32 protein-coding genes and 2 pseudogenes (1 of these 34 only partly in view) are annotated in these 41,996 nt (G+C 42.3%); 8 read left to right on the top strand and 26 right to left on the bottom strand.

The window, feature by feature from the left end:
• Positions 1-106: 106 nt before the first annotated feature.
• Positions 107-2,689: an alanine--tRNA ligase gene (gene alaS / locus AB6D58_RS10535; RefSeq protein ID WP_017063223.1), complete on the bottom strand. Its 2,583-nt coding sequence runs from the start codon at positions 2,687-2,689 to the stop codon at positions 107-109.
• A gap of 332 nt (positions 2,690-3,021) precedes the next feature.
• Positions 3,022-3,570, bottom strand: a pseudogene (recA, locus tag AB6D58_RS10530) (recombinase RecA); the annotation flags it as partial.
• Between the two features lie 168 nt (positions 3,571-3,738).
• On the opposite strand from recA (AB6D58_RS10530), the gene AB6D58_RS10525 reads away from it, so the two are divergent.
• From AB6D58_RS10525 to AB6D58_RS10510, 4 genes are read left to right on the top strand one after another with little or no spacing between them, the layout of a single operon-like run.
• Positions 3,739-5,682 (top strand): hypothetical protein, encoded by a 1,944-nt coding sequence (locus AB6D58_RS10525; protein WP_372157235.1) that lies wholly within the window; start codon positions 3,739-3,741, stop codon positions 5,680-5,682.
• Positions 5,669-7,678, top strand: a complete 2,010-nt coding sequence (locus tag AB6D58_RS10520; protein WP_372157233.1) for a hypothetical protein — start codon at positions 5,669-5,671, stop codon at positions 7,676-7,678. Before AB6D58_RS10525 ends, AB6D58_RS10520 begins: the two co-directional genes overlap by 14 nt.
• Positions 7,671-8,381: a hypothetical protein gene (locus tag AB6D58_RS10515; RefSeq protein ID WP_372157231.1), complete on the top strand. Its 711-nt coding sequence runs from the start codon at positions 7,671-7,673 to the stop codon at positions 8,379-8,381. The genes AB6D58_RS10520 and AB6D58_RS10515 overlap by 8 nt, the downstream gene beginning before the upstream one ends.
• A complete protein-coding gene (locus AB6D58_RS10510) occupies positions 8,381-9,847 on the top strand; it encodes a hypothetical protein (RefSeq protein ID WP_372157229.1) in 1,467 nt (488 codons plus the stop codon). Before AB6D58_RS10515 ends, AB6D58_RS10510 begins: the two co-directional genes overlap by 1 nt.
• A 121-nt stretch (positions 9,848-9,968) precedes the next feature.
• Here the strand turns inward: AB6D58_RS10510 and AB6D58_RS10505 are convergent, their stop codons facing one another.
• The 9 genes from AB6D58_RS10505 to AB6D58_RS10465 form a co-directional block, all read right to left on the bottom strand.
• On the bottom strand, positions 9,969-10,136 hold the full coding sequence (locus tag AB6D58_RS10505; RefSeq protein ID WP_372157227.1) for a hypothetical protein: 168 nt from the start codon (positions 10,134-10,136) through the stop codon (positions 9,969-9,971).
• 33 nt (positions 10,137-10,169) lie between these two features.
• A complete protein-coding gene (locus AB6D58_RS10500; RefSeq protein WP_372157225.1) occupies positions 10,170-10,556 on the bottom strand; it encodes a hypothetical protein in 387 nt (128 codons plus the stop codon).
• A 35-nt stretch (positions 10,557-10,591) separates the two neighbouring features.
• A complete protein-coding gene (locus AB6D58_RS10495) occupies positions 10,592-11,368 on the bottom strand; it encodes a M48 family metallopeptidase (RefSeq protein ID WP_372157223.1) in 777 nt (258 codons plus the stop codon).
• On the bottom strand, positions 11,368-14,670 hold the full coding sequence (locus AB6D58_RS10490; protein ID WP_372157221.1) for a type I restriction endonuclease subunit R: 3,303 nt from the start codon (positions 14,668-14,670) through the stop codon (positions 11,368-11,370). The genes AB6D58_RS10495 and AB6D58_RS10490 overlap by 1 nt, the downstream gene beginning before the upstream one ends.
• Complete coding sequence (locus AB6D58_RS10485; protein WP_372157219.1) at positions 14,670-15,806, bottom strand: PD-(D/E)XK nuclease family protein; 1,137 nt, start codon at positions 15,804-15,806, stop codon at positions 14,670-14,672. Before AB6D58_RS10485 ends, AB6D58_RS10490 begins: the two co-directional genes overlap by 1 nt.
• A gap of 16 nt (positions 15,807-15,822) precedes the next feature.
• Positions 15,823-16,698, bottom strand: a complete 876-nt coding sequence (locus tag AB6D58_RS10480; RefSeq protein ID WP_372157217.1) for a GIY-YIG nuclease family protein — start codon at positions 16,696-16,698, stop codon at positions 15,823-15,825.
• Positions 16,698-17,927: a restriction endonuclease subunit S gene (locus AB6D58_RS10475; RefSeq protein ID WP_372157215.1), complete on the bottom strand. Its 1,230-nt coding sequence runs from the start codon at positions 17,925-17,927 to the stop codon at positions 16,698-16,700. Before AB6D58_RS10475 ends, AB6D58_RS10480 begins: the two co-directional genes overlap by 1 nt.
• Entirely contained in the window at positions 17,917-19,434 is a 1,518-nt protein-coding gene (locus tag AB6D58_RS10470; protein WP_372157213.1) for a type I restriction-modification system subunit M, read from the bottom strand. Before AB6D58_RS10470 ends, AB6D58_RS10475 begins: the two co-directional genes overlap by 11 nt.
• A gap of 169 nt (positions 19,435-19,603) precedes the next feature.
• Complete coding sequence (locus AB6D58_RS10465; protein ID WP_372157211.1) at positions 19,604-20,830, bottom strand: chromosome partitioning protein ParB; 1,227 nt, start codon at positions 20,828-20,830, stop codon at positions 19,604-19,606.
• A gap of 149 nt (positions 20,831-20,979) precedes the next feature.
• On the opposite strand from AB6D58_RS10465, the gene AB6D58_RS10460 reads away from it, so the two are divergent.
• From AB6D58_RS10460 to AB6D58_RS10450, 3 genes are all read left to right on the top strand, one after another.
• Complete coding sequence (locus AB6D58_RS10460; protein WP_372157209.1) at positions 20,980-22,197, top strand: hypothetical protein; 1,218 nt, start codon at positions 20,980-20,982, stop codon at positions 22,195-22,197.
• Positions 22,198-22,483: 286 nt separating this feature from the next.
• Positions 22,484-24,130, top strand: a complete 1,647-nt coding sequence (locus AB6D58_RS10455; protein ID WP_372157207.1) for a hypothetical protein — start codon at positions 22,484-22,486, stop codon at positions 24,128-24,130.
• An 89-nt stretch (positions 24,131-24,219) separates the two neighbouring features.
• Entirely contained in the window at positions 24,220-25,830 is a 1,611-nt protein-coding gene (locus AB6D58_RS10450; protein WP_372157205.1) for an RNA-directed DNA polymerase, read from the top strand.
• A gap of 321 nt (positions 25,831-26,151) precedes the next feature.
• Here the strand turns inward: AB6D58_RS10450 and recA (AB6D58_RS10445) are convergent, their stop codons facing one another.
• The 3 genes and pseudogenes from recA (AB6D58_RS10445) to pncC all read right to left on the bottom strand — a co-directional run bounded on the left by recA (AB6D58_RS10445) (position 26,152) and on the right by pncC (position 28,533).
• Positions 26,152-27,192, bottom strand: coding sequence for a recombinase RecA (gene recA, locus AB6D58_RS10445; protein WP_372157203.1), 1,041 nt, complete (start codon positions 27,190-27,192; stop codon positions 26,152-26,154).
• A gap of 212 nt (positions 27,193-27,404) precedes the next feature.
• A pseudogene (locus AB6D58_RS10440) lies at positions 27,405-27,899 on the bottom strand (ATPase domain-containing protein); the annotation flags it as partial.
• Between the two features lie 139 nt (positions 27,900-28,038).
• Entirely contained in the window at positions 28,039-28,533 is a 495-nt protein-coding gene (gene pncC, locus AB6D58_RS10435) for a nicotinamide-nucleotide amidase (protein WP_029235458.1), read from the bottom strand.
• Positions 28,534-28,657: 124 nt separating this feature from the next.
• On the opposite strand from pncC, the gene mutS reads away from it, so the two are divergent.
• Positions 28,658-31,219, top strand: a complete 2,562-nt coding sequence (mutS, locus tag AB6D58_RS10430) for a DNA mismatch repair protein MutS (protein WP_017059026.1) — start codon at positions 28,658-28,660, stop codon at positions 31,217-31,219.
• Between the two features lie 140 nt (positions 31,220-31,359).
• Here the strand turns inward: mutS and rpoS are convergent, their stop codons facing one another.
• From rpoS to relA, 12 genes are all read right to left on the bottom strand, one after another.
• On the bottom strand, positions 31,360-32,340 hold the full coding sequence (gene rpoS, locus AB6D58_RS10425; RefSeq protein ID WP_017059027.1) for an RNA polymerase sigma factor RpoS: 981 nt from the start codon (positions 32,338-32,340) through the stop codon (positions 31,360-31,362).
• A 98-nt stretch (positions 32,341-32,438) separates the two neighbouring features.
• Positions 32,439-33,353 (bottom strand): murein hydrolase activator NlpD, encoded by a 915-nt coding sequence (nlpD, locus tag AB6D58_RS10420; protein ID WP_229648155.1) that lies wholly within the window; start codon positions 33,351-33,353, stop codon positions 32,439-32,441.
• Positions 33,354-33,388: 35 nt separating this feature from the next.
• A complete protein-coding gene (locus tag AB6D58_RS10415) occupies positions 33,389-34,015 on the bottom strand; it encodes a protein-L-isoaspartate(D-aspartate) O-methyltransferase (RefSeq protein WP_017633213.1) in 627 nt (208 codons plus the stop codon).
• The gene (surE, locus tag AB6D58_RS10410; RefSeq protein ID WP_017633214.1) at positions 34,016-34,759 is read right to left on the bottom strand and encodes a 5'/3'-nucleotidase SurE; all 744 of its coding nucleotides are present in this window, start codon (positions 34,757-34,759) and stop codon (positions 34,016-34,018) included. It abuts the gene before it with no gap.
• An 81-nt stretch (positions 34,760-34,840) separates the two neighbouring features.
• Positions 34,841-35,887, bottom strand: coding sequence for a tRNA pseudouridine(13) synthase TruD (gene truD / locus AB6D58_RS10405; RefSeq protein ID WP_017059031.1), 1,047 nt, complete (start codon positions 35,885-35,887; stop codon positions 34,841-34,843).
• A gap of 22 nt (positions 35,888-35,909) precedes the next feature.
• Entirely contained in the window at positions 35,910-36,389 is a 480-nt protein-coding gene (gene ispF / locus AB6D58_RS10400) for a 2-C-methyl-D-erythritol 2,4-cyclodiphosphate synthase (protein ID WP_004739053.1), read from the bottom strand.
• Positions 36,390-36,391: 2 nt separating this feature from the next.
• The gene (gene ispD / locus AB6D58_RS10395) at positions 36,392-37,093 is read right to left on the bottom strand and encodes a 2-C-methyl-D-erythritol 4-phosphate cytidylyltransferase (protein WP_017059032.1); all 702 of its coding nucleotides are present in this window, start codon (positions 37,091-37,093) and stop codon (positions 36,392-36,394) included.
• Positions 37,093-37,374 (bottom strand): cell division protein FtsB, encoded by a 282-nt coding sequence (ftsB, locus tag AB6D58_RS10390; RefSeq protein ID WP_010435786.1) that lies wholly within the window; start codon positions 37,372-37,374, stop codon positions 37,093-37,095. Before ftsB ends, ispD begins: the two co-directional genes overlap by 1 nt.
• Positions 37,375-37,775: 401 nt before the next feature.
• The gene (gene eno, locus AB6D58_RS10385) at positions 37,776-39,074 is read right to left on the bottom strand and encodes a phosphopyruvate hydratase (protein WP_017059033.1); all 1,299 of its coding nucleotides are present in this window, start codon (positions 39,072-39,074) and stop codon (positions 37,776-37,778) included.
• A gap of 81 nt (positions 39,075-39,155) precedes the next feature.
• Positions 39,156-40,796 carry a CTP synthase gene (locus tag AB6D58_RS10380; protein ID WP_017063214.1) on the bottom strand — a complete coding sequence of 547 codons (1,641 nt, stop codon included), beginning with the start codon at positions 40,794-40,796 and terminating at the stop codon, positions 39,156-39,158.
• A gap of 150 nt (positions 40,797-40,946) precedes the next feature.
• Positions 40,947-41,744 (bottom strand): nucleoside triphosphate pyrophosphohydrolase, encoded by a 798-nt coding sequence (mazG, locus tag AB6D58_RS10375; protein ID WP_372157201.1) that lies wholly within the window; start codon positions 41,742-41,744, stop codon positions 40,947-40,949.
• 208 nt (positions 41,745-41,952) lie between these two features.
• Positions 41,953-41,996: the 3' portion of a GTP diphosphokinase gene (gene relA, locus AB6D58_RS10370; protein WP_017059036.1), read on the bottom strand. The gene runs 2,179 nt beyond the window's last position; 44 of the gene's 2,223 nt are visible here — the last part of the coding sequence; the start codon falls outside the window, past its right edge; it ends in the stop codon at positions 41,953-41,955.

Genomic DNA, 41,996 nt, shown 5'->3' with positions numbered 1-41,996 from the left:
ACTGAGCCCGTAGAGGACTTTCACCTCCTAGATCAACGCCATGCTCGGCGCACAATAAAAGATGCCCAATCAACTGATTGGGCATCTTTGTATCAATTACTTAAGCTTAAAGACGCTCTTCTAGCCAAGTACGCACAGATTTAAGCGCTTCTGGCAGTGCTGCAACGTCTGTACCGCCCGCTTGAGCCATATCTGGACGACCGCCGCCTTTACCGCCAACTTGCTCAGCAACCATCTTGACGAGATCACCCGCTTTTACTTTGCCGATTAGGTCTTTGGTTACACCAGCAATCAAGCCAACTTTACCGTCTGCTACGTTCGCGATCAGGATGATGCCGCTACCTACTTGGTTTTTAGCGTTATCAACCATAGTACGTAGGTTCTTGTTGTCTGCGCCTTCAATTGCAGCAACCAAAACTTTAGTACCAGAGATGTCTTCTACTTTGCCCATGATGTTTGCGCTTTCTGCAGCAGCCATCTTTTCTTTAAGCAGTTGGATTTCTTTCTCTAGCGATTTCGCTTTCTTAGCTGATTCAGCAAGTTTCTCTTCGTAAGCGTTAGCCTGAGCTTCTACTGCATCTAGTGCAGCTTCACCTGTTACCGCTTCAATACGACGAATACCCGCAGCAATACCACCTTCAGAAGTGATCTTGAATAGGCCGATATCACCTGTGTTTGAAGCGTGGATACCACCACAAAGTTCAGTAGAGAAGTCGCCCATAGATAGAACGCGAACTTCATCATCGTACTTCTCGCCAAACAGTGCCATTGCACCTTTTTCTTTCGCTGACTCGATGTCCATGATGTTCGTTTCAATCACATGGTTCTTACGAACTTGTGCGTTAACTAGACGCTCTACTTCTTTAATCTGTGCTGGTGTTACCGCTTCAAGGTTAGAGAAGTCAAAACGTAGGTTGTCTGGCTTAACTAAAGAACCTTTCTGAGCAACGTGCTCACCTAGCACTTCGCGCAATGCAGAGTGAAGTAAGTGAGTGGCAGAGTGGTTTAGTGAGATAGCAGCTCGACGCTCAGCGTCAACCGTTGCTTCTACTTTATCGCCCTTAGCAAATACACCTTCAACTAGCTCACCGTGGTGCGCAAATGCGTTACCTAGCTTCTGAGTGTCTTGTACTTTGAAAAGACCCGACGCTGTTTTTAGTGTACCAGCATCACCACATTGACCGCCTGACTCAGCGTAGAATGGTGTCTCTTCAAGGATGATGATTGCTTTGTCGCCAGCCGATAGTGAAGCAACCTCTTCGCCGTCAACGAATAGCGCAGAGATTTCACCAGCACCTTCAGTTGCTGTGTAACCACAGAACTCAGTGTTGGTGTCTACTTTGATTGTCGCGTTGTAATCCGTGCCGAATTGGCCTGCTTCACGTGCACGCTTACGCTGTGCTTCCATCGCCTTCTCAAAGCCTTCTTCATCGATAGTAAAATCGCGTTCGCGAGCTACATCGTTAGTAAGGTCAGCTGGGAAGCCGTATGTATCGTAAAGTTTGAAAACTGTTTCGCCGTCAAGCTCTTTGCCTTCAAGTGCATCTAGTGCGTCATTAAGAATAACCATGCCGCGCTCTAGCGTACGACCAAAGTTCTCTTCCTCAATGCGAAGTACTTTTTCAACCAGCTCTTGCTGTTTCTTAAGTTCATCTGCCGCAGAGCCCATCACTTCAGCCAGCACACCCACAAGTTTGTGGAAGAACACGCCTTGTGCGCCAAGCTTGTTACCGTGACGAACTGCACGACGAATAATACGACGTAGAACGTAGCCACGACCTTCGTTTGAAGGCATAACACCGTCAGCAATTAGGAATGAACAAGAACGGATGTGGTCAGCAATAACGCGTAGCGATTGGTTAGATAGATCGTCATGACCAACAACTTCCGCAGTCGCTTTGATTAGCTTTTGGAATACATCAATTTCGTAGTTAGAGTGAACGCCCTGCATGATTGCAGAAATACGCTCAATACCCATACCTGTATCTACAGCAGGCTTAGGTAGCGGTTCCATTGTGCCGTCAGCGTGACGGTTGAACTGCATGAATACGTTGTTCCAGATCTCGATGAAACGGTCACCATCTTCTTCAGGTGTACCAGGACGGCCGCCCCAGATGTGCTCACCGTGATCGTAGAAGATTTCAGTACATGGACCACAAGGACCTGTGTCACCCATCGTCCAGAAGTTATCAGACTCGAACTGTTTACCGCCTTCTTTGTCGCCAATGCGAACGATACGGTCAGCAGGAACACCTACTTTCTTGTTCCAGATATCGAATGCTTCATCATCTGTCTCGTATACCGTTACCAGCAGGCGGTCTTTTGGCAGTTGAAGAGTTTCAGTCAGGAATTCCCAAGCAAATCCAATCGCTTCTTCTTTGAAGTAGTCGCCAAAGCTGAAGTTGCCTAGCATTTCGAAGAACGTGTGGTGACGAGCCGTGAAACCTACGTTTTCAAGGTCATTGTGTTTACCACCCGCACGTACACAACGCTGAGCCGTAGTTGCTCGAGTGTAGGCACGCTTTTCGGCGCCTAAGAAGCAATCTTTGAATTGGTTCATACCTGCGTTAGTAAATAGCAGGGTTGGATCGTTATGTGGAACTAACGATGAACTGTCTACGATTTGGTGTTCTTTGCTCTCAAAGAACTTAAGGAACGCGTTGCGAACCTCATCAGTGCTCATGTACATGCAGCTCTTCCTGAAAATAGTCGAGTTAGAATTTTGCCGTATTGTAGATCATGGTTAAGGCTTCGACTAGTTTTCTTGTAGAAAAGACACCCTTGGGCAGGATTTTAGTGGGAATTCGATAAAATGAAGAATATTCCACTATATCTTGCCGTGGAAAAGCAGAACTAAATTGACGACCTAGTACCGAAGAAACTCAGTCAACGAGAGAGATTTGACCAAAGACATGCTCGACGGAGCAGATCCAATAAAAAAGCCCCGCATAAAATATGCGAGGCTTTAAATTCTTTCAAAGCGGATGCTTCTTTCAAACATCCACTCTATAAAACGTGAGCTTATAGCTCTTCGTTTTCTTCTTCTTTCTCTACGTCTTTCTCTTCAAGAACAGCAGGAGTCAGTAGTAACTCACGAAGTTTAGTATCGATCTCTAGAGCAACTTCTGGGTTTTCACGTAGGTATTTACCAGCGTTAGCTTTACCTTGGCCGATCTTATCGCCTTTGTAGCTGTACCAAGCGCCTGCTTTTTCTACTAGCTTATTCTTAACACCTAAGTCGATAAGCTCACCTTCGCGGTTGAAGCCTTTACCGTAAAGGATTTGAGTCTCAGCTTGTTTGAATGGTGCAGCAATCTTGTTCTTAACGACCTTGATACGAGTTTCGTTACCAACAACTTCATCACCATCTTTAATCGCACCAGTACGGCGAATATCAAGACGAACAGATGCGTAGAACTTAAGTGCGTTACCACCTGTTGTTGTTTCTGGGTTACCGAACATCACACCAATTTTCATACGAATTTGGTTAATGAAGATAGCCATACAGTTAGACTGCTTAAGGTTACCCGTCAGCTTACGCATTGCTTGAGAAAGCATACGAGCCTGCAAGTTTTATCGAAATATAAAAGTATAATAAAGCATAAACAGAAAAATTAAAACAAACAAACTACTGATTATATTAAACAAAAAAAATAATTTTAACAAAGGACATCAAACATAAAAAAATATAGTATAATATAAGAACGCTTCATCAGTATAAGAAAGGAATTCTAAGCAATGATGTATGAGAGTTATGTGAATGATATCCACTGCCACAAAATAATGCCCCATAAGTATGCAAATAAGATGAATAACTCCATACGTAAGTTACTAGCAGGGAAAACATATGCATACAACAAACGTAGAGTTAGAATCCTTAATAGATTTTTTGAGTTTTGCTTTAATGAGAGGCTTATAATCCACCGGGGTTCTGATCTATCATTCTGCTTCTCCCTATTCCAAGAAGCCTACTTCAATGGCGCAAGCGGTAGCCAACCTATCACTCTAAATAGTGACATTCGCGCATTATGGGGAAGTTTAACTAAGCTTTGTCAAAGAACAATTGACGGGTTGCCTTACACACCTTCAATCATTAAGCCACGGGTAGCCAGTCAAGAGCTTTACTCTAGTACCGCGAACGCAAGCTCAAGGCTTTTGGGTGGATTTGCATTATCGCAAACTCAAAGTAATCAGAGTTTGACACTGGCATTGGAAACCGATGTCGATACATTTATAAGTAATCTCATAGATACAATGCGTAAACATAGAGATATCATTTATAAAGTGTCTAAGCGATATCTCTATGATGCTCAAAAACGCTTTGATTTTGCCAAACAAATATCGAATGAAATCCCCAAAGAAAAGTTTTGTGATAACCCAGAGTTACTTCATCCAGAACAACGAGCAAAAGGATCAGGGCAGTACCTCAGTTTATTTTCAGAATACTTAAGTAACGGCGAATGTGGATATTCGAACCTAATAGCATACATTGCTCACTATCAATCAGGCTTGGTTAATCGGAACTTCATTGGTGGTAACAATCATTTATACCGATTTACTAACACTCAATATGAGCTACGCGAGCACTTTGGCCTTTCCACCCTTTCAGCCGTAGCTGCTTCCAATATTATAATTATAGAGTCAGGTATTAATGTTGACTCTCTAAGACAGCTTGCTTTGTCAGCTCAAGGGTCAATGAATACGTTTTTCGAACCGTCTAATCATGGGTTTAGAATTAGTTATCATAAGCCAAGAGCTGGAGCACATATTAAACGTTGTATACAACATATTACTGACGATCCTTATATCGAGGTTGCATTTAATTACATTGTAGATACAACTGAAGAGCAAAGAAAAATGATGAATTGCTACGACTCTTCAAGGCTATTTATTTTCCATACAGCCACTTCAACAGGCAAAGTAAGACCGATGTCAAGCCTGCCTTTCAAGCAAGGATTTAAACGTCTATTGAAAGAAGCGAGAGAGTTACTGATCAACGATCCAAATTGGTGTTTGGATATTACGCCTGAATGTATTGATGAAGTTTTGCTCGCACAACCAAACGCAAAAAAATTGCGTGCTACAGAAGGCGTAATTCGATGGTTTGATAGCGGAGGCAACCCTGCTGTTGCTGCAAAATATCTTGGCAACTCTGAATCGGTATCAATACGGAATTATCTTCCAAAAGAATTACAGTTAGCTGTTTACAGCCAGAGAGTAAGACAGTTTCAGAATGTCTTAATTGCAAGTGCTACGAATGGTGAAGATTATCAGATGCAAGCACTTGACCTGAAAGATGAAGCTGAATTAATAGACTATTTAACCCGTTTAGAAAAGCGCTTGCCTCACTGGAAAACAGTAATTAAAACTTTGTCTGGAAACACTTCGACATCATCAAGCGACATTAAAATCACTTTAGATATTTGTCCTGAAAACATTGCGTTAATGAAGGCATCATTCGAAATTGAAACGGCTAGAGTTAAAAATGACGAATCTGTCGAGGATTGCGTTGCAGAGCTGTCACTCGTGTATTTATCTCTAAAGAACTATTTAAAAGCTAATCCTGACCGCAAAATACAGCGAATCATCCGTAAAGGTGATTCACTTTATGAAAAGCAAGCAAACAAATTCTTACCTCAAAAAATCACTAAAATAGAGGTCAATCAAAGTGGAATTCAATAACATCAGCACTACTGTGCTACGTAAAAGAGTCGGTTACTCTTACCACTCAGAAAACTTGCATGACTGGTCTGCTCCGTGGTTACTCAATGATTTCACAGAACCAGTCTGGAAAATCGACACAGGTCAGGAAAAACCTCAAAGCCTCTATTTCGATACATTTATCCCCGCAACAAACGAACAGTTAATCAACCCCAAATATCGTAAAATTTTAAATACAATCAAGAAAATTATTTTTCTCAGTCGTATCGGTATTTTAGAAACTGAAAGTACATCTACAGATAAGATCTCAAGAATAGATAGTATTAGGGGGTGCTTATCATCATTTAAAGCCTTGACATTGTTTTTATTCAAAATTTACCCTGAAGAAATGGTAATAGAAAGTGGTTTTTCTCTACTCACAACTGCGGATATTAAACAGTTTAATATTGATATTGCGATAGGACGTGCAGATCAAGCGTCAGGGTTAATTAACTGCATAGAAAAAAAGCTAAGCTGCATTAATATTGAACAGATAAAAAAACTCCTTGACTTAGGTGATATCACTAATGGAAGAAAATTCTCTATCCAAAACCTCTTAAAAAAGCTATCAATAGATAAATATGTTGTTTCTGAAGCGACATCAAAACGAATTATAGAGCTATTGATTGAACTGTTCCCTGAAATATCTACCCTCATTTCAACAAGAAAAAAAAGTGAACGAACAGAGTATCCAAACTCTTGCCCTCCAAAAATATCAAACGATTCAAAAACTGGTCAAACCACATTTAATACTTTAACTATAGCACTCACTCTACTTGAAAATTACTCAATGTATTTACCAGAACTAAACAACTACTCAAATCAACCGATGGAAGTAACAGAAGATTTCATTGAACGGTATTTAAAACCAAAAAAACGCACACCAAACATTCCAACTGACATAGCATTGCATTACCTAAATGCTGCGATCAAGCTTATTAGTGTCTACGGTGAAGGGATCATCGAAGCAAAGAAAGTGTGTGAGATGCAACTCATGAAAATTCATAAAAATAACCCTAAGTTTAAACGCGACTACATTTTATCAGACAGGTGTTCAAGTAAAATAAATCTTCCATTAAACAATTTCACCCGTGATTACAATGTCACTAGATACAATGAGTTAAATACATCTGTAGAGCTACATGAACTTCGAACAGATGTAACTGTATTGTATGGGTACAAAATGCTAATGGCTGCTACCTACATTCTCATACACACATTTTGTATTAAGCGTGTGAGTGAAAATGTCGAACTGAAAGATTCCAGTCTTGAGCATGGGCTTTGGGGAGGATATGAGTTATTTTTTGGTATACGAAAAACTCTTCCAACAGAAAATTCTTTTCTAGTTACTGGCCGACCAATTCCTAACATAGTCTTTGAAGGGTTTAACCTGTTAATCGAGGCCAATGAACATTTCTATAACGAACAGGAAGATATATACATATTCCCGAAGAAGTACACAACCAATAAAAAAGGGAACCTCCCCAATAACCAGCCCATGACCGCCAAATCAATGATAAATATGCTTAAAGCTTTTGGTGACTTTATTGATGTTCCAACGACACTAAATAACGGAATCAGATCTAGGTTCTACTTATCTCGCACCCATGTCATGCGTCGGTTTGGAGCTAGGGCCTTTTATGCCCTCACAGATATCAGTGATTTCCCTGCTCTGACATGGCTAATGGGCCACAACAGCACAGAAGAAACATGGCACTATCTACTTGAAGAAGTTGGTAGCGAAGAGCTAACAGAGGAAGAGGCTATCTCTGTTCTTGATGCTATCTACAAACCTAATATTGATACATCAAGAATAGAGACTGCGATTAGTGAAGATGTAGGCATGATGTTTAACAACGTCTCTAAAGATGTAGCTTTGGACTATATACAATCCCAGATTTCGAATGGTGCCAAGGTATACAACTACAAGGATGAGACAGGTAAAACAATTATCTATATGGAGATTGTAGATGACTGAAGAAAAAAATATAAAACCAATCCCTGAACATATTTCTCAAGTGAGGAAGCGCAAGACACAAAAGCAAATCAAACTCCGCATTGATTTGTTAAATAAATTCATACTCGAAGGTGTTCCAGATGGCTTTACTGCCCATACAAGTATAATGAAGTTGATATCATACACAGAACATAAACACTTTGAGAAGATCTCTTACCCAACTATTCGAGCTACTGAAATGTTTGTTAATGAGCTTGACCCTAGTGCCAAAAACAACCCAAAAATGTTAGTTAACTGCAAAGATTACTTGCTCTTAAAATTAGCAAAAGTACGAGAACTCAACTCAAAACAAACAAACAAAAATAATACTGAAAACACTAGTAAAACTGATTCATATGATTCTAAAAACAAACCTAAAACAAAGGGAGAGCTTCGTTGCATCATTAAGGATCAAACAATACTTATCGAATCACTAGCAAGAGAACTATTAATACAACGCTCAACAAATAATAAACTAATAACCTCAATTAAAGAATTGGATGCATCAGGACGAGCTTTAAGAAATTACTATCAGGAAAGTCAGGAAAACCTTATGAGAAGCAAGAAAAAAAACTTCCCAAAACTTGAAGATTTGATTATATCTTTACAAAATATTGCACTCGAGTTTAATAGCGAACTTGACTCTCAACAAAATAATGTATTTTTCATTCGAGAGGAAGAATAGTGTATAAAAACAATTTGAAAATTGATGTACAAAAAGAATTCACGAATGATGGCTCAGATAAACTCAAAAAGTCGACTTTATTTTTACACAGAAATGGTGGTGTCAATTGGTTCGCGACTGATTATTTAATGTCAAACTACGTTACTAATGGTTCAAAAAATTCAACGAAAGGGATGATTCGTTACTTCCTAGAGTTTCTAGAAGATTACGATGTATGGAAAAACGGCAATGCCGTAGGGAAACCCGTCCCTTTAGGGTTAGTTTCAGATGAGCACCTGTTTGATTATATTTCCTATATTGAAGATGATATTGGACTCAACAGAAACGGCATAGCTAACAGAGTCAGGGCTGCATTATATTTCTTAAATTACATTCAAGATAATTACAACCTAGATTACAAATTAATCTCCACATCTAATATGGATGGAACACACATTGATAAAGGCTTAGTTAACGCCAAGTGGCTTAAGAATACATACAGAAATAAAAAATACATACATCATGACAGCATTCCGAAAACCGAGGACTATGGAAGTCGCTTTCCAATAACAAATGAAGCCATTGAAAGTTTATGGGACGATCTTGAACGGTTGGAAGATTCCGGAGAGGTATACACCTATGAGCTATTGTCTACTCTAATCACACTCTTAGAAAACACTGGAGTTAGAGTTTCGGAAGCAGCAGAGATTGGAGAAGACACTGTCGAACTACTAAGATTGCAAGTTAACGCGCTATTGAAAAACAAAAAAATAGAGTTACAAGATATTGTCAACATAAATAAACTATCAATTAACACTAAAAGCTTACAAGCTACAGAAGCAATCTATAGAAAAAGTTCATTATCTAATGCCGGAAAGAATATAGCTTGGATTAAAATAAAAACAACAAAAGGAAGCAATAAAGGGAATTATCGAATTGTACCAATTTCATTTACGGCAGCTCAAAATATCATTAAATTTTATGATGATTATATTATTAATGAACTTGACCGTATAAGTAACAAACTAACGCCTATAAATCGAGCTAGAGATAACAAGCTATTTATACACCCTAAATCACATTTACCAATGTCAGGTCAAATGATATCAAAATTATTTTATGATGTATTTTCTCGTAAATATAAAAGTAATCATAGGCGTACACCCCATTTATTCAGACATCGTTTCATCACAAAATTAGTAATTCAACAATTAGAAAATTTAACCATAACGATAGGTGGCACCCAGTTAGCAAACCTGATCCTAAAACGAATCCAAGGATTAACAGGTCATGCTAGCATCACCACTATGCTGCACTATGTTGAGTTGGCTGAAGCAGAACTTTACGGTAACGACAACGATCTACCAACATTTGATGAGGAAGAACGAGCGGTTTTAATTAATGAACTTGGTGAAGATAAAGTTTCAGAATTAGAGGAGAAAATTGCCCTTGCCAAAGTAAAACAATCTATTACCCAAAATAAATAACCTTATCGCACGAAAACCAGATAACTCCCCTGTAGAGCTTCAGTTGGAATAGGCATAATCAAGTAACTTTGCATACATCAATGAAAAGATCATTCAGGGAAGCAACTTATGCGTTAGTCGTCTAATCTCTAGCGTCAGCGTTAGATTCACTCGTATCTAATCGCTGTTCTAACGTTGCTTTAATCTGGGACAGTTCCGCATACCCTACATCGCCACAAAATCCGCTCATTTCGTTTTTCACTAGATGTAAAAGCGTCTTCAATTGCTCATCTGTTAGTGTTAGTTCCATACTGATTCACTCCAACTCTAATAACCTAAAAGCTCAGTTCAACAAGAACTTAGGTGGTTCAACCATCAAGGTATCAAGGATATCGTTCGCTTCTTGTCTTGCTTTCTTGCTAGCGTTTGGCCTTGATGCTTCAAGAATTTTATCTCTTTCTTCTGCGGTGACGAATACCGTCCAAAAAACTGCCTCTAATACTCGAAACGGATATTGATTTGGTTTACCTTGAATAACATTAAACTTGAAAATTTTGGATAAGGCCATCAACTCTTGGGACGCACTACGCACTCGATTTTCAGGCTTAGCTCTAACAACAAGTGCATAATCTTTGACAGTAACAAATGCAGTATCATGGGCGCTCTGCTCAACAATCTCTCCGAGATCTTGCCAGTTGATAAATTTTAAAGGCTCAGCTACTTGGTTCATTTTGATTTATTTCCTATTACCGTTAGTTAAAGAGACTACTCATTTAAATACAACTCTGCCATCCCATCTAAACGGGTTTTGACTTCTTTCCAATGCGGCATAACACTCGTCAGCAAGCGCCAAAACTTCTCGCTGTGGTTATGCTCGGCGATGTGACAAAGCTCGTGCAGAATGACGTAATCGATACATTCCTTGGGTGCTTTGATTAGGTGTGGATTAAGCATAAGGTTGCCCTTAGCGGAGCAGCTTCCCCATTGTTTACTCATGGGAAGAACACGAAAGCTTGGGATACCATCAACCCAAGTGGCTTGCGGCAGTAATTCAGATAAACACTCATGGAAAATACGCTCCGCACGTACCTTGTACCAGTTACGCACTAATGCTCGAACCATGGCTGTTTTGTCATCGTTAAACCGAGTTAAGGTGACCTGTAATTTACCGCGAGTCATTTTAACTGTTGGTAGTGCTTCGGCATCTTCCACGATCTTCAATACGTAACGACGACCAAGGTAGAACTGCATCTCACCGCTTACATAGTGCTTAGGCTGGACGTATTCCAAGTGACTGCGGAAGTCTTTCAATGCATCGTAAATCCATGAAGCACGCTTCATCACAGCTTGGTGAATGTCGTCACGCTCAGCATTTTCTGGGGACGTAACGACCACTTCACAGTTAGGGTGAACCTTAATCGTGATTTTTCGTTTTTTGCCTTCTGCTACTGTTTTACGAACTACCTCATAGCTCACAGCTTCACCCCCATAGATGAAGCTGTATTCTTCTTTGTTACCTTCACTAGAGCTTACCGACGTCATTAATTATGCCCTGACACGCCAAGGCGGGTAATTTTGATGACATCTGTAATGATGGCTTGGGTTTTATCCATGCCTACCGCTTTGAACAACACAGGAATTAACTTACGTCGGATCTGATTCTCTATTTCTTGAGGATTAATGGAAAACTCAGCTACAGCGGCGGTAACGATTTCATCGATTTGCAACGCATAGTTAAAGCACTCATCTTCTGACAAAACACGATCCCCTAAGTGATGAGGGAATAGACCATAGAATGCCTGTACGTGTCGTTTTATTTTAGGATCGAGTTCTGAGAAGCGATCCGTCGGCATGCCTTCTACATCGCGTTCTTTCACTTGCTCTTCAAAATCAGCAAACAACAGGTATTGCTTTACAGGGGCATCGAACATCTCTTTTGCCTGCTGAATCGCTTGCTTAAGCAGTTTCGAGAAGTATTCTTGCGCATAAGGGTCATCGGCAAGGTCTTGTTCGATCATTTTAGTGACACGACCCGTGATTTTATCTTTTTGGTTGCGAGCTTCATCGTCGGTGAGTTGCTCTGGCTTAATATCCTTACCCATGTTTCCGACTAGATAAGCGCCTTTTGATTCTTCAATTTCAACACCTGCAATATGCTTGTCCAGCATGGTGCGGATGTTTTCAGCGTACTCATCGTAATCGATGGTCTCTTCAGCATCTTCACGAACTTGCTTACGTAATTCAGCCATGGACTTTAACGTCTTTTTATACAAATCACGCCTATCTAGACCTGAGTTTGAATCGACGGTATCGAAGCTTTTATCTTCAAAGTAAGTTGCGGATTGCAGTGCCACTTTTAAGCAATTTGAAAAAGCCGTTAGTGTGGAGTAAAAGTCATCACGTTTCTTCTGGTTGGTATCGGTAAGTTGCCCATCAATGGTATCAATTTTCGGAGCGAGCACTTGACGCAGTGCTGGGCCATCTTGTTTGTTGGGAACTTCGGCAAAAATCGCCCACAGTTCGCTGTATAAACCGGGTAGTTTTTTGTATTCCGTATCCATACGATTATAAAGACCTTTTAAGTCCTCAATATCAAAGCCACCTTGGGTACGCTCGGCAAGATCTTGATAGTCTGCAATGGTCGCATCCAACTCTTTTAAAATGCCACGGTAGTCGATGAGATAACCGAACTCTTTCTTCTGATGCAGACGGTTTACCCGAGCAATGGCTTGGATCAGGTTGTGTTGCTTAAGTGGCTTGTCGATGTAAAGCACGGTGTTCTTTGGCTCATCAAAGCCTGTCAGTAGCTTATCAACCACGATCATAATGTCTGGGCCATCATCCTTACCGAACTCTTCTATAATATGTTTGGTATAAGCTTTCTCATCTTGACCAAAATCAGATCTGAGGACATTCTCTTTCCACCAATTCTGAACGATATCCGTGCTTTCCCCATCAACTGTATCGTGCCCCTCACGCGTATCAGGCGAAGACATAGCAACAACCGAGGTTACCTTGCCTATTTTATCGAGAAGCTTCTTATATTGGATTGCAGAGGCTTTAGAGTCACAAGCAAGCTGACCTTTTAAGCCCTGACGCTTAAAGTTTTGGAAATGATCCGAAATATCATGAGCAATAAGCTCGATTCTCCCCTCGGTTTGATAGATCTGACCTTTCTGAGCGAACTTCCTCTTCAAGTCGGTGCGCTGTTTTTCGGTCAGCTTATCGGTGATTCGATCAAACCATGCATCTAATGCTTTATCGTTGGTGCTCAGATCTGGCACACGCTCTTCATACAAGAGTGGCGTGACGGTTTTGTCTTCCACAGCTTGCTGCATAGTGTAAGAGTGGATGATTTTGCCAAACTTGTTTTCAGTCTTGTCGTCTTGTAACAGAGGGGTGCCTGTAAATCCGATATAAGCGGCTTTCGGTAGAGCTTGCTGCATACGAATATTGTTCTCACCGTTTTGGCTGCGGTGGCCTTCATCAACTAGCACAATCATGTCAGGGCTATCGTTGTAACATTCTTCCAACTCAATCGCAGTACCAAATTTATTGATGATGGAGAAGATAATACGCTCATTACCTTTACCGATTTGCTCAGCAAGACGTCTCCCTGTTGTTGCCATCGAGGCTTTACGATCTTTTTCTGATAGCGCACCACCAGAGGCAAAGGTACTCGCTAGTTGGTCTTCTAAATCAACACGGTCGGTCACGACCACTACTCGGCATTTAGCCAGCTCTTTAATCCATATGAGTGCCTTCGATAAGAACACCATGGTAAATGACTTACCTGAACCTGTGGTATGCCATATCACACCGCCATTACGTGCGCCTTTCTCATCAAAAGAGGTGACACGTTCAATCAAGGCTTTGATGCCGAATACTTGCTGATAACGGGCAACGATTTTACCTGCCTTCTTATCAAACAAAGTGAAGAGTTGGGTCATTTCTAATAGTCGGTCATGACGCAGTAGTGAAACCAATAAGCGATCTTGGTCTGTCACCACTAAGTTACCGCCAGCGACTAAAGACAGGTATTCATCACGTACTTTAGCTGGGCGATGACCAAAGATTCTATCTAGGCTGGTTTGCTCAAGAGGTTTGTTCTTTAAGCGCTCAAAAGTAGCTTCGGTGATCTCTTCTTCTTTCCACTTTGCCCAGAACTTACTTGGCGTTCCACACGTTCCGTATAAGCCCTCGTGACCATTTATCGACAATAATAGTTGGCTATAAGCAAACAAATGAGGGATCTCATCCACCTTTTGATTGCGAATATTTTGCGAGATACCCTCAGCGACGGTCGGCTTACCTCCGTGGGACGAATCAGGTCGTTTAGCTTCAATCACGACCCAAGGCAGGCCATTTACAAAACAAACAATATCTGGAATTCGGTTAGCAGTACCATGAGTATTTTCAACGACAAGCTCTTCAGTGAAGTGAAACTGGTTATTCTTAGGCGTTTGCCAGTCAATGACATTGATGGTTGGGTTGGCTTTCTTACCATCAACAAATTCGGTCACACCAATACCGTAGGTCAGAGCGTTATAGAGTTTTTCATTCGCTGCTTTCAACCCTTCATTCATCGCTGGGTTCTCTAACTCGTGGACAACTTTATCGATAGCCGCTTCTGATAACGGGTGATCTTTCCCCATGAATGAGTAGGTTTTGTGTTTCAATACATCACGTAAAACGTCAGGCAAAATCACCGTGGAGAGGTTGCCACGCTTAACGACACATTCACTCGGTGGAATGAATTGATAACCAAGATTGGTGAGCAAGGTTAACGCTGGAATTTTTGCGCTTTGCTCTTCACGGAAGTTGGGGATGTTTTGTTGTTCCATTAAGATTCAACTCCTCTACTTTGTGTAGATTTGTCTGCTTTTAATGTAGGGCGGATCTCTTTTTCAAATTGATCCATTATTTGTAATTTATGTGCCACTTTCTTACGCATAGTGTCTAAACTGTGTTCTTCAAAACGTGCTTTGTAACAACGGCATGTATCACTTACTTCATTCCATACCTGACCACAATCTTGTTCGCGATAGTGTTCATCAGCAATTTTTCGATCGTCATTATTATCAATGTCATCACAATAATAATTAATACAAAACGATTTCCCTTTTCGCCCATCTAGAAATAGAACAACATCAGATTCAGTCGGCCAGTCTTGGTAAGCAAAACGTATAGCTGGATAGCCATACCAATGAACCACTTTTGAATACAGGCCAACCCCCAAATCGATTTGTAGTTGCTGCTGTAAGCTTTGCTGATACAACTGAATCATGCTGACTTTCGTCTCTTGTAGTTGTTTTATTTGATGTAAGTTATCCAATACGAAGTCAAGCGTATCTAATGAGAGTTGTGGTTGAGACATAACGTTTTCCAAATGCAGTGAGAACTCACGCAGTAAAATAAGCCACTTATTCATTGGCTGTTCAATAAAATGGTTGGCTAACTTACCTTTCAATGAATGGACAAAAGAGTCGTAGCTGATGCCATTCCAAAGCATCAATTCTTTAGGTATGTTTCCATCTAGAGAGAGGATGACAAGAAACTTTTTCTTCCCTTGAAATCGTTGGGAATTTTGCTTGTACACAAAGTTTTCGTATTCAGAAAAAGGGTTATTCTTTTCATGGTAGATTTTGTTTTCTATCACCATAACCCACTCATCACTTTCTAGTAACAAATCAAGGCGCTTACCTTTTTGAGTTTGAACCTCTCTTTCTGGCGGAAGCGATAACGAGCAATCAATATCATTGATGCTTTTAGGTAAAGAATTAATTAATGCTTCTAGTACGAGTGTTCCTAACCCATGAGCCGCTTTATCATCTAAAAAAAATGCCAATATGTCAGTAGTCGGGTTTTCGTAATAGCCTTTGCTGCCAATGCTAAAAATAGTTGGCTCCGCTACTTCAAACGGTGCAAGTTGCTTTAATTTTTTAAGCAGTTGATCAAACTGTGAGAGTTTTGTGTCCATACCTAGCCTTCTGCTTTTAGTTATTTGCTTGCTCAGTAGCTGACTCTAACGTTCTTCCTTGGTGATCATGCAAGGTCACACCTTTATCTGTTTTCCAATCAACCCAGCCATTTGATGAGCCAAGGAGTAAGAAGCACGAAGCACCGCTTGGGGTTTTAAATAGATAGTCTCGTTCAAATACAAAACGGTCGCCATTTTGAGATATAACACTTTTGGTTAGCAATTCATCTCGTTTCTCATAGAATCGTGGTTCGGTTTTACGTTTGGTTTTCATTGGGGCAGAAGAGCCTTTGAATACCACCATGCCCTCGTTGGTATAAACCCCTTCAGCCTTAACACTAGAACGATTACAGACAAAAGTTTGCCCATCCTTGATATTGTTAACTTCAGTTAGTGGCTCGAAAATCGGATAACCTAAGGTTGCTAGAAGTAGGCTACCAATATCATGGATTTCGTCGCAATCGGCTTTAAGAGGGATAGGCGTGTGAGGCTTTTGCCCGCCATTTCCATTGAGTAGTTCGTAGCGTTGGCTCGCTTTCGCTTTTTCAATAGACAAGGACTCCAAGTACAACACATGGGTTTGGGTTAGGTTGTTGGTGAGGGAGACTAAGACTAATGCTCGCTCCCAGTCTTTAGTCTCACTTTTATGGTGCTGCATTAACCGAGACCCCACATCACCAGATTGACCGATGTAGCACTCGTCTTTGTTGTCACCAGAGACAAGAAAGTACAGACCTACTTGTTTGGATTCCGGCATATTAACAAACTCGACCATTTCACTGCGTGGCACTTCAATTAAGCGAATGATTGAAGTGGTTTGCTCAGCAATACGAATACCCGATGGATCTCCGCTAGGTAGAAAAATCTGGATGGTACGAGGTCTCTTATTCATTATGCGACTTCCATATCAGCAACTTTCACACGACGCTTACCTGTCAACAACTGCTGCATCAATGCCTTTTTCTCTTGCTTAAAGTGAGCAAGCTTAGCTTCAAGCACTTCGATTTCTTTATCGGCTGTAGTTAGGACTGAGGCGATTTTTTGTTGTTCAGCGAAAATAGGTACTGTTATATGTAACGTTTTAATATCGTTGCTATTTACAGCCTCAAAGGTACTGCCTTGAGAAAAGCGTTCCCATTTAGGCTCAAATGCCAATAGCCATTGATAAATAAACTCTTGCGAAACATTGTTCTTAGATTTAATACTTGAGATACCGCGTCCAATACATGCTTTATGCAAGGACTTAGCAACACTACCTACAGGAGCGCGAACACTCAAAAGAATGTCACCCACCGAGCATTCTTTCGTTATCTGGCTAGTATGTATGCGAGGAGCAGACTTTCTTGCTTTGATGTCAGCGTTTCCTTGCAGCAAAGGTAAACCATCACCAATTTCATTATAAGCTTCTGATTTTGGCGATGAACCCATCGTGATTTGAGTTAGTTGGTTGAGCTTCACCTCTTCCCACTCACCCTCAAATGCCTTACCCTTCTCAGGATTAACCAAACGCTTCTTACCCGTCAAAAGCTGTTGCATCAGAGCTTTTTTCTGCTGCTTGCTGGTTGCAATCAGCTTTTCCGTGGTAGTAATCGCTTTGTCCCATGTTGAGAGGATTTTGGCAATTTTGCGTTGTTCTGGGATAGGGGGAATACTTACTTTTAATCCAAGTAGCTCGCCTTTAGTAATGTTCTTCATAGAGCCACTTGTGCCAGTGGCTAAGTTGGACAACGTATAACGTGAGTGCTCAGAAGCCAATACATAGCTCAGCCACTTCATATCAGAATTAGGCTTGGGGATCGTTTGCCAAAGCTTATCTGGCAAAAACAGGCTATCAAAATCGGACTTTATATAAGCGCTAGCGCCAACTAATTCTTCCGTATTGCTTCGACTGATGATGATCTGCCCTTTTTTAGGGTGTGTTTTTGCTCGTTTTAGCTCTTCTCCAGAAGTTACTGCTTTAACGGCGTATTCATCAAAAACACCATAAGATACAGCACTTACTTTCAAGACACCTTTTTCACCTTTAGCTAGCGGCCGATCTTCACCGTTGACACTAACACCTGACTCTAATCCAGAAACAAGATCTTCTACACGACCGTCATTCCAACCATTAGGCACCATAACCCAACTCCTTTAGATAGCCTGTCATTTCTTCTTCCAGCTCAGCTAGTTCACTTTGTAGTGACAAACGTTCACTGCGTACCGCAACCAAATCAATTTCTTTCTCCTCTTCAAAAGTATCTACATAGCGAGGAATATTGAGGTTGTAGTCGTTCTCGACAATCTCTTCTAGCGAAGCTAGGTATGAGTATTTGTCAGTGGTTTCACGGGCTTTGTATGTATCAACAATCTTTTGGATGTTTTCAGGTGTCAGTTGGTTCTGGTTCTTACCTGATTTGAACTCACGAGAGGCATCAATAAATAATACCTTATTGTCATCTTTTTGCTTTTTGAACAACAGAATTGCGGCTGGAATACCTGTACCGAAGAACAGCTTTTCAGGGAGACCAATCACGGTATCGAGCAGGTTTTCATCGATAAGTTGCTTACGGATTTTACCTTCAGATGATGCGCGGAATAGCACACCGTGAGGCACTACCACGCCCATACGTCCAGCTTGCGGTTTAAGCGTCTCAATCATGTGGGAGATAAACGCATAGTCACCTTTGGTCTTTGGCGGTACGCCACGGCGGAAACGACCAAATTGATCATTACCTGCATCCTCAAAACCCCATTTATCTAACGAGAATGGAGGGTTTGCCGTTACCACATCAAAGTGCAGCAGGCCGCCTTCTTTATCTTGAAGCTTAGGGTTGCGAATAGTATCGCCCCATTCAATGCGGTGGTTATCTTCACCGTGTAGGAACATGTTCATCTTCGCCAGTGACCAAGTTGAACCGATCGCTTCTTGGCCGAACAGTGCGTACTGTTTAGAGCCAGCAAAGTTGTTTTGAACTTGTTTACCACACTTCATCAATAGTGAGCCGGAGCCACAAGCAGGGTCGCAAATTGTGTCGCCTTGTTGTGGCTCTAGGATGATAGATAAAAGGTCAGAAACTTCTGGTGGGGTATAGAACTCACCCGCCGATTTACCGCTACCCGCTGCGAAATGTTTAATCAAGTATTCGTAAGCGTTGCCTATAACATCTAATGTACCAACGCGGCTTGGGCGAAGGTTAAGCGTCTCTTTACCGAAGTCTTCCAGTAAATGACGCAGAATATCGTTCTTTTGCTTTTCATCACCCAGTTTATCGGTGTTGAAGCTGATGTCTTGGAATACGTTCTTTAGCTTAGTACCGTTCGCTTCTTCAATCGCGTGCAGTGCTTGGTCGATACGAGAGCCATTACCTGCCTCATGGCGAGCTTCGTATAAATCCCAGAACGTTGAACCTGTTGGGATCTTGAAAGACTGAGTTTCCATCATTGCCGCGATCAATTCAGGCTCATCACCATACTCTTTCGCTAGTTCATCGACTTTATCTTGATGCACATCAGAAATGTATTTAAGGAACAGCATGGTCAAGATGAAGTCTTTGTAGATGGATGGATCTACGGTGCCTCGGAAAGTATCGCAGGCTGCCCAGACGGCTTTGTTAATATCATCTTGATTGATTTTAGTGTGTGGCATGATTTTCCCAGTTAGTAGCGTTACTTACTTTAATGCTGAGATTCTACCATTAAGCCAAGCGAAAAGACTTGATGAAAGCGATAGTTCACATCGTATTATTTGATATGAAACTCTGACCATGCAGGGCAAAAGAAATGGAAGAGCAAGAGTCGATCTTGCTCCTTCACGTTTACTTACGGATTATTTTCACATTACTTTGTTTTTGAATGCTTTTGGGAACCGTTCCTTTAGGCACGCATGGTACTGTAAAAGGTTCGTTTATGTTTCCTGCGGCAGGGAGAGGGATGTTATTACCATCTTCATCTTTCTTGTACCTAGCGACTCGCCGCACCGCGATTTTATTACCAGCGACAGGGATGCCTAAGTGCATGTTCCAACCTTTAAATATGGCTGATAACTTGCAAAGTAAGGAGTAACTCGTCGACTCATGCACAAGGGACTGTAAGTAGTTCCTCACCTGATATTCGACATCGTCTTCGGACTCTAAACCCAGTGATGAAATGACTCTAGTAAGGTAAGTCTCTGGTGATAGTGGCAACTCTTCAATTTGAACTTCCGTGAGTTTCTTTTTAATTAGATAATGTGCAAACGCATAAATCGGCTCAGAGGCTTGGCTCTCAAGTCTGTATTTTTTGAAAACCTCGCCAACAAAGCTAACGGATAGTGCGAGTTCACTGTTCTTTTCTACAAAGTCTAAGATTTCAGGCGGCGGGAAAGACGTCCCCTGAGTTCCACGAAACGCAAACGGATTTTTCGTCAACTCAAATGCCTTTGCGAGCATTGCAATACGAGAGAGTACGCTAGGATTAACTTTTACACCGGACATTGCCAATACTTGGGCGCGAGAACGGGTGTTACCCACATCAATATGGGCAAAGGACAAGTCATCGGTCACACCGTAAGTCACTGGAGCAATAAATCCGACTTGCGCATCACAGGCCGCTTCAAGGCGGTGGTGCCCATTCAGAATTTCGCCATCACTAGAAATGATAATTGGCTCTCCTGTCAGGCACCACTTTCTATTCTTCATCGCTTCGCTGTAGTTTTGAACCTTATTTTTATTGATTTGCCTGTTCTTGTTATCTGGATTGATTACACCTCGCCGAGAGTGTTCGAGCATGTCTCGTGCTAGCTCAGGGCTAATGAAGATATCAACATGCTTTAACCCTGTACCCACCTCTCGAACTCCAGAATAATATTTAGATTTACTTTGGAAAACTTCAGATATTACATCTCTTGAAAGTAGCTGACTGGAAGATTCTAACAATTGTCGTGAACTGGCCAAAAAGCTCCTTCTTGGCGTGTCACCAAAACGATCAACTAACGTGTTTACGATAGATGTCTCTAGGTTTTGATCGGATATTTCATGTGTATTTTCTGGAGACTTATCTGTCATTGGGTAATCCTCAGCGCTGGTGTGGCAATATAGTGTTTAGGAACAGTAATTGAGTTAATATCTACCTTATTATTGATCCGACATGCATGTCGGATCAAGTTTAGTTTTTATTTTAGACTGCGCTAGTCGAGCAATTGGATTAAAAAAAATTGAAGCTTTCAGATAATAAACTCACTGGCATGTTGCTCTCTGCAAAAGGGCGAACACAAAAAACACTCATTACTACAATGCCCATGATTGAAGTAAGTGCTTATTTTTCTTTGACAAAATTGTTGCCAGAACTGAAGTGGGTTGCTGATGTTGCGGTTAATTCAACAAATTCAAATAAAGTACAAGCCATTCAAGCTGAACTAGAAAAAGTCGTGATTGATAACGTGGTAAGCGCACCGCTATCGCTAACATTTGCAATTACGGGCAAGTCCAGTATTCAGAAGACCTCTAGCTCGCTATCAATACTCAGTTATAGCCCCTCGAATACGTGCATTGTCGGCAATGTTTTGGGCTTGGTCGCCGTCTGCAAAATTTTGGGAATAAAAACTTTTTTGTTCAGCTCAAGGCTAAGCGTTAAAGAGGCAAACCAGAAAAGCGAATTGAGACAACGTCTAGCTATGGAAAGTGTAGAAATTCGAGTGATATTTGATGATGAGTTAGTCTTGGATGAAAAGCATGTCGTTGAGTTATTTAAGAAAAGCCAAGTGCTTGACTCTTCGTTAAGTCTTCCACACCTCAATGAAGGACAAAACTTACTTCCCGATGATCAGTTCCCTCTAAGACCCTTTATTGAACAGTTAGTTAAAGAGACCAATATCGAATCCTACGGTGGTGTGAGTTTTGACTCCAAACATGTAAGGGTTTCTGAGCGCAGCATCACGACTCAATATGTTTTATTCAAATTGATCGTTGGTGCTGTCGCTGGAGTGGGCACTCAAGAATACAGTAAGATGTCTAATGACGTTACGTTACCTAATGGTACAAGCCTTACTTCTGTGCTCAGCGATGGCTATGTCAGTAAAATTGCTTCCTTCGTAAAAGCATGGCTTGAACCACAAGCAGAAGCATTCATAAATAGTCGTTCTGGCTATCACTTATCCCCACAGGTGTGGCAAGCATTAGGGCTAACGATCCATCGGTTGGTTAGTGATGGAACTTCGTTAAATGACCTACAAGCGGCTGGTAAAGCATTGGGTAGCCTTGACTACAGCAAAGGCGCCAAACACTGGGATAAATGTTCGGTAATGGAATTAGATGCCAAAGGGCGAATCTATAAGAATGCGGCAAGTTCGACTAGGTTGTTTCGGGTTGGACTGTGTGAGTATTTTGTTGGGGTTGTTGGAGCAATGAATAATAAAGAAAAAAATAGTCGGTAGAGCCGTATCTATACCGCTCTCTCTGAATTCCAGAACACTTTATGATTTGGGCTTTTGACGTACTTTTTGACTACCAATGCCCGCAGAAACTACACTTTTCACACAGAAAGCGAGTTCTCGAAGTCTTTTTACAGCCATGATGTAGATGTATCTTAGAAGCTTTTACACGTGGTACGTTCTACCTCAAAAATGCCCCAAAGTTTGCTAGCTTTGATACCCACAACATTTCTCCATGACTTCCTTTGACCTATTTATCCTAATGCGTTTACTATGAAACACATGCACTATGCGTTTACTACTAGAACATATTTTATTAGATCAACTATTTGGTGGGGTTGGTACAAAATGTTGGTTCTTACACGAGGTGAAAATGCCTAATTATGAAAATGATGATTTGAATATCGGCAATTTAGGAGAGCATGAACTGTCAATTTGGTGCACAAAAGCCAGATTGAAAGTTAACCGTTCTCTTGAAGAAGATTCTACTGGTTGGGATCATCTCATTCGTTTTCCTTATGAAGAAACCTTGCTTCCAAAAGATCTACAGTCAAAGCCAATAGAGTGCAAAGTTCAGGTAAAAACAACATTTCGTGGTGATAAAAAGGGCGTCAGTATTAAGCTCTCAGCATTGAAGCATCTTGTTGATGACACCTCTCCAGCCTTTATCCTTTTTTTTGAATTTTCCAATAAACATGAACCTGTATTAGACAATGCATATTTAGTACACCTTGGTGAAGGTTTAATCACGAGCGTATTAATGCGGATTAGGGAAGAACACCTATCCATCAAGCCTAAAAAATTAAATCAAATTAAATTATGGGTTAGTTACAACGATTCTCATAAGCTTGAACAAAACTCAGGGTATGCCCTAAGAGACAAAATCGCTAGCTTTGTCCCTGATGGGATAGTTGAATATCAAAAGAAAAAAAATGAACTTACAAACACTGTTGGGTACGGTGACAACGGTTACATCATTCAATTTCAAGCGAAGTTAGATGATATGGAGCAACACTTTTTAAATGCTGCTATAGGTATATCTTCAAGTGTAGATGTCACCAATTCGATCTTAAAAGACAATCGGTTTGACTTAGCAGATGGAGCTGTCGAAGTTAAAAATTCTGAAATAGCAAAAATTGAAGTCTTTCCAAATGTCATAGATGAGTGCCAGTTACGTTTTAAGACTAGTGCCTACTCACCAGCCATGGTGTTCGATGGTGAATTTGTCAAAATGCCACACCCAACAACATTACAAAACATTCTTTATCTAAGAACAAAGTTGTTTAGCGTGGAACTTCGTGATGTATCAAATCTAAAGGCTAAAAGTAATCTTCACTTTACCTTTGATAAAGCAGTAGCTTTGGATGAAGCAATCAAGTTGTTTAAGCTATTTTCACCTGAATATAGAGGGAAGAACCTAATTTTTGAGGTAGCTCTGAAAAAAGAAAACAGAGTCATAAAAATGAACTTAACTTTAGACAATACCTTTGAAGATACGGCTACAATTATTGATTCAATTTCCATCCTAAAAAGTAGTTACGAAATTGATGGCAATACACTTACCACCGTCGATGATCTGTTTAACCAACGGATAGCATTAAGTGCCTTAGCAGCAATTATAAAAAATAATGTAGAGTCTATTCGTTTCAAACAACGTAGAGAACCCAGTAGTAATGAGTTTGTTACGGAACCAGAGATTACTATTCCATATGCTATGACTGTTCAAATAGGTTCATACTATGTAGGTGTCGTGGCTCTGCTAGAAGGACATAGAGTTTCGGATATAGATTATCAGGCGAAAAACGCCGAGATCCTTGAGACACTAACTTTTTATGGTGATGCTCCCACAGAAGAGCTATTAGACGAAATTACGAATGATGTACTCCATAAAAAAATTGGGAAAGATGAATCCGAACAAAGCCAATCGGGTACTTAGCTTAGTGGAAAGCAACTTTGGCGTTATAGTCGTGACAGCTATGTCATACATTAATTAATTCGCTTGCTGTGTTAGTAAGGTTAGGTGAAATGTTAGAAAAATTACTTAAAAAAGGTTATTTCCCACAAGAAATTCCAACGACATTTAGCACTATCAACTATGGAGACGTGCTGATAGACCCGAGGAATAATCTTTCCAGTCCATTCACGTATAACCGAGATGGGCCAACCTATAGCAGCGAATGTGCGAAATTTAACTTGGCTAGACGAGGGAAATTGCGCCGCCCATTGAGCATTCCCAACCCTATAAATTATTATCAGATCGCAAAGCTGATATCAGACAATTGGGCTGATTTTGACGCCGTTTTTGACAGAGCTTCTCAATCAATTAGTCGTCCAGTTGAAGATGATTCAACCAGAGCTTTAAAGTGGGAAAAGGGATTTAGCTTTCTTCCTGATTCTAAGTTAAAAACGAGGACTGCTTCTCGCTATATTCTAAAAGCGGATATCTCTAACTTCTACTCAACGATTTATACTCATAGTATTCCATGGGTGTTACATACTAAGTCTTTAGCAAAGCAGCAAAGGAGGTTTCGCAACAATCTTGGGAACAAGATTGATACCTTGGTAAGAAATTCTCAAGACCAACAAACCAAAGGGATTCCAATAGGAACTGACACTTCGTTTGCTATTGCTGAACTGATTATGTCTGAAGTTGACAAGCAATTAGTAACCAAGGTTGGGACAAACTACCATCGATATATTGATGACTTTGAATTTGGGTGTAAAACCTTGCAAGAAGCTGAGCACACATTATCAGTATTGCAAGAGGTATTGTCTCAATTCGAACTGGAGCTTAACTCTTCGAAAACTGAAATAATTAAGCTACCATTAGAAGTTGATCCTCAGTGGTTACATGAACTTCAAAAATTTGATATTAGTATGGCAACTGCTGGCGTTCAAAGAAGAACGTTGTTGTCATTTTTCGATATGACAATGGATTACCTTTCAAAAGAACCTTTTGAGCCTATTTTAAAGTATGCAGTAGTTCGAACATCTTCCCATATCGTTCAAAGTTCAAATTATGCACTGTACCAGAGAATACTTTTACAATGGGCTACCGCAGAACCATCAACATTACCAATCGTGATTGATTTTATTGCGTTCTATAAAAATGCGGGTATCCAAGTCGATATTGAAGAGATTAAAGAAACTCTAGAATTTATTATTACTGAAAACTCTAGACAGAGCCACACTAGCGAAATTTGCTGGGCTATATGGGGAATGATGCTACTCGACATTGAGTTTACTTCAGAAGTGGTCGCAACAATAAAGAGTATTGAAAATTCATTCGTAGCTCTCTTAACTTTGGATGCACAGCAGCGTGGTTTGATTTCAGGCGAAGAAACGTTTGAATTATGGGGAAGTCTAATGACCCCACAAGAGCTAAAAGGTAACAATTGGCTGCTAGCTTACGAAGCCCTTAAGAAAGGGTGGCTTGCTCCAGTTGGAGGTCAGAATTACCTAGATGAGTCCATTGGTTTTTCATTTTTGTCAGAGAAAAACGTTTCGTTTTATGCCCCCGAAAAACTAAATAATTACGATCCTCAGGTAAGGTATTATAATTTTAGAAGACTAAATGCTGACCAATTAAGGTATTTCTTATACAGAGACCGCCCTATAAGCAGGCCGCCATTCTAAAGCATCAGGTCTAGTACGTTTTTGTCCAGAAACGTGTTAGCAGGACTGGGCTAGTGCTAGGATCTTCACGAAAAGTCATAAACGCCTAGTGAGTGTCACTAGGAACTTTATGATTTTAAGTGCCTTAGGTAGCATAATCTCACGTAATGAGAGCATAGCCTTATTAAGGCTTCAAAGACCAAAAAGCGTACACACCACTTTATATGATATGTACGCTTTTAATTTGAGCTAGAAGTATTGTAATAAAAGGTCTGCCATTCACTCGCCAATAGACATGTTTTTCACTCTATACTCCCTTTTTATTTTATCAAATGCTGATAATCAAAATTCTTCTTTATCTGCAACACCTTCGGTTACATCACTTTCTTGTTTAGTTGGCTGAAGAAGAAGCTCACGAAGTTTTGCATCCAATTCTTCTGCAATGTGGCTGTTCTCTTCGAGATACTTACAAGAATTAGCTTTACCTTGACCAATCTTGTCACCTTTATAGCTATACCAAGCACCAGCTTTATCAACCAGTTTATTTTTAACACCTAGGTCAATTAACTCACCGTAACGGTTGAAGCCTTTGCCATATAGGATTTGAGTCTCAGCCTGTTTAAATGGCGCAGCAATCTTGTTCTTCACGACCTTAATTCGAGTTTCGTTACCAACGACTTCATCGCCTTCTTTAACTGCACCTGTACGACGGATATCCAGACGGACTGATGCGTAGAACTTAAGTGCATTACCACCAGTGGTCGTTTCTGGATTACCGAACATCACACCAATCTTCATGCGAATTTGGTTAATGAAGATACACATACAGTTTGAAGCTTTGAGATTACCTGTCATTTTACGCATGCTCTGAGATAGCAAACGGGCCTGTAAACCCATGTGGGAATCTCCCATCTCGCCTTCAATTTCGGCTTTTGGAGTCAAAGCAGCTACAGAATCGACAACAATTACATCAACCGCACCAGAACGTGCCAGAGCATCACAAATCTCAAGAGCTTGTTCGCCAGTATCAGGTTGAGAAACGAGTAACTGATCAATATCTACACCTAGCTTTTGAGCATAGATTGGATCAAGAGCATGTTCTGCATCGATAAAAGCACAAGTTTTACCTTGCTTTTGTGCAGCAGCAATAACTTCAAGAGTAAGCGTTGTTTTACCCGATGATTCAGGACCAAATATTTCGACAATACGTCCCATTGGCAAGCCGCCAGCACCTAAAGCAATATCAAGTGAAAGTGAACCTGTAGAAATAGTTTCGACATCCATAGTACGATTGTCACCAAGCTTCATAATTGAGCCTTTACCGAATTGCTTTTCGATTTGTCCCATTGCTGCTGCTAGTGCTTTTTGCTTGTTATCGTCCATTCTACTTACCTTCTGAATTCATCTATATGTTACGTAATGCAACCTGTATATGCATATTCAATTTAGTCATCACATGGAATCTAAAATGAATAGACATTCAACTACCTAATTAGTGCTGGACTTAGATTTACTAAGAGAAGCATCCAAAACTATACCTTACACTCCACTCTACTATCTTATACTTATGCTGCTAGCTGTTCTCCGATAAAATGAAGACCCATGTGGCTGTCGCCCATTTCGCCTTCGATTTCTGCTTTTGGTGTTAGGGCTGCTACTGAGTCAATAACAAGAACGTCGATTGCACCTGAACGAGCCAGTGCATCACAGATTTCCAGCGCTTGCTCACCAGTATCTGGTTGAGAAACAAGAAGTGCATCGATATCAACACCAAGCTTTTGAGCGTAGATAGGGTCTAGTGCGTGCTCCGCATCAACGAATGCACACGTCTTTCCCACTTTCTGTGCTGCAGCAATAAGCTCAAGCGTTAGCGTTGTTTTACCTGATGATTCTGGACCGTAAACTTCTACGATACGTCCCATCGGTAGGCCACCAGCACCTAGTGCGATATCTAGAGATAGAGAACCTGTAGAAATAGTTTCTACGTCCATTGTGCGGTTATCACCAAGACGCATGATAGAACCTTTACCAAATTGCTTTTCAATCTGACCAAGGGCTGCGGCTAACGCTTTTTGTTTATTCTCGTCCATTTCTATCTCCACATAATCGGTTGTCTCAACAAGCGATCTAGAATCTATTTCTAACCCACATAGGGGTGACTAATTGGCTTTCATTATACTGTTGATTCATACAGTGTCTATACCTGTATGAAAATAATTTGTACAAATGTTACTTACCTTCCATTGATAGGTAATCATAAATAACTTGCAGGGCATGGTGCGTGGCTTGTTGGCGTACTTGTGATCTGTCGCCTGTAAATACATGCGTTTCTACTTTATCCCAGCCATTTAGCGCTTTCCACGCGAAGCATACTGTACCAACAGGCTTATCTTCGGTCGCGCCACCTGGGCCAGCGATGCCACTGATTGATACAGAGATCGTCCCGTTTGAATGTTGCAATGCCCCGCTCGCCATTTCTATTACGACAGGCTCACTCACGGCGCCGAACTCCATTAAGGTTTTAAGCTGTACACCGATCATCTCTTGTTTGGCTTCATTGCTGTACGTAACAAAAGCGCGATCAAACCATCCAGAGCTGCCCGCAATATCGGTGACTGCACTCGCGACACCTCCGCCAGTGCAAGATTCAGCCGTCACTAACACGTGTTTGTGTTTAGCGAGTAAATGTCCAAGCTGCTCACTAAGGTCTTGAGTCATCTGCATCATCTGCTTCCCTTTATTTACTGTCATATCATTTGGATTCGCATCTTTTCGCATCAGCCGCTTTTCGCACGAAACGCTTTCACGTATCCTAAGCCGCAATAGAAATAAACGAAAGAAGTTAACTGTGAAAGCCGATCAAAAACATACTCCCATGATGCAGCAGTATCTAAAACTGAAAGCAGAAAACCCAGAAATTCTGCTGTTCTACCGCATGGGCGATTTCTACGAGCTTTTCTACGATGACGCTAAAAAAGCCTCTCAACTCCTCGATATTTCACTGACTAAGCGTGGCTCATCAAATGGTGAACCGATTCCGATGGCAGGTGTTCCATACCATGCGGTTGAAGGATACCTTGCAAAGTTAGTGCAACTTGGTGAGTCCGTAGCAATTTGTGAACAGATTGGTAATCCAGCACTTTCAAAAGGCCCTGTTGAGCGCGCAGTAGTGCGTATCGTGACACCGGGTACCGTAACCGACGAAGCCTTGCTTTCTGAACGCGTTGATAACCTAATTGCAGCCATTTATCACCACAACGGTAAATTCGGTTATGCGACACTTGATATTACCTCTGGCCGATTCCAACTTTGCGAGCCAGAAACAGAAGAAGCGATGGCCGCTGAGCTACAAAGAACCTCTCCGCGTGAGCTGCTGTTCCCTGAAGATTTCGAACCCGTCGATTTAATGGCAAGCCGTAATGGCAACCGCCGCCGCCCTGTATGGGAATTTGAATTAGACACCGCTAAGCAGCAATTGAATAAGCAGTTTGGTACTCGCGATCTGGTTGGCTTTGGCGTAGAAAGCGCGAAACTGGGTCTATGTGCGGCTGGTTGTTTGATCCAATACGTGAAAGATACCCAACGTACTGCCCTCCCTCATATCCGTTCACTCACGATGGATAAACAAGATCACTCGGTGATCCTTGATGCTGCAACTCGTCGTAATTTGGAGATCACGCAAAATCTTGGGGGTGGTACTGATAACACCCTTGCCGAAGTACTTGATCACACTGCGACAGCAATGGGTAGCCGTATGCTTAAGCGTTGGTTACATCAACCAATGCGCAATATATCTGCACTCGATCAGCGCTTAGATGCAATTGGTGAAATGAAAGATTTGGCTCTATTCACAGAACTACAGCCAACCTTAAAACAGATTGGTGATATCGAACGTATTCTCGCTCGATTAGCACTTCGCTCTGCTCGCCCTCGCGATATGGCGCGTCTTCGCCAAGCAATGGAATATTTGCCAGAGCTTGCTGAAACACTGACGCAACTGAAGCACCCATACCTAACTCAACTTGCTCAATATGCTTCTCCTGTGGATGAGGTTTCTGAGCTGCTTGAACGTGCAATCAAAGAGAACCCACCGGTGGTTATCCGTGACGGTGGTGTGATTGCAGAAGGCTACAATGCCGAGTTAGACGAATGGCGCGACCTTGCAGCAGGCGCAACTGAATTTCTTGATAAGCTTGAGCAAGAAGAGCGTGAACGTCATGGCATCGACACGCTAAAAGTTGGCTACAACAACGTACATGGTTTCTTCATTCAAGTAAGCCGTGGGCAAAGCCATCTTGTGCCGCCACACTATGTTCGTCGTCAAACGCTGAAAAATGCTGAGCGTTACATCATTCCTGAGCTAAAAGAGCACGAAGACAAAGTACTTAACTCTAAGTCGAAAGCACTCGCTATCGAGAAACAGCTGTGGGAAGAGTTGTTTGACTTACTACTGCCGTATCTAGAGCGCCTACAAAATATCGCCTCTTCAGTATCTCAGCTTGATGTTCTACAGAACTTGGCTGAGCGTGCAGATACCCTTGATTACTGTCGTCCAACCATGACAGAGTCTGCTGGCGTACAAATTCAGGCCGGTCGTCACCCTGTTGTTGAACAAGTGATGGACGAACCTTTCATTGCTAACCCTATCGACCTGAATGATCAACGTAAGATGCTGATCATCACGGGTCCCAACATGGGTGGTAAATCGACCTACATGCGCCAAACGGCACTCATCGCATTGATGGCTCATATCGGTTGTTATGTTCCTGCAGAAAGCGCAACCATCGGCTCTATCGACCGTATCTTTACGCGTATTGGCGCATCCGATGATTTGGCTTCTGGCCGTTCAACCTTCATGGTTGAGATGACAGAAACCGCAAATATCCTGCACAATGCAACACCAAACAGCCTTGTGCTAATGGATGAAATCGGTCGTGGTACCAGTACTTACGATGGCCTGTCTCTGGCTTGGGCAAGTGCAGAGTGGCTAGCCAATCAAATCAATGCGATGACACTGTTTGCAACGCACTACTTTGAGCTAACTGAACTACCTAACCAACTTCCAACTTTAGCAAACGTACACTTAGATGCGGTTGAGCATGGTGATAGCATTGCCTTTATGCACGCAGTTCAAGAAGGTGCTGCAAGTAAATCTTATGGTCTAGCGGTTGCAGGTTTAGCTGGCGTACCGAAAGCAGTGATCAAGAATGCTCGTGCGAAGCTGACTCAGTTAGAAGCGTTAAGTATGGAGTCGCCAACATCGAAGCCAAGCGGTGTCGATATCGCAAACCAACTGAGCCTGATCCCAGAACCGAGTGAAGTAGAGCAAGCGCTAGCGAATGTTGATCCTGATGATCTAACTCCTCGCCAAGCATTAGAAGAACTTTACCGCTTGAAGAAGCTGCTTTAGTTTCTTACCAAGTAGCTTGTTATGGCCGTACTGCTATTTTGATTAGACGGCATGAAATACCAAAGCCACAAACAAAAAAACGCTGACTTAAAGTCAGCGTTTTTATTTGTCTTCTATTTAGAGAAGCATCATCCGTTCAATTAGTCGTTTTCTACGTTGAACAGGTTTTCCATATTCAGACCTTGCTTGATAAGAATCTCACGTAGACGGCGAAGACCTTCAACTTGGATTTGACGAACACGTTCACGAGTCAGGCTGATTTCGCGGCCCACTTCTTCTAATGTTGACGGTTCATAACCCAGTAGTCCAAAGCGACGCGCAAGCACCTCTTTCTGCTTAGGATTCAGCTCATCAAGCCAGAAAATCAACGAGTTCTTGATATCGCTATCTTGAGTTGAAACCTCAGGATCTGAATTATTGATGTCTGGAATAATATCCAACAGCGCTTTCTCACCGTCACCACCAATTGGCGTATCAACAGAGCTCACTCTTTCGTTTAGACGAAGCATCTTGCTCACATCACCAACCGGCTTATCTAGCTTAGAAGCAATTTCTTCTGCCGTTGGTTCATGGTCAAGCTTTTGTGATAGCTCTCTTGCAGTACGTAGGTAGATGTTCAGCTCTTTCACAACATGGATTGGCAAACGGATAGTGCGAGTCTGATTCATTAACGCACGTTCAATGGTTTGACGAATCCACCATGTCGCGTAAGTTGAGAAGCGGAAGCCACGCTCTGGATCAAACTTCTCTACGGCGCGAATCAAACCTAGGTTGCCTTCTTCGATTAGATCGAGAAGTGCAAGGCCGCGGTTGCTATAACGACGTGAAATTTTTACCACTAAACGCAGGTTACTTTCGATCATGCGTTTACGTGCTGCTTCATCACCGCGTAGAGCTCGACGTGCATATAGCACTTCTTCTTCAGCGGTTAGTAGTGGTGAGAAACCAATTTCGCCTAAGTAGAGTTGAGTGGCATCTAAACTTTTAGACGTAACTTCAACTTCTTCTTTCGCTTCGGTTTTCTTAGTGACTGTTCGTTTTGCTTTTCCAAGAGCTTCCGGTTCCGTGGTTGCTTGGTCAAGATCGAACTCTTCTTTGGTTACTGCATTGCTTATACTCATAACGCCTCCCCCTGGCGAAATTAGCATGACATTACAACTTCATATGTCGCTAAATGACTATGTCACTCCATACAATACGTAATTTTTGCATATTGTATTTAAGGTAAATATCGTTTTGGATTAACGGACTTACCTTGGTAACGAATCTCAAAGTGCAGCCTAACACTGCTGGCTCCAGAGCTTCCCATTGTTGCAATCTTCTGCCCTGGTTTCACACTTTGCCCTTCAGATACTAATAGTCGGTCGTTGTGCGCGTATGCACTTAAGTAATTATCATTGTGCTTCACAATCACTAGATTGCCGTAGCCTCGTAGTGCATTACCCGAATAAACAACCGTTCCCCCTGCAGTAGATACTATTGGCTGACCTCGCTGTCCTGCTATGTCTATGCCTTTATTTCCTTGTTCGCCTACAGAGAAACTCTTGATTACTCTCCCTTTAGTTGGCCATAACCATTTGGATACTTTATCACTTGTTGGTTTGGTGGGCGGTGTAACATTCTGTTTACCTTTAGAACCAACATACTCCTTTGATTTGGATTGTTCAACCTTCTTTGGTGGATCTTTTTTCACCACTTTGGTGGTAGTTTGAGCTGGAGCTGGTTTAGAGTTTTTGCTCGGTTGCGATGTGGTTTTAGGTTTACTTGCCGCAGATGACGTTGTCGATGCCGCGACAGGCGCAGCAACTGCTGCTGCCGCTACCGTTGATTTACCATACGCTGGCGCATTGTAGCTAGGACGCCACAACTTAAGCTTCTGCCCGGGGTGGATAGTATAAGGCGCAGACAATTTGTTGTAGCTGACGAGGTCATTGACGTCTTTATTGGTCACATAAGCGATGAAATAAAGCGTATCGCCTTTTTTCACTTCATAGTAACTGCCGCGATAACTACCACGATCAATCGATGAGTATTTCTTGTTAAGGCTTGAAACCGGCGCAGGCGAATTCGCTGCACACCCAACAAGGGCACAGCTAAGCAGTAAAGTACTTCCTTTAAACAACTTCGAACGCATCGACTCTCTATCCACCTACACCATTAATCTTGTTATTAAGCTAGTTCACCAGGAACAAGAGGTACAAATCTCACCATTTCGATAACACTCGACAAAAATTCATCGCCGTGACGAACGATCTTCAACAGTTGTTGTTCATCATCCCCAACAGGAATCAGTAAACGACCACCATCTTTCAGCTGTTGCAGAAGCGCTTGAGGAATCGACTCTGCAGCAGCGGTAACAATAATCGCATCAAAAGGCGCCTTTGAAGACCACCCTTGCCAACCATCACCATGCTTAGTTGAAATATTGTAGAAATCGAGTTGCTTCAACCTACGCTTAGCATCCCATTGTAGCGACTTTATTCTTTCAACCGAATAGACATGATCAACAAGCTGAGCCAATACTGCGGTTTGGTAACCAGAACCCGTTCCAATCTCCAAAACGCGGCTATCTTGTTGTAACTCAAGTAACTCTGTCATTTTAGCAACAATATATGGTTGCGAGATGGTTTGCCCCTGTCCGATCGGCAGCGCATTATTATCATAAGCTTGATGGTACATCGCCTGTGATAAAAAGCTCTCTCTCGGCAGTTGGTAAATCGCATCAAGAACCTTTTGGTCTCGGATACCATTTTCAATCAGAAAAGTAACTAAGCGCTCGGCTTGTGGATTGCTCACTTACTTCTCCCCTAACCATGTTGTCATCGCACCTAACGACTCGTGCGCCGTCAGATCAACTTGTAACGGTGTTACCGATACAAAGCCATGTTCGATTGCGTAAAAATCGGTACCTTCGCCAGCATCTTGCTCTTTACCCGGAGGACCAAGCCAATAGATATCATGACCACGAGGGTCTTTTTGCTTAATCATATCTTCGGCATGGTGACGAGCACCGAGGCGCGTAACTTGAGTACCAGAGAGTTGTTCTAAAGCCAAATCAGGCACATTGACGTTTAACAGGCGATTAGTTGGGATTGGGTTGACTAAATGTTGTTCGACGATACGACGAGCAATCGCTGCCGCTGTCTTAAAATGTTTTTTACCCACCAATGAAAATGCCACCGATTGAACGCCTAAGAAATGCCCTTCCATTGCGGCTGCGACTGTGCCTGAATAAAGCACATCGTCACCAAGGTTAGCACCGTGATTAATACCCGTTAAAACCAGATCGGGCATATCGTTCTTGAGCAGTTCATTTAACGCAAAATGCACACAGTCGGTAGGCGTGCCTTGTACCGAGTAGGTATTTTCTGCAATTTCTTGAACGCGCAAAGGCTGTTCTAAAGTTAATGAATTTGAAGCACCTGAGCGATTTCGGTCAGGTGCCACAATGATAACTTCAGCAAGATCACGTAGCTCATTTGCCAGCTCATGAATACCTTGAGCGTGCACACCATCATCATTGCTGAGTAAAATCTTCATCTTGTATCCTTTCTTTTGTTCCCATGCTAAGCCAAGTCACTTAAATTCCAATATCAAGTGACTCAGCTCCAAGCAGAATCGTTATTGCTCGTAGGTTCTCTCTACGTGTACTTCTTCAACCAATTCGCGAACGATCGCTGTTGCGAAACAACCCGCATCAAGAGAGAACTTAAGCGTGACATTATCTTCGTTCACTTCCCAAGTTAAGTCTGTTGGTTTCAGTGACGCTTCACGGCGATCATGACGCATACGGTTACCACGAATCAGAGCCATTAGATCCGGTTCAGCATCAAGGTGTTTTTGCTCTAACGCTTGAGACTCATCAATCGTTGGTAAGGCATTATCGCCAGCCAAAGCAACAGTTATCAAAGCAGAACCGTTCGCGATGTCTTGGTTTACAGCTTCAATGTTGTCTGCTGTTACTGCCAGTTGAGCACCGTCTTTCACCACGATATCGCCAACCAATGCTGATGCAAACGCATCTTGCTCAATACGGTCTGAAAGGATCAGGTTGTAAATCCACGAACGAGCAGCAGAAAGGTACAAGCTGCGCTTATTCTGGTTACGAGTACGAACGTTATCGCGGCCCCAACGACGAGCTTCAGATAGGTTGTTACCTTCATTGCCAAAACGCTGAGCACCAAAGTAGTTTGGCACGCCCACTTGAGCGACTTTTTCCAAACGCTTGACCACATCATCGCAATCCGTTACTTCAGACAAGGTCAACTCAAATTGGTTGCCAACTAAATCGCCTGGACGTAACTTTTTGTTGTGTCGCGCTGTCGCTAAGATTTCAATGCTTGGGTATTGTGCTAAGAACCCTGAAAAGTCAGGCTCACCTTTCGGTAGGTGAACGCTCAACCACTGCTCTGTCACAGCGTGGCGGTCTTTCAAACCCGCCCAGCTCACGTCTTTCGACTTAACACCGCAAGCTTTAGCCAGCTCGTTTGCTACGAAGCTCGTGTTTTCACCAGTTTTACGAATACGAACCATTAGGTGCTCGCCTTCACCAGCAAACTCAAAACCCAAGTCTTCATTAACGACAAAGTGTTCGGCTTTTGCTTTTAGTTTTGCTTTCGCAGTTGGTTTACCGTTTAGATAAGCCAATGAAGATAAAATATCTGACATGCTGTTCTTTTCGTGTTGGTGCTTACGCACTTTTAGTAATTAGGACCACCGCTTCACATGCGATGCCCTCTTTGCGACCTGTAAAACCTAAACGCTCAGTGGTCGTCGCTTTTACATTCACATTGCTAATGCTGGTTTCTAGGTCTTGAGCAATAGCTTGGCACATAGAGTCTATATGAGGCGCCATCTTTGGAGCTTGCGCCATGATAGTAATATCGGCATTACCAATCACGTAACCTTGTTCTTTTACTCGACGGTAAACATCTTTCAGTAGCTCACGGCTATCCGCACCTTTCCATTCGTCATCGGTATCAGGGAAATGACGACCAATATCACCCGCAGCAATCGCACCCAATAGAGCGTCACACAACGCATGAAGGGCAACATCACCGTCTGAGTGTGCAATAAGACCTTGCTCGTAAGGGATGCTTACACCACCAATAATTACCGGGCCTTCACCACCAAACTTATGTACATCAAAGCCATGGCCAATACGAATCATCATTATTCCTTATTCTGACTTAAATAGAACTCAGCAAGCGCTAAATCTTCAGGCTGAGTAATCTTAAAATTATCTGAACGCCCTGCCACTAAAGCGGGCGATAAACCTTTCCATTCAAAGGCTGAGGCTTCATCAGTAATTGAAGCGCCTTGTTGCAACGCCTCACTTAATGCCTTCCACAGAGGCTTTGCTCTGAACATTTGCGGCGTAAGTGCATGCCATAAATCGGCACGCTCAACGGTATGCTCGATCTGCCCTTGGGCACCGCGCTTCATCGTGTCACGAACTGGAGCCGCTAAAATAGCGCCCACATCATGGCTCATCGCGCCGGAAATTAGCTTGTCGATATCACTTAGCTGAACACACGGCCTTGCCGCATCGTGAACCATTACCCAATCACTAAGCTGCTGCTCAGCGATATAGTTTAGCGCAGAGAGTACAGAGTCCGCTCGCTCGCTTCCGCCTGACACTCTGATCACTTGCGGGTTCAGGTTGAGTGCTAGATCAGGGTAGTATGGGTCATCATCGCTGATCGCAACGACAATTTGAGCGACTTGTGGGTGAGACAGTAATTTCTCAATGGTGTGCTCTAAAATTGTTTTGTCGTGAATCTTGAGATATTGCTTAGGGCGGTCTGCCTTCATTCGGCTACCGACGCCCGCCGCAGGTACAACGGCAATCACGCTTTGAAGTTGAGTCGACATTAATGGGATTCCTCACCAATGATGCGATAAAACGTTTCACCTTCTTTGACCATTCCAAGTTCATGACGTGCGCGTTCTTCTATCGCGTCTAAGCCTTGGCGTAGATCGTCAATTTCAGCAAACATTTCTGCATTTCGAATATGCAGCTTTTCATTTACTTGCTGTTGAACTTGGATTTCGTTGTTCACACCGTAGTAATCAGAGATACCATTTTTACCGAGCCACAGTGTGTGTTGTAGCCAGCCAAACACTATGAGTAGTACTAAAGCAAAAATTCGCATAACACCTTTCGCCGGTTGAAAAAGAAGGAACTAGAATAAGGCACATATATACCATAATGAGCTTATTGGTGCGAGATATGTGGTGTCAGGGAATCAATAAGTCGGGGAGTCATTGTCAGGAAAACAATGAGATTCCCTACTCCTTCCTTCGTCAGTCTAGGGAATGATGAACTTTATATGTGACAAGGAGGAGCTTTAGAGCCTAGAGCTTCTTTCATTCAGTTTTCTACAGACAAAAAAATGCCCCGCATAAGCGAGGCATTCAAAAGTATTAGTGCATAATTCTAACTAGTTGGTGCTGTAGCAAGGCAACAAAGAAGATTCAGCTATGGAGCATAGTTTCCTATGTGACTTAGTGAATCTTCTGCAGTTAACGCAGCTACAGTGCCAAATAGGACGAATTATTGACCTTTAACTTCTTTAAGACCGTTGTAAGGAGCTTTAGAACCTAGAGCTTCTTCGATACGGATAAGTTGGTTGTACTTAGCAACACGGTCAGAACGGCTCATAGAACCAGTTTTGATTTGACCTGCAGCTGTACCTACCGCTAGATCAGCGATAGTTGCATCTTCAGTTTCGCCAGAACGGTGAGAGATTACTGCAGTGTAGCCAGCGTCTTTAGCCATCTTGATAGCAGCTAGAGTCTCTGTTAGAGAACCGATTTGGTTGAACTTGATAAGGATAGAGTTAGCTACGCCTTTCTCGATACCTTCAGCAAGAATCTTAGTGTTTGTAACGAACAGATCGTCACCAACGATTTGAAGCTTGTCGCCTAGAAGTTCAGTTTGGTGCTTGAAGCCATCCCAATCTGACTCGTCAAGACCGTCTTCGATAGAAACGATTGGGAAGTTGTTCGCTAGCTCAGCTAGGTAGTGGTTGAACTCTTCAGAAGTGAAAGTTTTACCTTCGCCCTTCATGTTGTAGATGCCAGCTTCTTTGTCGAAGAACTCAGATGCTGCACAGTCCATAGCAAGAGTAACGTCTTTACCTAGTTCGTAACCAGCAGCTGCAACAGCTTCTGCGATAACTTCTAGAGCTTCAGCGTTAGACTTAAGGTTAGGAGCGAAACCACCTTCATCACCAACTGCAGTGCTGTAGCCTTTAGACTTAAGAACTTTAGCTAGGTTGTGGAATACTTCAGCGCCGATACGTAGACCTTCTTTAAGAGTTTTAGCGCCAACTGGTTGGATCATGAACTCTTGGATGTCAACGTTGTTATCTGCGTGCTCACCACCGTTGATGATGTTCATCATTGGTAGAGGCATAGAGAACTGACCAGCAGTACCGTTTAGCTCAGCGATGTGCTCGTATAGAGGCATGCCTTTCGCAGCAGCAGCAGCTTTTGCGTTAGCTAGAGATACAGCTAGGATAGCGTTCGCGCCGAACTTAGACTTGTTATCAGTACCGTCTAGGTCAAGCATGATTTGGTCAACGTCAGCTTGTGCTTTAGCGTCAGTACCAACTAGAGCTTCAGCGATTGGGCCGTTTACAGCTTCAATAGCTTTAAGAACACCTTTACCTAGGAAACGTGATTTGTCGCCGTCACGTAGCTCAAGAGCTTCGCGAGAACCAGTAGATGCGCCAGATGGAGCAGCAGCCATACCTACGAAACCGCCTTCTAGGTGTACTTCAGCTTCTACAGTTGGGTTACCACGTGAATCGATGATTTCACGACCTAGAACTTTAACGATCTTAGACATTGAATGTTTCCTTCTCGTTGAATATATAAATGTCAAATTTAAAGGTAGCAGCACAACTTACGCAGCTACCTGTATTCCTTTTTACTTCTCTAACTCGCCGCGCTGGAACTCACCAGCCGCTTTAACGAAACCTGCAAACAATGGGTGACCATCGCGAGGTGTTGAAGTGAACTCTGGGTGGAATTGAGCAGCAACGAACCATGGGTGGTTCGGGTTCTCAATAACTTCAACCAGTTTCTTGTCCGCAGATAGACCCGATACTTTTAGGCCCGCTTTTTCGATTTGTGGACGAAGATTGTTGTTCACTTCGTAACGGTGACGGTGACGTTCATGGATCGTCGCGCTACCGTATAATTCGTAAGCTTTCGTCCCTTTCGCTAGGTGACAAAGCTGTGAACCAAGACGCATTGTGCCGCCAAGGTCAGATGTTTCTGTACGCTCTTCAACTTTACCTTCGCCATCAGTCCACTCAGTGATAAGACCAACAACTGGGTACTTAGTTTCAGTACAGAATTCAGAAGAGTGTGCCCCTTCCATTTTCGCAACGTTACGAGCGTACTCGATAAGTGCTACTTGCATACCTAGACAGATACCTAAGTACGGTACTTTGTTTTCACGAGCGTATTGAGCAGCAAGAATCTTACCTTCAACACCACGGTCACCAAAGCCACCAGGAACTAGGATTGCATCTAGGCCTTCTAAAACTTCTACGCCACGAGACTCAACGTCTTGTGAATCTACGTATTTAATATTAACGCTTAGGCGATTTTTCAAGCCCGCGTGTTTTAGCGCTTCATTTACTGATTTGTATGCGTCTGGTAGTTCAATGTACTTACCAACCATACCAATCGTCACTTCACCCGTTGGGTTAGCTTCTTCGTAAATTACTTGTTCCCATTCAGACAGGTCTGCTTCTGGAGCTGTGATGCCGAAACGCTTACATACAAGTTCATCAGTGCCTTGAGCTTTAATAAGCTGAGGGATCTTGTAGATAGAGTCAACATCGCGCATAGAAATAACTGCATTTTCTTGCACATTACAGAACAGAGCAATTTTCTTACGCTCGTTCGAAGGAATGTTGCGGTCTGAACGACAAACTAGGATGTCTGGCTGAATACCAATAGACAGTAGCTCTTTTACAGAGTGTTGCGTTGGCTTAGTTTTCACTTCGCCCGCAGCTGCTAGGTATGGCACTAGAGTAAGGTGCATGAACATTGCGCGTTCACGGCCTAGTTCTACTGCTAGCTGACGAATCGCTTCCATGAATGGTAGAGATTCGATATCACCAACTGTACCACCAACTTCAACGATCGCGATATCGTGGCCAGCTGCGCCAGAAATTACACGCTCTTTGATAGAGTTAGTGATGTGTGGGATAACCTGAATAGTTGCACCTAGGTAATCACCGCGACGCTCTTTAGCGAGTACGTCTGAGTAAACACGACCTGCAGTGAAGTTGTTACGCTTAGTCATCTTGGTGCGAATGAATCGCTCATAGTGACCAAGGTCAAGGTCTGTTTCAGCGCCATCTTCCGTAACGAACACTTCACCGTGCTGAGTCGGGCTCATAGTGCCTGGATCAACGTTGATGTAAGGGTCAAGCTTCATCATAGTCACTTTAAGACCACGAGCTTCTAAAATAGCCGCAAGAGATGCTGCAGCAATACCTTTACCTAGAGAGGATACAACCCCGCCAGTAACAAAAATGTAATTTGTCGTCATGTTTAACCTGAAATTGGTTGAATGAGGGAAATGGACTACTTCTGGACGGGATGAAAATATACCAGAAGCCCCTTATCGCCACAACGTGAAATCTATCACACTGCTATTTTTTATTTTTTGCTTCAAATCAATTCATGATAAAAGCTTTGGTTATCTTTTCTCCGCCACCTTGACTTCATCCCACATGGAATCAAGCTGTTGTAGTGAAAAATCGGTCAAAATTTTATCTTGCTGACGAACTTTTTGTTCCACCCCTTTAAAGCGACGTGAGAACTTCAGATTGGCTTTATTGAGCGCCGATTCTGGGTTTTTACCTAAATGTCGTACCAAGTTAACGGTCGCGAACAGTAAATCCCCCAGCTCTTCTTCAACCAATTCTTCGTTTGGCGTCACTTGAAGTGCTTCTTCTAGCACCTCGTCCACTTCCTCTAATACCTTATTGGCGACTGGGCCAATTGAGTCCCAATCAAAGCCATATTTCGCGACCTGCTTTTGAATTTTTGTAGCACGTGAAAGTGCAGGTAGAGAGTTTGGTATTGAGTCTAGAATACTTTCTTGAGTTTTGCCTGCTTGTGCTTTTTCTTTGGCTTTTTCCGCTTCCCAATTGGCATTGATTTCTTCATCACTGGCAAACTCAGTATCAGAGAACACATGCGGGTGACGGCGTGTTAGCTTTTCGTTAATGCCATCAACCACATCAGAGAACTCAAACAACCCCTGTTCTTTCGCTAACTGGCTATAGAAGATCACCTGAAACAACAAGTCACCCAACTCTTCTTGTAGGTTCGGCCAATCTTTGTTGTGAATCGCATCCACCACTTCGTACGTCTCTTCGATAGTATGCGGGACAATTGTTTCAAAATTTTGTTTTAAATCCCAAGGACAGCCACCTTCTGGATCGCGCAGCTTAGTCATAATTTGTTCTAGTTGTTCAATCGGGTGGCTCATGGTGCTTTCCTATTATTCTGTTTGATTGTTTTAATCTAATTCTTTTCTTAAAACTAAAAAAGGTGAGCAGCCAAAACCACTCACCTTTCTATTTTTCGTCATCTCCAAGAGTGAAGTATGAGCGAGTTGGGGATCTCAAACCGCTTGGCGAGATTCCCTATCACGTTCGTCCCTCACTGTAGGGAATGACATAAATGACACAAAAGGATCATCCAAGTCTCTTAACGCTCATTACATCTTTGATCTGTTCTA

It is taken from the genome of Vibrio sp. 10N.239.312.D08, from assembly GCF_041466145.1.
In the GTDB taxonomy this organism is placed as follows: domain Bacteria; phylum Pseudomonadota; class Gammaproteobacteria; order Enterobacterales; family Vibrionaceae; genus Vibrio; species Vibrio crassostreae_C.
The sequence above is the reverse complement of the archived record's forward strand: the minus strand, read 5'-3'. Positions and strand labels throughout refer to the sequence as shown.

Coding starts and splice junctions, on each gene's coding strand:
- alaS (WP_017063223.1), bottom strand. CDS start 2,689: ATGTACATGAGCACTGATGAGGTTCGCAACGCGTTCCTTAAGTTCTTT.
- AB6D58_RS10525 (WP_372157235.1), top strand. CDS start 3,739: ATGATGTATGAGAGTTATGTGAATGATATCCACTGCCACAAAATAATG.
- AB6D58_RS10515 (WP_372157231.1), top strand. CDS start 7,671: ATGACTGAAGAAAAAAATATAAAACCAATCCCTGAACATATTTCTCAA.
- AB6D58_RS10505 (WP_372157227.1), bottom strand. CDS start 10,136: ATGGAACTAACACTAACAGATGAGCAATTGAAGACGCTTTTACATCTA.
- AB6D58_RS10500 (WP_372157225.1), bottom strand. CDS start 10,556: ATGAACCAAGTAGCTGAGCCTTTAAAATTTATCAACTGGCAAGATCTC.
- AB6D58_RS10495 (WP_372157223.1), bottom strand. CDS start 11,368: ATGACGTCGGTAAGCTCTAGTGAAGGTAACAAAGAAGAATACAGCTTC.
- AB6D58_RS10490 (WP_372157221.1), bottom strand. CDS start 14,670: ATGGAACAACAAAACATCCCCAACTTCCGTGAAGAGCAAAGCGCAAAA.
- AB6D58_RS10485 (WP_372157219.1), bottom strand. CDS start 15,806: ATGGACACAAAACTCTCACAGTTTGATCAACTGCTTAAAAAATTAAAG.
- AB6D58_RS10480 (WP_372157217.1), bottom strand. CDS start 16,698: ATGAATAAGAGACCTCGTACCATCCAGATTTTTCTACCTAGCGGAGAT.
- AB6D58_RS10475 (WP_372157215.1), bottom strand. CDS start 17,927: ATGGTGCCTAATGGTTGGAATGACGGTCGTGTAGAAGATCTTGTTTCT.
- AB6D58_RS10470 (WP_372157213.1), bottom strand. CDS start 19,434: ATGCCACACACTAAAATCAATCAAGATGATATTAACAAAGCCGTCTGG.
- AB6D58_RS10465 (WP_372157211.1), bottom strand. CDS start 20,830: ATGACAGATAAGTCTCCAGAAAATACACATGAAATATCCGATCAAAAC.
- AB6D58_RS10455 (WP_372157207.1), top strand. CDS start 22,484: ATGCGTTTACTACTAGAACATATTTTATTAGATCAACTATTTGGTGGG.
- AB6D58_RS10450 (WP_372157205.1), top strand. CDS start 24,220: ATGTTAGAAAAATTACTTAAAAAAGGTTATTTCCCACAAGAAATTCCA.
- recA (WP_372157203.1), bottom strand. CDS start 27,192: ATGGACGATAACAAGCAAAAAGCACTAGCAGCAGCAATGGGACAAATC.
- pncC (WP_029235458.1), bottom strand. CDS start 28,533: ATGCAGATGACTCAAGACCTTAGTGAGCAGCTTGGACATTTACTCGCT.
- rpoS (WP_017059027.1), bottom strand. CDS start 32,340: ATGAGTATAAGCAATGCAGTAACCAAAGAAGAGTTCGATCTTGACCAA.
- nlpD (WP_229648155.1), bottom strand. CDS start 33,353: ATGCGTTCGAAGTTGTTTAAAGGAAGTACTTTACTGCTTAGCTGTGCC.
- surE (WP_017633214.1), bottom strand. CDS start 34,759: ATGAAGATTTTACTCAGCAATGATGATGGTGTGCACGCTCAAGGTATT.
- truD (WP_017059031.1), bottom strand. CDS start 35,887: ATGTCAGATATTTTATCTTCATTGGCTTATCTAAACGGTAAACCAACT.
- ispF (WP_004739053.1), bottom strand. CDS start 36,389: ATGATTCGTATTGGCCATGGCTTTGATGTACATAAGTTTGGTGGTGAA.
- ispD (WP_017059032.1), bottom strand. CDS start 37,093: ATGTCGACTCAACTTCAAAGCGTGATTGCCGTTGTACCTGCGGCGGGC.
- ftsB (WP_010435786.1), bottom strand. CDS start 37,374: ATGCGAATTTTTGCTTTAGTACTACTCATAGTGTTTGGCTGGCTACAA.
- eno (WP_017059033.1), bottom strand. CDS start 39,074: ATGTCTAAGATCGTTAAAGTTCTAGGTCGTGAAATCATCGATTCACGT.
- AB6D58_RS10380 (WP_017063214.1), bottom strand. CDS start 40,796: ATGACGACAAATTACATTTTTGTTACTGGCGGGGTTGTATCCTCTCTA.
- mazG (WP_372157201.1), bottom strand. CDS start 41,744: ATGAGCCACCCGATTGAACAACTAGAACAAATTATGACTAAGCTGCGC.